The sequence below is a fragment of the Pseudomonas sp. URMO17WK12:I7 genome (assembly GCF_003269045.1).
Lineage (GTDB): Bacteria > Pseudomonadota > Gammaproteobacteria > Pseudomonadales > Pseudomonadaceae > Aquipseudomonas > Aquipseudomonas putida_J.
In genome coordinates, this window is record NZ_QLTL01000007.1 from 1 (window position 1) to 57,520 (window position 57,520).

A 57,520-nucleotide genomic window follows, 5' to 3' on the forward strand; every position below is an offset into this window, starting at 1 on the left:
TGTGACTATCAGTCCGTACTCACAAGCACCCACACGAATTGCTTGATTCGATTTGTTAAAGAGCGTTTGGTTAAGAGCCTTTCGTCTCAACCGAGGCGCGCATTCTACGCTTTCCTCAGAGCCTGTCAAGCGTTTATTTTGAAGTTTTTTGCGAGAAACTCGTTTAGCTTCAAACACTTGGCTCGCTGCGATCACTCGTAGCGGGAGGCGAATAATACAGCGTTTAAAACCGCTGTCAACCTTCATCTCAACCGCTATCGATCATTCGATCGAAGCCCCTCCAACATCACCTTAACTATCTAACTCATTGAATATCAAGGAGTTTGTCGTTCCGATGCCGCAGGAAGTGGGGCGCATTATAAGGGGATTCGAGACCCCGTCAACCCTTAATTTCAAGAAACTTCAATATCGCTGAAAAACAAAGCGGGGAGGCCTGTGGCCTCCCCGCTTATATATAGCTACGCCAGCAAGACATCACTCCGCCTTGAGGGTAACCCGGCCAAACGACTTCTTACCTGCCTGGCACACATGGGTCGCACCCAGGACAAACATGAAGTCTTTGTCGACCACCACACCATCGACTTTCACCGCACCGCCACTGAGCAGGTCGCGCGCCTGCGCCGAGTTCTTCACCAGGCCTGCGCGATTCAGCACAGCGGCAATCGGCAGATCTTCAGCCGCAGCCACTTCGATCTCCGGCAGATCTTCCGGCAGCTCGCCCTCCTTCATGCGGTTACCAGCAGCACGGTGAGCATTGGCCGCAGCCTCTTCGCCATGGAAACGCGCGACGATCTCCTCAGCCAGCTTGATCTTGATGTCACGCGGGTTCGCCCCATTGGCAACGTCGGCCCGGAACTGCTCGATCTCTTCCATCGAACGGAAGCTCAGCAGCTCGAAGTAACGCCACATCAGGGTGTCGGGGATCGACACCAGCTTGCTGTACATCACACCCGGCGCTTCCTGGATACCGACATAGTTACCCAGCGACTTGGACATCTTCTTCACGCCATCGAGCCCTTCGAGCAACGGCATGGTCACGATGTTCTGAGCCTCCTGCCCATAAGAGCGCTGCAACTCACGCCCCATCAGCAGGTTGAACTTCTGGTCGGTACCGCCCAGCTCCACATCAGCCTTCAGCGCCACGGAGTCGTACCCCTGCACCAACGGGTAGAGGAACTCGTGAATAGCGATCGGCTGGTTTGTGGTGTATCGCTTGTCGAAGTCGTCACGCTCGAGCATGCGCGCAACGGTGTACTGCGACGCCAGGCGAATGAAGTCGGCAGGCGTAAGCTGGTCCATCCAGGTGGAGTTGAACGCAACTTCGGTCTTGGCCGGGTCGAGAATCTTGAACACCTGCTGCTTGTAGGTCTCGGCGTTTTCCAGCACTTGCTCGCGAGTCAGCGGCGGACGGGTGGCACTCTTGCCGCTCGGGTCACCGATCATGCCGGTGAAGTCACCGATCAGGAAGATGACCTGGTGCCCCAGTTCCTGGAACTGGCGGAGCTTGTTGATCAGCACCGTGTGCCCCAAGTGGAGGTCAGGTGCAGTCGGATCGAAGCCTGCCTTGATACGCAGAAGTTGGCCGCGCTTGAGCTTCTCGACCAGTTCCGACTCGACCAACACCTCTTCCGCACCGCGCTTGATAAGCGCCAGCTGCTCTTCAACCGACTTCATAGACAGACCCGCAAGGCTCAGATTCAAAGGGAGCCAACCATACAAGATCGGCCATCAATTACAAGTTTCGAAATGAAATGTGACCCGACCGACGCGCCACAGCGTCTACGCGCCCTTGCGCGAAAGTAGATTTGGTTATATTTTATACAGTTATTTCATCTTCATCATGTCATTCATCTTTTCCATATTCATTTTTCTTCAAAGTCACCTTACCTATGACCAACGAAACGCCTAAAGCGCCCCCGCTTTATCCGAAAAGCCATCTGTTGGCCGCCAGCGGCATCGCCGCCCTGCTCAGCCTGGCACTGCTGGTATTTCCGTCCAGCGAAGTCGAAGCCAAGAAGACCACCCTCAGCCTGGAGCTGGAAAGCCCGGCCGAGCAGCTGAAGGACGAGTCCAACGCCGCCCCGCTGGTACAGACTCAAGGCGACCAGGGCTCTCCCTTCGCGCAGATAGACGGCACCGAAACCAACACCGAGCAGGCCGCACAAGAGGCACCTGCAACCGAGAAAAAGCCTGAAGCCAAGGAGCCAGGTCATCGCGAAGTGACCGTCGCCCGCGGCGACACCCTGTCTACCCTGTTCGCCAAGGTTGGCTTACCGGCCAACGCGGTGCACGACCTGCTGGCCAGCAACAAGCAAGCCAAGCAGTTCAGCCAGCTCAAGCACGGCCAGGTGCTGCAATTCGAACTCGACAAGGCTGGCCAGCTGGCCAGCCTGCACAGCAAGGTCAGCAACCTCGAAACCATCCGCCTGACCAAGACCGCCAAGGGTTACACCTTCGATCGCGAGATCAGCAAGCCAGTGGTCCGTACCGCCTACGCCCACGGCGTGATCAAGAGCTCGTTGTCGGCCTCGGCCCAGCGCGCCGGCCTGTCCCACAGCATGACCATGGATATGGCCAAGGTCCTGGGCTACGACATCGACTTCGCCCAGGATATCCGCCCTGGCGACGAGTTCGACGTGGTCTACGAGCAGAAGGTGATGGACGGCAAAGTGGTAGGCACCGGCAACATTCTGTCCGCACGCTTCACCAACCGCGGCAAAACCTATACCGCCGTGCGTTACACCAACAAACAGGGCAACACCAGCTACTACACCGCCGACGGCAACAGCCTGCGCAAGGCGTTCATCCGCACCCCGGTCGACTTCGCCCGCATCAGCTCACGCTTCTCCGCGGGCCGCAAACACCCGATTCTGAACAAGATCCGCGCACACAAGGGCGTGGACTATGCAGCCCCGCGCGGTACGCCAATCAAGGCGGCAGGTGACGGTCGCATCGAGCTGGCTGGCCGCCGCGGCGGTTACGGCAACACCGTGATCATCGCCCATGGCAACAGCTACAAGACCCTTTACGGTCACATGCAGGGCTTTGCCAAGGGCATCAAGACCGGCAGCAACGTGAAGCAGGGCCAAATCATCGGTTACATCGGCACTACTGGCCTGTCGACTGGCCCGCACCTGCACTACGAGTTCCAGGTCAACGGCGTACACGTGGACCCGCTGAGCCAGAAGGTGCCAATGGCTGACCCGATCGCCAAGAACGAACGCCAGCGCTTCCTGCAGCAAAGCCAACCACTGATCGCCCGCATGGACCAGGAAAAGGCCACCATGCTCGCCGCGAACAAGCGCTGACTCATGGCGCTTTACCTGGGGGTAATGTCCGGTACCAGCCTCGACGGCCTGGACATCGCCTTGATCGAACAAGGCGAGCAGCTGCAGTTGCTCGCCACCCATTACCTGCCGATGCCGGCCGACCTGCGCCAGGATCTGCTCAGCCTTTGCAGCAGTGGCCCGGACGAGATTGCCCGCGCCGCCCTGGCAGAAAACCGCTGGGCCAGCCTGGCAGGTGAAGGTGTACGGCAATTGCTCGATAAGCATGGGCTGCAGGCCGACGCCGTCCGTGCCATCGGCAGCCACGGCCAGACCATTCGCCATGAGCCGGCGCGCGGTTTCACCGTGCAGATCGGCAACCCGGCTTTACTCGCCGAGCTGACCGGCATCAGCGTGGTCGCCGACTTCCGCCGTCGCGATGTGGCGGCAGGCGGCCAGGGCGCACCGCTGGTGCCTGCCTTCCACGACACCCTGTTCAGCCACCTCGGCCAGCGCCTGGCAGTTCTCAATGTCGGTGGTTTCAGCAACCTGAGCCTGATCGAGCACGACCAGCCCGTGCATGGCTTCGATTGCGGGCCAGGCAACGTGTTGCTGGACGCCTGGATCGAGCGCACGCGTGGTCAGGCCTATGATGCCGATGGTGCCTGGGCTGCCAGTGGCACAGTGCAAACCGATTTGCTCAACCGCCTGCTAAGTGATCCGTTCTTCGCCGGCAGCGGCCCGAAAAGCACCGGTCGTGAGGTGTTTAACCTGCCTTGGCTGGACGACCACTTGGCGCGCCTGCCTGCCTACCGTGATGAAGATGTCCAGGCCACCCTGCTGGAGTTGACCGCGCGCACCATCATCGAGTCGCTGCAGAATGCCCAGCAAGGCACCGAGGCGCTGCTGGTATGTGGCGGCGGCGCTCGCAATGGCGCCCTGATGGCTCGCCTTGCTGAATTGCTGCCACAGGCTCAGGTCACCAGCACAGGTGCCCATGGCGTGGACCCGGACTGGGTCGAGGCCATGGCCTTTGCCTGGCTAGCCCACTGCTGCCTTGAGGGCATTGCCGCCAATCGCCCAAGCGTGACGGCGGCAAAGGGGCTACGCGTACTCGGCGCGATCTACCCGGCCTGAGCCCACGCCAGAATGCAAAACGCCGCGCAATTGCGCGGCGTTTTCGTACAGCCTGGCTTCAGATCGAGAACGAAGAACCACAACCACAGGTAGTCGCGGCATTCGGGTTCTTGATCACGAATCGCGAACCTTCCAGGCCTTCCTGGTAGTCCACTTCGGCACCGGCCAGATACTGGTAACTCATCGGGTCGACTACCAGCGAAACGCCTTCGCGCTCGACAATGGTGTCATCTTCAGCCACGTCTTCATCGAAGGTGAAACCATATTGGAAGCCCGAGCAGCCGCCACCGGTGACGAACACGCGCAGCTTCAGGCGATCATTGCCTTCTTCGGAAACCAGGTTCTTCACCTTTTGCGCGGCGCCGTGGGTGAATTCCAAAGCCGTGGGGGTGAAGGTTTCGACGCTCATGTTGATTCTCCCGGCGCAGTAGCCGCCATAAAACTCGATGACGCGCATTATCCGCTTCTCCGAGAAAATTGGTCAAGAATTGTGCGGCTTTAGTCGCGACAAACAAAAAGGCCCGCACAGTGCGGGCCCTTTCAAGCAACAAACGCTTACGGCAGCAAGCCAGCGTGGGACAGGCCCATGCGCTCATCCAGGCCGAACAGGATGTTGAGGTTCTGCACCGCCTGGCCCGACGCGCCCTTGACCAGGTTGTCGATTACCGACAGCACCACCACCAGGTCCCCCCCCTGCGGGCGATGAACTGCGATGCGGCAGACGTTGGCACCGCGCACGCTGCGGGTTTCTGGGTGGCTGCCGGCCGGCATGACGTCGACGAACGGCTCATCGGCGTAGCGCTTCTCGAACAGCGCCTGCAGGTCGACCGACTTGTCGGCGACGGTCGCGTACAGGGTGGCGTGGATACCACGGATCATCGGCGTCAGGTGCGGCACGAAGGTCAGGCCGATGTCCTTGCCAGCGGCCAGGCGCAGGCCCTGGCTGATCTCCGGCAGGTGGCGGTGGCCTTTGACCGCGTATGCTTTCATGCTTTCGCCAGCCTCGCAGAACAGCGAACCGACCGCTGCACCACGGCCAGCACCGCTGACGCCCGACTTGCAGTCGGCAATCAGGCGCGACGGTTCGGCCAAGCCGGCTTCGAGCAGCGGCAGGAAGCCCAGCTGAGTGGCGGTCGGGTAGCACCCCGGCACGGCAATCAGGCGTGCCTGGCGGATCTTTTCACGGTTCACTTCAGGCAGGCCGTAGACGGCGTCCTTGAGCAGCTCTGGAGCACCATGCGGCTGGCCATACCATTTGCCCCACTCGGTAGCGTCCTGCAGGCGGAAGTCTGCAGACAGGTCGATGACCTTGGTCCCGGCAGCCAGCAATTCGCCAGCCAGGGCGTGGGCGACACCATGCGGAGTGGCGAAGAACACCACGTCGCAGGCGGCCAGGGTCTTGCTGTCCGGCACGCTGAAAGCCAGGCCGTCGTAGTGACCGCGCAAGTTCGGATACATGTCGGCGACCGCCACGCCCGCCTCGGAGCGCGAAGTGATGACCGCCACTTCGGCCTGTGGATGCTGTGCCAGCAGACGCAACAGTTCGACGCCGGTGTAACCCGTGCCGCCGACGATACCGACCTTGATCATAACGCTTGCCCCTTTTCAACGAGCCGTCTGGAAAGCGCACGATAATAGGGGGGCAAAGCGCCTGTAACAACTCTTGGGGTGCCCCTTCAGGCGCTTGGGCTCTACTATTCGACGACCGTGATTACCTGAAGGAACTCCCTCCATGCTCTACCTATGGATCAAAGCGCTGCATATCGTCAGCGTGGTCTGCTGGTTCGCCGGCCTGTTCTACCTGCCCAGGCTGTTCGTCTACCACGCTCAGAGCCAGGACAGCATCAGCCAGGAACGCTTCGTTACCATGGAGCGCAAGCTGTACCGCGGCATCATGAACCCGGCAATGATCGCGACCTACATCTTCGGCGCCTGGATGCTCTACCTCACCCCCGGCTGGCTGAGCCAAGGCTGGCTGCACGCCAAGCTCACCCTGGTGATTCTGCTGACCGGCTACCATCACATCTGTGGCGCCCAGCGCAAACGCTTCGCCGCTGGCAGCAATACTCGCAGTCATGTGTACTACCGCTGGTTCAACGAAGTACCGGTGCTGTTCCTGCTGGGCATCGTGATTCTCGTGGTGGTCAAACCGTTCTGACATAAAACGATGGAGCCTCACCCATGTCCCTGTCTGCTTCGCTCGAACAGCGCCTGCGCTTGCCTGTGGTTGCAGCGCCGATGTTCCTGATTTCCAACCCTCAGTTGGTGCTGGCCTGCTGCGGCAGCGGCGTGGTCGGCAGCTTCCCGGCACTGAACCAGCGTGATAGCGCCGGCTTCAAGGCCTGGCTGGAAGAAATCGAAGCAGGCCTGGCGCAGCTTGAGGCGCCGGCCCCCTATGCGGTAAACCTGATCGTCCACCCCACCAACCCGCGGTTACAGGCCGACCTCGCCCTCTGCGTCGAGCACCGCGTGCCCATCGTCATCACCAGCCTCGGCGCCGTGAAGGAAGTGGTTGATGCAGTGCACGGCTACGGTGGCTTGGTGTTTCACGACGTGACCACCCGGCGGCACGCGGAGAAAGCCGCCGAGGCCGGGGTCGATGGCCTGATCGCCGTGGCGGCGGGCGCCGGTGGGCATGCCGGAACCTGGAGCCCGTTCGCGCTTGCGGCCGAGATTCGCCAGTTCTTCGACAAGACCTTGCTGCTGGCCGGCTGCATCAACCACGGCCACGAGATTCTCGCCGCGCAGTTGCTCGGTGCCGACCTGGCCTACATGGGTACGCGCTTCATCGCCACCCAGGAAAGCCATGCCCAGGCCGGTTACAAACAGATGCTGCTCGATGCCCACGCTGCCGACATCATTCACACCCCTGCCGTATCCGGCATCCCTGCCAGCTTCCTGCGATCCAGCCTGGAACAGGCCGGCTATGACATGGCGGCCCTGAAGTCCGGGCACGAGCAAGGCAAGCTCAAGCCTATCGACGATGAAGCCAAGGCCTGGAAAACCGTCTGGTCCGCTGGCCAAGGTGTGGGCGACATACATGATTTGCCTGCGGCCGCCACACTGATCGAGCGCTTGCGCGGCGAGTACCACGACGCCCTGGAGCGTACCCAGGCATTGCGCGGCAAAGCCTTGTAGCAAAAGGCAACAACTCGCCTGGTCAGGCTGTACACTAGGCGCCCTCTTCAGCCCCCAGGAGCCTTGCATGACCCGTTACGCCATGATCACCGGAGCTTCCAGCGGCCTGGGCCTGGCCCTGGCGGAAGCACTGGCGCGGCGCGGGCGCAACCTGATCCTGGTGGCACGCCACCGAGAAACGCTGGAACCGGTAGCGCTCGAACTGGCCCAGCGCTTCGGCGTCGAAGTGCTGCTGCGTGCCTGCGACCTCAGCCAGCCCTTGCGCCTGTCTGGTTTCGTGCTGGAACTGGAAGAAGGCGAGCGGCGCATCGACCTGCTGGTCAACTGCGCAGGCCAACGTACTTATGGCCCGTTCCTGGCCCACGAATGGGCCGACGAGCAGGACCTGCTGGAGGTCAACATCCTCGCCCTGAGCCGCCTCTGCCATGCCATTGGCAATCTGATGGCGGTGCAAGGTGGCGGGCAGATTCTCAACGTCGCCGGCCTGGCCGCCGTTGCACCCGGCCCGGGGATGGCAACCTATGCCGCCAGCAAGGCTTATGTGATGAATTTCAGCGAAGCGCTGCGTGAAGAGCTCAAACCCGCCGGCATCAAGGTATCGGTACTTTGCCCCGGCCCGGTACGTTCGTCGCGCCGGCGCATACCCAGGCTTGAAGGCAACAGTCGCTGCCTGAGCCCTGAAGAAGTGGCACTGTGTACCGTGCGCGCACTGGCCAAAAATCGCGCAGTGATCATGCCGGTGCGCCGCAACCGTTGGCTGGCATTCGCGCCGCGCCTGCTACCGCGCTGGCTGACGCGCAAGTTGGCCGGTTTCATCCACCGCCGCTACTGCCCGGTCGGCATGGAATAGCCACTGGGCGAGTGGCGCCCGGCTGAGTACACTCGGCCCGACACTCACCATGGAGCAAGTGCTGTGGACGATCTATTCCTCAAAATCATCAACCGGGAGATCCCGGCGGATATCATCTACGAAGATGACCAGATCCTCGCCTTCAAGGACATCGCCCCAGCGGCGCCCGTGCATTTTCTGGTCATCCCGAAGAAACACATTCGCACCCTCAACGACCTGACCGAAGAGGACAAGGCCCTGGCCGGTCATATCCTGTTTACCGCCCAGCGCCTGGCAGTCGAACAAGGTTGCGAGGAAGGCTTCCGGGTGGTCATGAACTGCAACCCGAAAGGCGGCCAGACCGTCTACCACATCCATATGCACGTGCTCGGCCAGCGCCAGATGAACTGGCCGCCTGGCTGACCCAAGGCAAGCCCCATCCGGGCGATTGAGGTAAACTGTCGGGCATCACTTCAGCGGAGGTGCCCGATGGCCACCGAACGTCACTACTCGCCGCTCGACCGCTTGTTGCTGCAGGCCGATACCGCCATGCGCACCTTGCTGCCCTTCAGCGGCCAACCATCCCGCCCGTCGCCAGCGATCATCCAGCCGGATGCAGAACTGGATGACAACCAGGCCCGCCACATTGCCGGGCTCATGCGCATCAACCACACCGGCGAAGTCTGCGCGCAGGCGCTGTATCAGGGGCAGGCCCTGACTGCCAAGCTGCCGCAAGTGCGCAAGGCGATGGAACATGCAGCCGAGGAAGAAATCGACCATCTGGCCTGGTGCGAACAACGCATCCGCCAACTGGGCAGCCACCCGAGCGTGCTCAACCCACTGTTCTACGGCATGTCGTTCGGCATCGGCGCCCTGGCCGGCCTGGTCAGCGACAAGGTCAGCCTCGGTTTCGTCGCCGCCACCGAGCATCAGGTGTGCAAGCACCTGGACGAACACCTGGAGCAGCTCCCCCAGCAGGACGAAAAGTCCCGCGCCATCCTTGAACAAATGCGCGTAGATGAAGAGCAGCACGCCGAGTCCGCGCTCGAAGCTGGCGGCTATCGCTTCCCGATGCCGGTACGTTTCGGCATGAGCCTGCTGGCCAAGGTCATGACCAAGAGCACCTACCGCATCTAAGGGCGCACACATGACGGACCGTATCGACGCCAAGGACCTGGCGCGCGCCGTGCAAGCCGGCATTCTCCAGCCTGGCCAGGACCAGGCCTTGCTGGCGTTTCTGCGCCAGCAACCGCCAGCCCGTGGCAGTTTCCAGCTTGCCCATGTTGCCTTCTACTTCGGCGCCCTGCTGATCATGGGCGCGATGGGCTGGCTGCTAACCGAAGCCTGGATGAGTAGTGGCGACGGGGCTTTACTGGCCATCTCCACTCTTTACATCGTTCTGCTCACATCGTTCGCCCTCAACTTGCAGCGTCGCAAGCAAACCGTTGCCGCCGGGGTGCTGGCCGCTGTCTCGGTCAGCATCGTACCGCTGGTCGTGTTTGCCATCGAGCGACTGACAGGTTGGTGGCCGCTGGGTGATGCGCAATCGAACTACCATCAGTACTACACCTATGTGCAAGGCGGCTGGCTGCTGATGGAGGCGGCCACTGTGGTTGCCGGGCTGTTGATGCTGCGCCTGATCCCCTACCCCTTCGTGGTGATGCCGATTGCCGTTGCCCTGTGGTTCATGTCGATGGACCTGAGCGAATGGGTATATGGCGCCCCCTTCTCCTGGGAACAGCGGCGCACGGTGTCACTGTGGTTCGGGCTCGGCTTGCTGCTGGCATTCCTGGTCATCGACGGGCGTACCCGCGAGGACTATGCCCATTGGGGTTACCTGGCTGGCCTGGCGGCATTCTGGGGCGGGTTGACGATGATGGATAGCGACAGTGAACTGGGCAAGGCGCTGTACTGCCTGATCAACCTGGGGTTGATGGGCATGGCGGTGGTGTTGCGCCGGCCGGTGTTCATGGTCTTTGGGGCGTTGGGGGTAGCGGCTTATCTGGGGTATCTGTCTTACGAGGTGTTTGCCGAATCGTTGCTGTTCCCGGTGGTGCTGACCCTGATCGGGCTTGGGGTGATCGGCTTGGGGCTGGGGTACCAGAAGCGGCGGGAGCAGTTGAGCAAAGCCATCAGAAGCAGCTTGCCGGAATGGCTGTTGGCTGCTTTGCCGGCCCTGCGTAACTGATTAATTGCCGGGGCTGCTTCGCAGCCCCAGAGTCTCGCACTCAGCCCAGCTCTACGATTTCGTAACCATGGGTGATTTCAACACCGGCACGTTCAAGCATGATCGACGCCGAGCAGTACTTCTCCGCTGACAGCTCTACCGCACGCTTGACCTGAGCCTCTTTCAACCCACGCCCTTTAACCACGAAATTCATGTGGATCTTGGTGAACACCTTCGGGTCTTCACTGGCACGCTCTGCTTCGAGGAATGCCTCACAGCTTTCCACGGCCTGGCGCGACTTTTTAAGAATGCTCACCACATCGAAGCTACTGCAGCCACCAAGGCCGAGCAGGAGCATTTCCATCGGGCGCACGCCCAGGTTGCGGCCACCGGCCTCAGGAGGGCCGTCCATCACTACCACGTGGCCACTCCCCGATTCACCGAGGAACATCGCTTCACCGGCCCACTGGATGCGTGCCTTCATCTGTCCGTACTCCTGGATTTCGCAAAAGGGTGTCAGCTTAAGCCTTGTGTGCCTGTCGGAAAAGCTCAATGCGAGTCGCTTTAGTGTCAAAACTTCTGGCGCTGTCTGATAAGCTGGCGCCAATTGACTGGCGCGTCGCGTCAAACAATGTCTAAGAAGAGCCTATGCCTCGCATCGAACAGGATTTCGTGATGGTTGCCTCAGCCCTACCCGCCAAGATCAAGAACATCGACAAGCTGCTGGTTCACTGCCAGCGCCGCCGCTACACCGCCAAAAGCAACATCATCTGCGCCGGTGACCGTGCCGACACGCTGTCGTTCATCATCAAGGGCTCGGTCACCATCCTGATCGAAGACGACGAAGGTCACGAGATGATCATCGCCTACCTCAACAGTGGCGACTTCTTCGGCGAGCTTGGGTTGTTCGAGCCAGCTGGCGGCGAGCAGCAGCGCAGCGCCTGGGTCCGAGCCAAGACCGAGTGCGAAGTGGCAGAGATCAGCTACGACAAGTTTCGCGAACTGGCGCGCCAGGACCCGGAAATTCTCTACGCCCTGGGCAGCCAGATGGCCCAGCGCCTGCGCAATACCACGCGCAAGGTCGGCGACCTGGCCTTCTTCGATGTCACCGGCCGCGTGGCCCGTTGCCTGCTCGACCTGTGCAAGCAACCGGATGCCATGACCCACCCGGACGGCATGCAAATCAAGATCACCCGCCAGGAAATCGGCCGTATCGTCGGTTGCTCGCGGGAAATGGTCGGCCGCGTCCTCAAAGACCTTGAAGAGCGCAGCCTGGTGCAGGTCAAGGGCAAGACCATGGTGGTCTACGGCACCCGTTAATCCTTTGGCAGGGCTGCCAGCACGTCGTGGTAGGCCAGGGACAGGCGCTCGAACCAGGGCGCCTCGGGCGCCACTTCGTGCAGGGCGATATGGCTGTCGGCACGGCAGCGCTGTTCCAGGTCACAGCATTCATTGAAGCGGTTGACTGCCGCTACCATCGACTCGCGCTCGTTGTCCAGCAGCAACGCGCCATGCACCAGCACCACCGGGCGTTTGCCACCCAAGCCTTGGCGCCAGCGCTGGGCCGTGCCGACCAGCTTGCGGCCATTGAGGTTGACGTTGTATCGGCCATCGCAGAAGGCACCGTCGATCTCGCCCACCGAGGCGACACCGCCCCACTCACGCAACACATCACACAATGGCAGGCACAAGCGCTCATAGGCGCTTTCGATACGGCCATGATCGCCTTCGCTACGTGGGGCCACGTAGACCAGCGCTACGTTCACCGTCGAGTGCGACTGCGGCACCGGCTCGCCGCCGGTTTCACGCAGGAGCACCGGCCAGCCGGCAATCGCCAGCTCCGCGCAGGCGGCTTCGAAGTTGTCCAGCCGGCTCATGCGCCGGGGCATGACCAGCGCGTGGTCAGTGGGGCGCCAGAACAGCACACCCGAATCGCGTTCGCCGCGGCAGACGGCAGCGAGCAGCTCCTGCTCGGCGTGCAAACCTTGCTCGACAGTGAGCGCCAGGGGTTGATCGGTCATTGATCCACCTTCGATGTTGGGTTTACCGGCCTCTTCGCGGGCAAGCCCGCGCCCACAAAATTCCATCGCCCTCAGGCCTACACAGGGCCTGTGGGAGCGGGCTTGCCCGCGAAGACGCCAGAACAGGCATACAAAAAAGCCGGCATAAAGCCGGCTTCGTGTCGATCAGTCCAGCGTCTGAACCGTCTTCTTCACCTGATCCGGGAAGAACAACCGCTGCAGCTCCAGCCCTGGCTGCGCGGCGCGCATGAATGCTTCGCCGACCAGGAACGAGTAGACCTCGTTGATTTCCATCAGCTCGACATCGGCGCGATTGAGAATACCGCTCTCGGTGATTGCCAGGCGGTCACGTGGAATGCGTGGCAGCAGGTCGAGCGTGGTTTCCAGGCTGACCTCGAAGGTGTGCAGGTTACGGTTGTTCACCCCTACCAACGGTGTATCGAGGGTTTTCAACGCACGCTCCAGCTCATCGCCATCATGCACTTCGACCAGCACGTCGAGGCCGACATCCTTCGCCACCGAAGCCAGTTCGGCCATTTTCACATCATCCAGCGCCGACACGATCAACAGCACGCAGTCAGCACCCAGCGCGCGCGCCTCGACGATCTGGTACGGATCGACCATGAAATCCTTGCGGATCACCGGCAGCGAAACGGCGGCGCGCGCCTGTTGCAGGTACTCATCCGCACCCTGGAAGTAATCCACATCGGTCAGTACCGACAGGCAGGTCGCCCCACCTTTTTCGTAGCTGACGGCAAGGTCGGCCGGCACGAAGTTCTCGCGGATCACGCCTTTGCTTGGCGAAGCCTTCTTGATTTCGGCGATTACCGCGGGCTGCTTGCGCTTGGCCTGCTCGATCAGCGCATTGGCAAAGCCACGCGGTGCATCGGCAGCCTTGGCCAGGCGCTCCAGTTCGGCAAGGCTTAAGCGCGCGCTGCGCTCGGCCACTTCCTGAAACTTGCGGGCAATGATCCTTTCCAGCACCGTCGGCACACTCATGCTTCGTTCTCCACCTTGAATACTGCAGTAAAGGCGCCCAGTTCCTGCAGTTTCTCCCAGGCCAGCCCGGTATGCAGTACGTCGTGGGCCAGTTCCACGCCAGTCTTCAGGCTCATGGCATGGTCAGCGGCATACAGCGCCGCGCCAGCATTGAGCACGATCATTTCGGCGGCCTTCTGGCCGTTTTCGGTCTTGCGCCGGCCCAGGGCATCACGAATCAGCTCAAGCGAGGCCTGCGGCGTCTCGACGGCCAGGCCATGCAGGCTCTGGCTCTTCATGCCGAGGTCTTCGGGTTCTACCCAATACTCAGTGATCTCGCCGTTCTTCAACTCGGCGACGAAGGTTGGCGCGGCCAGGCTGAACTCGTCCAGGCCATCTTTCGAATGCACCACCAGCACATGCTTGCTGCCCAGGCGCTGAAGCACCTCGGCCAACGGACGGCACAGCGCCTGGGTGAACACGCCGACCACCTGATGCTTCACTCCGGCCGGATTCGTAAGCGGGCCGAGCATGTTGAACAGGGTACGCAGCCCCAGATCGCGACGCGGGCCAGCGGCATACTTCATGGCGGTGTGATGGCTTTGCGCGAACATGAAGCCTATCCCCAAGCTGTCGATGCAGCGTGCGACCTGTTTCGGGGTCAGGTTCAGATAGATGCCGGCAGCTTCCAGCAGGTCGGCGCTACCGCTCTTGCCTGAAACCGCGCGGTTGCCGTGCTTGGCCACGGTGCAGCCGGCAGCGGCGAGAACGAACGACGATGCGGTGGAAACGTTGAAGATGTTGGCGCCATCACCGCCGGTACCGACGATATCGACCACACCATCGAGGCTGTTCAGCTCGACCTTGTCGGCCAGCTCGCGCATCACCGAGACCGCACCGACGATCTCGTCGATGCTCTCGCTCTTCATGCGCATGCCCATCAGGAAAGCACCGATCTGCGCTTCGCTGCACTGGCCAGTCATGATCTGGCGCATGACATCGCGCATTTCATCGGTGCTCAGGTCCAAGTGGCCGACGATGCGGCTCAACGCGCTCTTGATATCCATGATCAATCCTTAACGGCGGCCGCCGGTCTGCTTGAGGAAGTTGGCGAACAGCTCGTGGCCCTGCTCGGTGAGGATGGACTCGGGGTGGAACTGTACCCCTTCGATGTTCAAGGTCTTGTGGCGCAGGCCCATGATCTCGTCGACCGAACCGTCTTCATGGGCGGTCCAGGCGGTGACTTCCAGGCAATCGGGCAGTGTGTCGCGCTTGACCACCAGGGAATGGTAGCGCGTCACGGTAAGCGGGTTGTTGAGTTCGGCGAAAACGCCGAGGTCGCGATGGTGCACGGGGCTGGTCTTGCCATGCATGACCTGACGGGCACGCACCACATCACCGCCGAAAGCCTGGCCAATGGACTGGTGGCCCAGGCAGACGCCCAGGATCGGCAGCTTGCCAGCAAAATGCAGGATGGCTTCGATGGACACGCCCGCTTCACTTGGCGTGCACGGGCCTGGCGACACGACGACGCGCTCGGGGTTGAGGGCTTCGATCTCGGCGATGGTCATTTCGTCATTGCGAATGACCTTGACCTCGGCCCCCAGCTCGCCAAGGTACTGAACAACGTTGTAAGTGAATGAGTCGTAATTGTCGATCATCAGTAACATCGGGCTAAACCTCTTGAATCTACTGACTTCAAAAATCGAACCTTCCTACACCGGCCACAGACACGGCTTTGCCATGAAGGGCGGTCGCTAAACGGACAGGAAGGCAAACGGGGGCGGGCCGGACGGGCCGGCAGGAGATAAAGTCAGGCGCGCCAACGCCAACGGGCGTGGGCCTTGATAACGCGCATCAAGAGTTTGCTGACGATCAACACAGGATAAGTCTCGCTCATACTTGCACGCACAGTAGCCTACCGGGGCGGCTGGTGCAATATGCCCGTAAACACGGGGAAACGAATGGACTTGGGAGGGATGCACAGCGATTTGCTAAGGTCGAGCGGGTAGTCCTCATAAAAACAATGAAAAGGATGTTCAACGATGCGAAAAGCACCACTGATGCGCTTTACCTTCGCTTCACTGGCCTTGGCCTGCAGCCAGGCCTTCGCCGCACCCTCGCCTTACTCCACGCTGATCGTGTTCGGCGACAGCCTGAGCGATGCCGGGCAGTTTCCCGACCTGGCCGGCGGCACGCTGGGCATGCGCTTTACCAACCGCGACGCCAGTGGCAACTATGCACCGGTGTCCCCGATGATCCTGGGAGGCAGGCTGGGTGTCAGCCCGGCCGAACTCGGGCCGTCAACCTCACCGACCTACCAGGCCCTGGGCCTGCCGGACGGTAACAACTGGGCGGTCGGCGGGTATACGACGCAGCAGATCCTTGACTCGATCACCGAGACATCCGAAACCGTGATTCCGCCAGGCAGCGCACTGGGAGGGTTCGTGCTGCGCGAGAAGCCGGGTTATCTGGCCACCGGCCTGCAGGCAGACCCGAATGCCCTCTACTACCTCACCGGCGGCGGCAATGACTTCCTCCAAGGCCTGGTCAACAGCCCTGCCGACGCTGCGGCGGCCGGCTCACGCCTCGCCGCCAGCGCCCAAGCCCTGCAGCAAGGCGGCGCGCGCTATATCATGGTCTGGCTGTTGCCGGACCTTGGGCAGACACCAAACTTCACCGGTACGCCACAGCAAAATGCACTTACGCAGCTCTCCAGCGTGTTCAACCAGTCGCTGACCAGCCAACTGAGCCAGGTCGACGCCGAAATCATCCCTCTGAACATTCCAGTATTGCTCAGCGAAGCCTTGGCCAGCCCGACCCCGTTCGGCCTGGCCACCGGACAGAACCTGGTTGGCACCTGCTACAGCGGCAACAGCTGTGTGGAAAACCCGGTTTACGGGATCAACGGCACCAGCCCCGACCCAAGCAAACTACTGTTCAACGACTCCGTACACCCGACCATCGCCGGCCAGCAACTGATTGCCGACTACGCCTACTCGATCATCTCCGCCCCGTGGGAACTGACCCTGCTGCCGGAAATGGCCCACGCCAGCCTGCGCGCGCACCAGGACGAACTGCGCAACCAGTGGCAGACACCTTGGCAGGCAGTCGGCCAATGGCAGGCCTTCGTCAGCACTGGCGCCCAAAACCTGGACTTCGATGACCAGCACAGTGCTGCCAGCGCTGACGGCCATGGATACAACCTGACCCTGGGTGGCAGCTACCGGCTCAACGACGCCTGGCGCCTGGGCCTGGCCGGCGGCGTATACCGGCAGAAACTGGAAGCCGGCGAACAGGGCTCGGACTACAAGCTCGACAGCTATTTGGCCAGCGCCTTCGCCCAGTTCCGCCAGGACCGCTGGTGGGCCGACGCTGTGCTGAGCGCCGGCCATCTGGACTACCACGACCTCAAGCGCACCTTTGCCCTTGGCGTCAACGACCGCAGCGAGAAGGGCGACACCGATGGTGAAGCCTGGGCCGTGACTGCCCGGCTGGGCTACAACCTGGCGGCCGATAGCAGCCGCTGGCAACTGGCACCGTTCATCAGTGCAGACTATGCGCGGGTGAACGTCGATGGTTATGACGAGAAGAGCGGGCGTTCGACGGCGCTGGGCTTCGATGACCAGGAACGGACTTCGCGGCGCTTGGGGGTAGGGCTGCTAGGCAGCGTGCAGGTACTGCCGAGCACCAGGTTGTTCGCCGAGGTGGCGCAGGAGCATGAGTTCGAGGATGACCAGCAGGATGTGACCATGCACCTGACGACGTTGCCGAGCAACGACTTCACGTTGACCGGGTACACGCCCCATAGCGATCTGACTCGGGCGAGCCTGGGGGTGACGCACGAACTGGTGGCGGGGGTGCACCTGCGCGGGAACTACAACTGGCGCAAGAGTGATGAGCTGACCCAACAGGGGGTGAGCCTGGGCGTCAGTGTAGATTTTTAGATCATTGGGGTCGCTTTGCGGCCCTTTCGCGACACAAGGCCGCTCCTACAGGAGATTGCGTTCCCTGTAGGAGCGGCCTTGTGTCGCGAAAGGGCTGAGCAGCAGCCCCAACTGATTTACTTGGCGGGGGTCTGCTCGGCCAGCGCCACGGCACGGAACATCGCCCTGCGCTTGTTGATGGTCTCTTCCCACTCCAGCGCCGGCACCGAGTCGGCGACGATACCGCCACCGGCCTGCACGTGCAGTTCGCCGTCCTTGATCACCGCAGTACGAATGGCAATCGCGGTATCCATGTTGCCGTTCCAGGCGAAGTAGCCGACCGCACCACCGTAGACGCCACGCTTGACCGGTTCCAGTTCGTCGATGATCTCCATCGCGCGGATCTTCGGCGCACCCGACAAGGTGCCCGCCGGCAGGATCGCCCGCAGCGCATCCATCGCCGTCAGGCCTTCGCGCAGCTGGCCGGTGACGTTGGAGACGATATGCATCACGTTCGAATAACGCTCGATCACCATCTTCTCGGTCAGGCGCACGCTACCGGTCGACGATACCCGGCCGACGTCGTTGCGGCCGAGGTCGATCAGCATCAGGTGCTCGGCGATCTCTTTATCGTCCGACAGCAGATCATCTTCCAGCGCCCGGTCGGCTTCCTCGGTAGCCCCACGTGGGCGAGTACCGGCAATTGGCCGCACGGTGACCAGGTTGTCTTCCACCCGCACCAGCACTTCCGGCGAGCTGCCGACCACATGGAAGTCGCCGAAGTTGAAAAAGTACATGTACGGCGTCGGGTTGAAGCAGCGCAGTGCCCGGTACAGGTCGATCGGTGCAGCCTTGAAGTCGATCGACATGCGTTGCGACGGCACTACCTGCATGCAGTCGCCGGCCAGGATGTACTCCTTGATTCGGCCCACCGCGTTCTCGTAATCGTCACGGGTGTAGCTGGAACGGAACTCCGGCTCGGCCGCCATCGGCCCGCTCAGGTCCAGGCCACGGCGCGGGGTGATGGGCTGGCGCAGTTTCTCCAGCAGGCCTTGCAGGCGCGCCTGGCCTTGCTCGAAGGCCTGCTCCTCAGCCGGGTCGACCAACACGATGGCGTGCATCTTGCCCGCCAGGTTATCGAATACCACCACCGCGTCGGAGACCATCAGCAGGATATCCGGCACGCCCAGCGGGTCCGGGTTCGGGCTGGCGCCCAGGCGCTTTTCCACATACCGCACGCAGTCGTAGCCGAAGTAGCCGACCAGACCACCGTTGAAACGTGGCAGCCCAGGGATGTCGGCGACCTTGTAACGGTCCTTGAAGCTTTCGACAAAGGCCAGTGGGTCCTCGACGTCGTGGCTTTCCACCTCGACACCATCTTGCAGGATGCTCACGTGGTAGCCATGCACGCGCATCACGGTGCGCGACGGCAAGCCGATCATCGAGTAACGGCCCCACTTCTCACCGCCCTGCACGGACTCGAGCAGGTAGGAGTTGGGTTGGTCAGCCAGTTTCAGGTAGATCGACAGCGGCGTGTCGAAGTCGGCCAGGGTTTCACAGGCCAAAGGGATGCGGTTGTAGCCGGCAGCGGCCAGGCGCAGGAATTCTTCGCGGGTCATGGGTAGCCTCGTGGCAAGCAGCAATGGGGTCGGGCAAGCGGACGGGCCGGCAGGCGCCGGCGAGCAGGAGTCAGGCGCGCCAGCGCCAACGGGCCAGGGCCTTGATGACTTTCATCCAGAATTTGCCAGTGACCGCCACGGTGGACTCTCTGTCTTGGGAGGCTTGAAGATCCGCCAACGTTATCCCAGTGGCCGGGTCTGCGCAACCGGGCAGCAGTGCGCGCAGGTCGTCGACCACCAGGCTGGGGAATTCCTCGGTAATCGGCCGGCCATGGTTGTAGCCGTAGGTCAGGCCCACTGATTGCACGCCAGCCGCCTTGGCCGCCAGCACATCGCTGCGCGAGTCACCGACGAACACCGACTGCTGCGGGCTGACACCGGCCATCTGCATGACAAACAGCAGCGCCGCCGGGTCGGGCTTTTTCTGCGGCAAGGTATCGCCGCCGATGATCCAGCGGAAATAGCGGCCGATCTTCATCTGGTCCAGCAGCGGCGCGACGAAACGCTCCGGCTTGTTGGTGATCAGCGCCATTTCCACCCCCTGCTTCTGCAGCCAGCGCAGGGTGTCCTTCACACCGGGGTAGAGCACGGTGAGCTCATGGCTTTGGGCATAGGCCTCCATGAACAGCGCCAGGCCTTTTTCGGCCAGCGCATCGTCCACGGCATCATGCTCGATGCCACCTGCCAGGGCGCGACGCACCAGCACCTGGGCACCGTTGCCGACCCAGTGGCGTACTGCCGCCAGGCCTGCAGGTGGGCGCCCCAGTTCGAGCAGCATGCGGTCCACGGCAGCGGCCAGGTCGGGTACCGAGTCGATCAGGGTACCGTCCAGATCGAACATCACCAGCCTGGGCAGCGTCCCCGGGAACAGCTGCTCGAAGCCACTCATGGGCGGGCCTGGGCCAGTTCGGCGCGCATCTTGGCGATGACTTCCTGGTAGTCCGGGGCATTGAAGATTGCCGAGCCGGCCACGAAGGTGTCGGCGCCAGCGGCAGCGATCTCACGGATGTTGTTGACGTTGACGCCACCGTCGATTTCCAGGCGGATGTCACGGCCGCTGGCGTCGATCAGCGCGCGGGCTTCGCGCAGCTTGTCGAGGGTGCCAGGGATGAACTTCTGCCCGCCGAAACCTGGGTTGACGCTCATCAGCAGGACCATGTCGACTTTGTCCATCACGTACTTCAGTGCATCCAGGCTGGTGGCTGGGTTGAACACCAGGCCGGCCTTGCAACCGCCGTCCTTGATCAACTGCAGCGAACGGTCGATGTGCTGCGAGGCTTCCGGGTGGAAAGTGATGTAGGTGGCGCCGGCCTCGATGAAGTCGCCGATGATGCGGTCTACCGGGCTGACCATCAGGTGCACGTCGATCGGCGCGGTCACGCCGTACTTGCGCAGCGCCGTGCAGACCATCGGGCCGATGGTCAGGTTGGGTACGTAGTGGTTGTCCATGACATCGAAGTGGACGATGTCGGCACCCGCGGCCAGGACCTTGTCGACGTCCTCGCCCAGGCGGGCGAAATCGGCGGAGAGAATGGAGGGGGCAATAGCGTAGGGCTGCATGGCGCACCTGTTGGCAGAATCACGGTGGCGCGCATTGTAACCGTTTTAACCTGTTCCGGCCTCTTCGCGGCTAAAGCCGCTCCCACAGCACAGAAGCTGTGGGAGCGGCTTTAGCCGCGAAGAGGCCGGAACAGGCAACACATCATCAGACAGGTTGCTGAGTCCTGAGCTTTTCGCTACGCCCGCGCAGCCACTCCAAGGTCAGCAACAGCACCACCGAGAACGCGATCAGCAAAGTCGCTGCCGCAGCAATGGTCGGGCTGAGGTTCTCGCGAATGCCGCTGAACATCTGCCGCGGCAGGGTCGCCTGCTCGGGCCCGGCGAGGAACAGTGTCACCACCACTTCATCGAACGACGTGGCAAAGGCAAACAGCGCCCCCGAGATCACCCCGGGGGCAATCAGCGGCAAGGTCACCCGACGGAAGGTCAGCAATGGCGAGGCGCCCAAGCTGGCGGCCGCACGTACCAGGTTGTAATTGAAGCCCTGCAAGGTCGCCGACACGGTGATGATGACGAACGGCACACCCAGCACCGCATGCACCAGAATCAGCGAGATGAAACTGTTGCCCATGCCCAGTGGGGCGAAGAACAGGTAGCTGGCCACGCCGATGATCACCACCGGCACCACCATCGGCGAAATCACCAGCGCCATCACCAGCGATTTACCGGGGAAATCGCCACGGGTAAGGCCGATCGATGCCAAGGTGCCAAAGACCATCGCCAGCACCGTGGCCGCCGGCGCGACGATGATGCTGTTCTTCAGCGCCCGCATCCACTCGGCCGAAGCGAAGAAGTCGTGGTACCACTGCAGCGAGAAGCCCTGCAGCGGGTACACCAGGAAGCTGCCGCTGTTGAACGACAAGGGCACGATCACCAGCACCGGCAGCACCAGGAACAGCAGGATCAGGCCGCAAAGGATGCGCAGGGTGTAGAACCACACCCGCTCGACGGGCGACATGTAGGGGCTCAGCATCTCAAGGCTCCTCAGCTCAGGCGCAGGCGGCTGGCGCCGACCAGCCAGCTATAGATCAGGTACAGCAACACGGTCGCCAGCAGCAACAGCCCGCCCAGGGCGGTGGCCATGCCCCAGTTGATGCTGGTGTTGGTGTAGAAGGCGACGAAGTAGCTGACCATCTGGTCGTTCGGGCTGCCGAGCAGCGCCGGGGTGATGTAGTAGCCGATGGCCAGGATGAACACCAGCAGGCAACCGGCTCCCACGCCAGCGTAGGTCTGCGGGAAGTACACCCGCCAGAAGCTGGCGAACGGGTGGCAGCCCAGCGAAATCGCCGCACGCATGTAGCTCGGCGAGATGCCCTTCATCACGCTGTACAGCGGCAAGATCATGAACGGCAGCAGGATATGCACCATCGAGATGTACACACCGGTGCGGTTGAACACCAGTTCCAGCGGCTGGTCGATGATGCCCATGGCCATCAGTGCACTGTTGATCAGGCCGCCGGACTGCAACAGCACGATCCACGCCGCCACCCGCACCAGGATCGAGGTCCAGAACGGCAGCAGCACCAGGATCATCAGCAGGTTGCTCTGGCGGGTCGGCAGGTTGGCCAGCAGGTAGGCCAGCGGATAGGCCAGCACCAGGCAGATGGCGGTGATCACCACACCCATCCACAGGGTGCGGGCAAAGATATCCAGGTAGATGGCCTGGTCGGGGGTGGCTTTGGCCAGCTCGCCGAGGTCATCGATACGGTGGTCGAGCGAAGCCAACAGGTAGAACGAGGTCACCGAACTGGTATTGCGGCGGATCGCCTGCCAGTAGGCCGGGTCGCCCCAACGCTCGTCGAGCGCCTGCAAGGCATCTTTATAAGAGGCAGGCTCGGCCTTGAATGGCAGCGCCCTTGCAGTCTTGGCCAGCAGGCTGCGATAGCCCGCCAGTTCCATGTTCAGGCGTTTGGAGAGGTCGCCCAGGGTCTGGTTCTTGCGCGATTCGGCCAGGTCCTGGCTCAGCGCCTTGTAGACATCTTCGCCGGGCAGGCTCTTGCCGTCCCACTGGCTGATCACTTCAACCGTGCGCGGCAGGCCGCCAACCACTTCCGGGTTGCCGACGCTCTTGTACAACAGCGCCGCAATCGGCACCAGGAACACCAGCAGGAGAAACAGCGCCAGCGGCGCGATCAACGCCTGCGCCTTCCAGCGGTTAACCCGCTCGGCACGCTTGAGGCGCTGCTTGAGACTTGGACCTGCGCCTTCGTTGAGGGGCACTGCAATGGCCATGGCGAACTCCGCGATACAGGCTGAAATTGGGGCTGCTAAGCAGCCCATCGCCGGCAAGCCCGGCTCCCACAGGTAATGCACTGGCTTCGAAGCTTCTGATCCCTGTGGAATCTCTTTCACAGGTGGCGCACCGCCTTCAGAGAGGGTGCGGTCCCTGTGGGAGCTGGCTTGCCAGCGATGGGCCGCAACGCGGCCCCTTACGCTGGTCGTTTACTTCTTCGCCGCCCAGGCGTTGAAGCGTTGCTCCAGCTGCTCGCTGTTGTCGGCCCAGAAGGCCACGTCGATCTGTACCTGATTGGCAATGTTCTCAGGCGTGGTCGGCATGTCTTTCTTCACCGCATCGGCCAGCAGTGGCACGGCTTTGGAGTTGGCCGGGCCGTAGGCGATGTTCTCGGAGTAAGTCTTCTGCTGTTCCGGCTGTACGGTGTAGGCGATGAACTTCTTCGCCTCTTCCACATCTTTGGCGCCTTTCGGGATCGCCCAGGCGTCGAAGTCGTAGATGCCGCCGTTCCACACCACCTTGAGATTGCTTTCTTTCTGCACGGCGGCAATGCGGCCGTTGTAGGCCGAACTCATGACTACGTCACCCGAGGCCAGGTATTGCGGAGGCTGGGCGCCAGCTTCCCACCACTGGATGCTCGGTTTGAGTTCGTCGAGCTTCTTGAAGGCACGGTCCACGCCTTCCTTGGTGGCCAGCACCTGATACACGTCCTTCGGCGCAACGCCGTCGGCCATCAGGGCGAATTCGAGGGTGTACTTGGCGCCCTTGCGCAGGCCACGCTTGCCTGGGAATTTCTGGGTGTCCCAGAAGTCGGCCCAGCTGGTGGGTGCGGTCTTGAGCTTGTCGGCGTTGTAGGCCAGCACCGTCGACCAGACGAAGAAGCCCACGCCGCATGGCTGGATGGCGCCCTTGACGTAATCGGACTCGTTGCCGAACAGCGCCGGGTCGAGCTCTTCGAACATGCCTTCGTCGCAGCCGCGCGCCAGCTCTGGCGATTCCACTTCCACCAGGTTCCACGACACGCTTTTGGTGTCGACCATGGCTTTGACCTTGGCCATTTCACCGTTGTACTCGCCCGCGACGATCTTGCCCTTGCCGGCCTTCTCCCATGGCTCGTAGAACGCCTTGACCTGGGCCGCCTTGTTGGCACCGCCGAAGGAAACCACGGTCAGGTCCGCTGCCATGCTCTGGCCGGCGGCGCACAGGCCGAGGGCCAGGGCGGTCAGTTTCAACTGCTTGCGCATTATTATTCTCTCCACAGTACAGGGTTGGTGAAGCAATCCATCAGTGGGCTTCGGCAATCGGATCGAGCGCGCGGGCGTGCTCCACCTCCCAGCCCAGCGGTACTACATCGCCCACGGCCAGCGCCGGGTCGAGCTCGGCGATCGGCTGCTTCACGAAGAAGTCGGCCTTGCCGCAGACTTCCAGGCGCACCCGTACGTGGTCGCCCAGGTAGATGAACTCGGCCACACGGCCGGAGAAGCGGTTGACGCAGCTTTCGCTGTGGCCGTTGAGGCGCACGCGCTCAGGGCGAACCGACAGGGTCACCGGCTCGCCGGCCTGGCCGACATTCACCGCCAGCGCCTCCACCCGCTCGCCGCGGGCCAACTGCACCTGGCAACGCTTGCCATCGCTGGCCAGCAGGGTGCCGTTGATGCGGTTGTTCTCGCCGATGAAATTGGCGACGAAGGTGTTGCACGGTTCTTCATAGAGGGTGCGCGGGTCGGCGATCTGCTGGATCTCACCCTGGTGGAACACCGCCACGCGGTCAGACATGGTCAGCGCCTCGCCCTGGTCGTGGGTCACGTAGACCACGGTCACGCCCAGGCGCTGGTGAATGTGCTTGATCTCCATCTGCATGTGTTCGCGCAGTTGCTTGTCGAGGGCACCCAGCGGTTCGTCCATCAGCACCAGCTGTGGCTCGAACACCAGCGCCCGGGCCAGTGCCACACGCTGCTGCTGACCACCGGAAAGCTGGCCCGGATAGCGCTTGGCGAAGGCATCGAGCTGGACCATGTTCAGCACACGCTTGACCCGTTCGCTGATGTCGGTCTTGCTCAGGCCGCGCACGCTCAGCGGGAAGGCCAGGTTTTCGGCCACGGTCATGTGTGGGAACAGTGCGTAGTTCTGGAACACCATGCCGATGTCGCGCTTGTGCGGCGGCACGTTGTTGATCGAGCGACCGGCCAGCTGGATTTCACCGGCGGTGGGGGTTTCGAAACCAGCCAGCATCATCAGGCTGGTGGTCTTGCCCGAGCCGGAAGGGCCGAGCAGGGTGAGGAATTCACCTTTGCGAATGTCCAGGTTGAGGTCTTTGACGATCAGCGATTCGCCGTCGTAGCTCTTCTGCACACCACGGAAGCTGACCAGCGTCTCGCTGGTGGCAGCGTTCGAATTCGCCTCGCTCATGCCTGCACCTTCTTGTTGGAATGACTGCGTAGGCAAAAGAGTAGAAGAGCCGCAAGCGCCCGGAAATCGGCGGTACTGAGAGAATGCCATCATCCGGCTGGAAGATTTCCTGTAGGGATTGCCCTACAAGCACGGCGCTTTCAGCACAGACATGAGTTCCTGTGGGAGCGGGGTTACCCGCGAAGAGGCCAGCCCAGACGCCGCAGATGGCAGGCCCGGCCCTTTCGCGGGTAAACCCGCTCCCACAGGGTTCACCACTGTGCCGGATATGGCAGCTGTCGCGATCAGAACACTCAGACCAGCTTGTGCTCCATGGCGTACTTCACCAGCTCCGCCAGCGAATTGACCTTGAGCTTCTGCATCAGCCTGGCCTTGTGGGTGCTGATGGTCTTGCTCGACAGCGCCAGCTGCTGGGCAATGTCGTTGACGTTGGCCCCCTGGGCCAGCCGCTCGAACACCGAGAATTCACGCTCGGAGAGCAACGTATGCAGCGGCCGGGTTTCGGTCAGGCCTACCTCGAAGACCATCCGGTCAGCCAGCGCCGGGTCGATGTAACGCCCGCCGCTCGCGACCCGGCGAATGGCCGTCAGCAGCAGGGCCGGGTCGCTGTCCTTGGTCGCATAACCGGCGGCACCCGCCTTCAGCGCGCGAGCAGCCATCTGCGCCTCGTCGTGCATCGACAGCATCAGGATCGCCGGGGCATCGTGCAACGCACGAATACGCGGGATCGCCTCCAGGCCGCTCACCCCCGGCATGGAGATATCCAGCAACACCACCTCGCAGGGCGTGTGGCGCAAAGTCTCGAGCAACTGCTCGCCATTCCCGGCCTCCCCTGCCACCTGCATGTCCTTGGCCAGGCCAATCAGCTGTTTGATGCCTTCCCGGACAATGGTGTGGTCTTCGGCCACCAGCACTCGAATCACGCTTGCTCTCCTACTCCAAGGGAATGGCCACGCTCAGGCTGGTGCCCTCGCCTGGTTCACTGTCCAACGCCATGCTGCCACCGAGCATCAGCACCCGCTCACGCACGCCGACCAGGCCGAACGATGTCGGCCTGGGCTGGTCGCGGCAGAACCCGGAGCCATCGTCGCTGACGGTCAAGCGCAGTTGCCCGTCTTCACGTACCAGCTCTATTTCCACACTGTGCGCCTGGGCATGGCGCATCACATTGGTCAGCGCCTCCTGCAGAATGCGGAACAGGCCGGTGGCCTTGGCATCGCTCAATGCTGGCAGATTATCCGGTACCTGCACCAGGCAGGGTATCTGCGTGCGCGCTTCGAAGCGCCGCGCCTGCCATTCGATGGCCGAGGCGATGCCCGCGTCGAGGATCGGTGGGCGCAGCGCGGTAGCGACGTCGCGCACCAGCTGGAACAGCTGGGCAATCAGGCGCTTCATGCTGCCCAGGCGTTCGTGCAACCCGGGGTCGAGTTCGGCGAAGGCCAGCTCGCACATCGACACTTCCAGCTTGAGCACGGTCAGCATCTGCCCCAGTTCGTCATGCACTTCACGGGCGATGCGAGCCTTCTCTTCCTCGCGCACGCTTTCCAGGTGCGCCGACAGTTCGCGCAGCTGTTCCTGCGACTTGGCCAGCGCCAGCTCAGCGCGCTTGCCTTGGGTGATGTCCCAGACGACACCGTCCCAGGCCACCCGGCCATTGGGCAAACGGCGGGCACTGGCCTTGATGTCGGCCCAGCGTTGCTCGCCCTGGCGGGTGAGAATACGCCCCTGCCACGACCAGTCCTGATCGCCGGCGATAGCCAGATCCTGTACCTGGTGATAGTTCGCCCGATCGTCCGGATGAACGAGGTTGCGCAGTCCCATCTGCGGGTGCTGGATCTGCGCGGGGGTGTAGCCGACCAGTGCTTCGCTGCCCTCGCTGATGTAAGGGAACTCCGGCTCACCTTCGGCAGGCGCAGGCTCAAGCCGGAACACCAGGCCCGGCACGTTGCCAGCGATACCCTTGAGCCGCGCCTCGCTTTCGCGCAATGCCGCCAGGGCGCGATGGCGCTCGGTGACATCGGCGAGGTACACCACCAGGTATTCGGCATCGCGAAAGCGCAGGAAACTGAGCGACAACTCCACCGGCAACAAGCTGCCATCGGCGCGCCGGCACTGGGTTTCGAACTGCCGCGCACCGCCATCGCCAGCACGCGCCCCCTTCCACAGTTCGAGCCAGCGATCCATGGTCAGGTTCGGCTCAAAATCGATCAGCGGGCGCTCCAGCAGTTCGGCCTCGGCATAGCCGAGCATGCCCTCCACCGCATGGTTGGCGTAACGCACATGGCTGTCCCAGTTGACCCAGAGGATACCCACCGTGCTCTGATCGATGGCGAACTGGCTCAGGCGCAGCGCCTCTTCGCGCCCCTGTCGCTCGGTCAGGCTTTCCCGCGCGGCCAGCAGGCTACGTTCCAGTTGGCGTTGCTGGCGACGCTGCCATATCAGCGTGGCCAGGGCACACAGCAGCAACAGGCCGAACAGCAAGGCCAGGTTCTGCCAGAAGCCAGGCGAGTCGCTCAAACGCGGGTATTTGGGCTGCAACCAACGCTGGTGAAGTTGTTCCAGCTCCTTGGCCGGCATGGCCTGCAACCCGCGCTCGAGCACATCGGCAAGCACCGGCCAATCGCGTCGCGAACCTACCCGCAGCAACTGCGGCAAGCCGATATCACCCACCACCACCAGTTCGGCGAACTCGCTCTCGCGTGAGAGCCGGCTCAGTTGTGCTTCATCTAGCACGGCGTAACTGGCCTGGCCACCGACCACCAGCTGCAGGGCTTCGCGCTCGCTGGGCACGCCCTGCAGGTTCAGGCCGCTGTAATTGCCGCGCAGGTAGTCGGCCAGGGCGCTGGGCATGCGCACCGCGACCCGGCTTTCAGCATCGAGCTTTTCCAGCTCCACGGCCATCGCCCCGGTACGTGGCCCCACCACCAGCTGCGGCACCCGCATGTAAGGGTCGCTGAACAGCCACAGGCGCAGGGTTGTCGGTGTTTGCGTCAGGCCCGGGGCAAAATCGATCTCACCCGCCTGCAGCGCATGTTCAAGGCTGGCCTGGTCGGCGAAGTTGCGCCAGGTCAGATCAAGGCCCAGTGCCTGCCCCAACCCGTTCACCAACTCGACGTTGGCGCCATAAAGCTGCTGCAGGCGGCGGTCGAACTGCGCGTAGGGCGCCTGCAGCACCAGGCCGACACGCAGGCTGCGATGGCTATCGAGCCATTGCTGCTGGGCAGGCTCCAGCACCACCGGCGGCGGCAGCTCTGGCCGTGCCAAGGCGATCAAGGGCAGGCACAACCCGCCGATAACCAACAGGCGACGCAATCGCTTCATCTACACGCTCATCTTGGCAAAGGCGGCCATGCAGCATGGCCGTCGCGGGCAAATACTATTAGGCTGCCGGTATCATTCTGGCCTTGGGTTGATTCATGTCCACACTTTATCGCACGACGCTGGCAATGTGCTGCCTGGCCTCGCTCCTACCACTCGGCGCCCTGGCCGCTGACGCTGCAAAGCCGGAGGCGACGGCCGAAGCGCCAGCTGCTCCGGCGCCACGCCCGCCCCTGCTGGAGCGTAGCCAGGAAGATGCGCAAGCCCTGGAACGCCTGGCACCGAAGGCCGAACAACAGACCCTGCAGGCCGGAGCGGACAGCTTCCTGGCCTTGTGGAAGCCAGCCAACGACAGTGAGCCGCAGGGCGCAGTGATCATCGTCCCTGGCGCTGGCGAAAACGCCGACTGGCCCAATGTGGTCGGCCCGCTGCGGCGCAAGTTCCCGGATATCGGCTGGCACAGCCTGAGCGTGAGCCTGCCCGACCTGCTGGCCGACGCCCCCCAGGCACGGGTCGAGGCCAAGCCAGCAGCAGAGCCCGAGAAGAAAGCGGGCGAAACAGCTCCATCCAAGGACACCCCCGCCGACGCCAACGCCAACGTCGCCCAGGCCACCGCCGCCGACCCCGATACCGCGGAAAGCACCGATGCCGAGCAAGCCGGCGAGCAGAACGATGTGGCCGACGCCGAACGCATCTTCGCTCGCCTGGATGCCGCCGTGGCCTATGCCCAGCAGCACAACTCACGCAGCATCGTGTTGATCGGCCATGGCAGCGGCGCCTATTGGGCCGCGCGCTACCTGAGCGAGAAGCAACCGCCACAGGTGCAGAAACTGGTGATGGTTGCCGCACAGACGCCGGCCCGGGTCGAGCACGACCTGCAAAGCTTGACGCCAACCCTGAAGGTGCCAACGGCCGACCTCTACTACGCCATGCGTACCGGCGACCGCAACGCTGCAGCGCAGCGCCTGCAGGCCAGCAAGCGGCACAAGGACAGCCAGTACAAACAGCTGTCGCTGATTGCCATGCCGGCCACCAAGGACGGTGAGCAGGAGCAGCTGTTCCGCAGGGTTCGGGGCTGGATGAACCCGCAACAGTAAGCCTGCCAGAGCCCTGTTAGCGGGCAAGCCCGCCACCACAGGATCGCGTGCAATGCCTGTGGGAGCGGGCTTGCTGTGGCGGCGGGCCGCCGCGGTCGGGCCTTTAGAACCCGCGCCGCTTGCGAACGATGGCGTAGGCCTGGTGCAGTTCGCGAGTCCGCTCGGTCGCCTCGCGCACTTGCGACTCGCTTGCCCCGCTGCCCGCCAGCTTGTCCGGATGATGCTTGCTTACCAGCCGCCGGTAAGCCTGCTTGACCTGATCGACTTCGGTATCGGCCTCGACGCCCAGCAAGCGCAGGGCTGATGCATAGTTCATCACCCCGCCCGACACCGGCGCCTTGCGCGGCTCATACTCCAGCGACATCGCCTGCACCTGACGCCGGCTGAGGCCCAGCTTGTGCCCCCATTCCAGCAGCAGTTCGCGCTCGTGCCGCCCGGCTTTGCCGTCGGCCCAGGCCATGCGCCAGCAAGCGCGCAACGTGCCTTCGGCGGCATGCGGCTGCAGCCGGATGCGGCGCAGGTGACCGGCCAGCCGCTCCTTGCCGGCCTTGCCCCGGTTGAACGCGGCTATTGCCCGCAAACGCGCGGCCTCGGTCATGTCCAGGCGGACCATTTCCTGGCGCGCCTGCTGGATATGCTGCTCGGCCACACGGCCATCGCTCTTGGCCAGCCGCCCCAGCAACACGAACAGCAACTCATCGTCGGGCAGGGCCGGGCGACCACCCAGGCGCTCGCGCATGTCTTCCCACCCCTGCAGGCGGATGCGTCGGTCCATCGCCTGGCCCAGCAAGGCACCGAGCAACGCGCCGGGAATACTGGCGACCGCAAAGCCTGCGCCCAGCCCGATTACCGTGCCTGGCCACCACATGTCAGGCGCGCTCGCCGATCAAGCGCTCGGCCTCGGCCAGGCGCTCCAGGGTGCCGACATCCACCCAGTGGCCACGGTAGTGCTCGCCACTCACCTGGCCCGACGCCATTGCCTGGCGCAGCAACGGTGCCAGCTTGAAGGCGCCCGCCTGGCAGCCATCGAACAATGCCGGGTGCAACACCGAGAGGCCGCTGAAGGTCAGCGTGCCGGGAGCCTCGTCTCCGTCGACCACCCGTTCGCCGTCCAGGCGGAAGTCGCCTCGGCCGTGATGGACTGGGTTATCGACCAACACCAGATGCGCCAGCCCGTGCAGCGGCGCGCGCAGGCGGGCAAGGTCATAGTCGGTCCAGACATCGCCATTGATCAGGGCGAATGGCTCGTTCCCCAGCAATGGCAAGGCCTTGAAGATTCCGCCACCGGTTTCCAGCGGCTCGCCTTCGGCCGAGTAGCGGATGTGCAGCCCGAACCGGCTGCCATCGCCAAGATGGTCTTCGATCTGCTGGCCAAGCCAGGCGTGGTTGATCACCACCTCGGTAAACCCGGCCGCCGACAGCGCGCGCAGGTGATACTCGATCAGTGGCTGACCCGCGACGGGTACCAGCGGTTTGGGGGTATGCAGGGTCAGCGGGCGCATGCGCTCGCCTTTGCCTGCTGCAAGAATCATCGCCTTCATGCACGCGCTCCGGCTTGCAACTCGGCGATCAGCTGGCCCAGTTCGGCAAGCTCCGGGCGACGGCTGACCACTTCATCTATATAGGCGAAGAATCGCGGGACGTCGGCCAGATATCGCGGTTTTCCATCACGGTGGCAAATTCGCGCGAAAATACCGATCACCTTGAGGTGGCGCTGCACGCCCATCAGGTCACTGGCACGCTGGAAGTCGTCGAACACCGGCTGCACCGCAATGCCCGCGGCGCGCGCCTGGTCCCAGTAGCGGCGCAGCCAGCCTTCGACCTGGGCTTGCGGCCAACTGAGGAAAGCGTCCTTGAACAGGCAAGTGATGTCGTAGGTAACCGGGCCGTAAACCGCGTCCTGGAAGTCCAGCACGCCTGGGTTGGGCGTGCTCTGCATCAGGTTGCGCGGCATGTAGTCACGGTGCACCAGCACCTTGGGCTGGGCCAGGGCGCTGTCGATCAGTAACTGGCTGATACGCTGCCAGCTCGCTTTCTGCGCGTCGCTGAAGACCTGGCCGAGCTCACGGCCTACGTACCATTCCGGGAACAGTTCGACTTCACGGCGCAGCAAGGCGTCATCGTAGCTGGGCAGTGACGCATCCATGGGCAGGCGCTGGAAGGCCAGCAGCGCATTGATGGCATCGGCGAACAATGCATCCGCGTTATCGCCATTAATGATGTCAAGGTATGTCTGGTGACCCAGATCACCCAGTAGCAGAAAACCGCGCTCCAGATCCTGCGCATGGATCTGCGGCACATGCACGCCGGCACCGGCCAGCAGATGGTCGATGGCGACGAATGGTCGGCAGTTTTCCTGAGGCGGCGGCGCGTCCATGATCACGAAACTGTGGCCTGCACCCTGCCAGCGGAAGTAACGGCGGAAGCTGGCATCGCTGCTGGCGGCGGTCAGGCGGCCCTCGGGCACCTCGCCCCAGGTGTTATCGCGGAAAAGTTGATCGAGCTGCTCATGGAGCCAGACAGTCAGTTGTTGCAGGCGTACATCGTGTTCAGGCATTACAAGGGTCTCCGACGGCCCTAGCCGTCAAGCGGGTCATGCTTTATTATCCAGCATCTTTTTCAGACCATCGAGAGGCGTGCGGCCCCACACGCGGGCAGATGGCACGCAGGAAGCCCGGACTAATAAGATGGCATTGAAATCCCCCGCATTTCGTAGAAAGTTTCCGTTGCTGGTAACCGGCGGTCTGCTGGCCATGCAACCTCTGGCCACCTCTTATGTGGTGGCAGCCGAGCAGTTCGACTGCCAAGTGTCCGCCTCCGGTGGTTGGGACTGCAAGCCCAAGACCCCAGTCAACAACCTGCCTCCGCGCCCGGTGCATGAAGGTGCCGCGCTCACTTCCGGGACTGAAGCCGAACCGGCCGAGGCCGAACGTGCAGACAAGCCCATGCTGGTCACCGAGGCCAAGGGCCGCGGCCTGAAGTCGCGCAGCGAAGATTACAGCCACCTTGACTGGGTTCCACGCGAGAAGCTCACTGCAGCGCAGCTGGCCGAAACCGGCCCGTACTGCGGTGGCGCGTACATCGAGCCCACTCGCCCAGGCATGGCCGACTCCACCCCCAAGGATGAGTCGCCAACCTACATCAACGCCAAGGTCTCCAAGTACCAGCAGGAGCAGCAGATCGCTACCCTCGCCGGTGACGTGGTGATGCGCCAAGGCAGCATGCAGGCTGAAGCCGACGAGGCCAACCTGTACCAGGCCGAGAACCGTGGCGAGCTCAAAGGCAACGTCAAGATTCGCGACAATGGCTCGCTGGTGGTCGGCGACGAGGCCCAGATTCAGCTCGATACCGGCGAAGCCCAGGTCGACAACGCCGAATACGTGATGCACAAGTCGCACATTCGCGGCAACGCCCTGTACGCCAAGCGTGGCGAAAACGCCATCATCCGCCTCAAGGACGGTACGTACACCACCTGCGAACCGGGAAGCAACGCCTGGCAGCTGAAGGGCAACAACATCACCCTGAACCCGGCAACCGGTTTCGGTACGGCGACCAACGTCACCCTGCGGGTCAAAGATTTCCCGGTGTTCTACACACCGTACATCTACTTCCCGATCGACGATCGTCGCCAGTCCGGCTTCCTGCCGCCGTCGTTCAGCAGCTCCAGCGACACCGGCTTCATGCTGGTCACGCCTTACTACTTCAACCTGGCGCCCAACTATGACGCCACGTTGTACCCGCGCTACATGGCCAAGCGCGGCATGCTGATGGAAGGCGAGTTCCGCTACCTGACCAAGTCCAGCGAAGGCCAGTTCGGCGGTGGTTACCTCAACGACGAGGACGATGACCGCAAGCTGCAGACGGACTACAAGAAAGAACGCTGGATGATCAACTGGCAGCACAAAGGTGGCCTGGACGAGCGCCTGATGACTGAAGTTGACTACACCGACATCAGCGATCCGTTCTACTTCCAGGATCTGGAAACCGACCAGATCGGCGTTAAAAGCAATGACGTGGTCAATCAGCAAGGTGCCCTGACCTGGCGTGGCGACAGCTACACCGCTCGCCTGAATGCGCAGGCGTACGAGATGGCGACCCTGTCGCAGATCACCCCGTACAACAAGCTGCCGCAGATCACCTTGAACGGTGCGCTGCCATTCCAGCCTGGCGGCTTGAACTTCGCTTACGAGACCGAGGCAGTACGCTTTGATCGTGACCTGAAGGACGGCACCGTATTCGACAAGGACGGCAACCTGGACACCACTGCCGGCGCCGATGGCCGCCGCCTGGACCAGAACGTCAGTGGCATCGCCAGGGCCAACGGCACACGCCTGAATGTGGCGCCGTCGATGAGCCTGCCGATGCTAGCCAGCTACGGCTATATCACGCCAAAGCTGAAATATGCGTACACGCACTATGACCTCGACCTGGACAGCCAGGGCAAGGCAGAAGCGATCGCGCAATCGGCCAACCCGGCATATGGCAGCTACAACAGCTCGCTGAATCGCGACATTCCGATCGCCTCTATCGACAGCGGCCTGTACTTCGACCGCAACACTTCGATGTTCGGCACCAATTACCGTCAGACCCTCGAGCCGCGCCTTTACTACCTTTACGTTCCGTACAAGGACCAGAAGGACATCCCGCTGTTCGACACGGGCGAAACGCTGTTCAGCTATGACTCGCTGTTCCGTGACAACCGCTTCTCCGGCACCGACCGTATCGGCGACGAGAACAAGCTGTCGCTGGGTGTGACTACCCGCTGGATCGAAGACAATGGCTTCGAACGCCAGAACTTCAGCATCGGTCAGGCTTACTACTTCAAGGACCGCAAGGTCCAGCTGCCAGGCATCGACTACCGTACCCGCAAGGACTCGCAGTCGGATGTGTCGCCGTACGCGTTGCTGTACAACTACTACTTCAACCGCGACTGGCGCTTCAATTCGGACTTCAACTGGGACCCGGACAGCCGCAGCACCCGCTCGGGCAGCGCGATGTTCCATTACCAGCCTGAAGACAACCCGAACAAGGTGGTCAACTTCGGCTATCGCTACCGCAACGACACCATTGCCTATGACTCCACCACCGGTACCTGGAAAGTGGGCGGCGGCGACTATGGCACACCTGGCACCGATAATTTCATCAAGGATTATTACAAGATCCAGCAGCACGACTTCTCGGTCATCTGGCCGATCGTGCCGCAATGGAGCGTAATCGCCCGCTGGCAGCATGACTACAACCGCAACCGTACCCTGGAAGCCATGGGCGGTTTCGAATACGACAACTGCTGCTGGAAGCTGCGTCTGATCAACCGTTACTGGGTCGACAGCGACGACTTCAGCCAAGCGACCCCGACAAACGAAAAAGGCGACCACGGCATCTTCCTGCAGATCGTGCTGAAAGGCCTCGGTGGTGTAGTGGGCAATAAAGTCGAATCGTTCCTCGACCAAGGCATTCAAGGCTATCGTACTCGTGAAGAACAAGCTTATTGATCGACTGCGCCCAGTGTTGCTGGGCGCTGCATTGCTGAGTGGCGCGGTGCATGCCGCGGTACAACCCCTGGACCGCGTGGTGGCCATCGTCGACAACGACGTGGTCATGCAGAGCCAACTGGACCAGCGCGTTCACGAGGTGCAGCAAACCATCGCCAAGCGTGGCGGCGGCGTGCCGCCGACCGGCGCACTGGAGCAGCAGGTACTGGAACGCCTGATCGTCGAAAACCTGCAGTTGCAGATTGGCGAACGTTCGGGCATCCGCATCACCGACGAAGAACTGAACCAGGCCATCGGCACCATTGCCCAGCGCAATGGCATGTCCCTGGAGCAGTTCCGCGCCGCCCTCGCCCATGACGGCCTGTCGTTCGATGACGCCCGTGAGCAGGTCAAGCGCGAGATGATCATCAGCCGCGTGCGCCAGCGCCGCGTTGCCGAACGCATCCAGGTCTCCGAGCAGGAAGTGAAGAACTTCCTCAACTCGGACATGGGCAAGATGCAGATGTCAGAAGAGTACCGCCTGGCAAACATCCTCATCCCGACCCCGGAAGCCGCCAATTCGGACGACATCCAGAAAGCTGCGCGCAAGGTCGGCGACCTCTACCAGCAACTGCGCCAGGGCGCGGACTTCGGCCAGGTGGCGATTGCCAACTCGGCCAGCGAAAACGCCCTTGAAGGTGGTGAAATGGGCTGGCGTAAAGCCGCCCAACTGCCACCAGACTTCGCCAAGATGCTCAGCAGCATGGCGGTAGGCGACATCACCCAACCCATCCGCATCCCCAACGGCTTCATCCTGCTCAAGCTCGAGGAGAAGCGTGGTGGTGGCGAAAACGTGCTGCGTGACGAAGTGCATGTTCGCCACATCCTGATCAAGCCGAGCGAAATCCGCAGCGAAGCGGCCACCAAGCAGCTGGCAGAGCGCCTGTACGAGCGCATCCAGAACGGCGAGGACTTCGGCGAGCTGGCGAAGAGCTTCTCGGAAGACCCGGGCTCCGCACTCAACGGCGGCGATCTCAACTGGGTCGACCCGAACAGCCTGGTACCGGAGTTCCGCGAACAGATGGCCAACGCCCAGCAAGGTGTTGTGACCAAACCGTTCAAGACCCAGTATGGCTGGCACGTTCTGGAAGTGCTGGGCCGCCGCGCCACCGACAGCACCGAGCAGGCGCGTGAACAACAGGCCATGAACGTGCTGCGCAACCGCAAGTACGACGAAGAGCTGCAGACCTGGCTGCGCCAGATCCGCGACGAAGCCTACGTTGAAATCAAGCTGCCTGGCGCTGACCAGGCCGCACAGTGAAGCCCCTGCGCTTCGCCGTCACCCCCGGCGAACCAGCCGGCATAGGCCCCGACCTGTGCCTGCTGCTCGCCGCCGACGCCCAGCCCCATCCCCTGATCGCCATCACCAGCCGTGACCTGCTCGCCGAGCGGGCCACGCAGCTGGGGCTGGCCGTCAACCTGCTGCCGGTAGTGCCGGGCCAATGGCCAGACCAGCCGGCACCTGCTGGCAGTTTGTACGTGTGGGACACACCTTTGGCAGCACCAGTGGTGCCAGGCCAGCTGGACAAGGCCAACGCAGCATTCGTACTGGAAACGCTGACCCGTGCTGGCCAAGGTTGCCTTGACGGGCAATTCGCCGGGATGATCACCGCACCCGTACACAAGGGCGTAATCAATGAAAGCGGTATTGCCTTCTCCGGCCATACCGAATTCCTTGCCGACCTGACCCACACCGCCCAGGTAGTGATGATGCTGGCCACCCGCGGCTTGCGTGTGGCCCTGGTGACCACGCACCTGCCGCTGCGGGACATTGCCGACGCCATCACTGCCGAGCGCGTGGAGCGGGTCACCCGCATCCTGCATGCCGACATGCGTGACAAGTTCGGCATTGCCAACCCACGCATCCTGGTCTGCGGCCTCAACCCGCATGCCGGGGAAGGCGGCCATCTTGGCCGCGAAGAAATCGACATCATCGAGCCGACGCTGGCCCGCCTGCGTACCGAAGGCATGGACCTGCGCGGCCCACTGCCGGCCGATACCCTGTTTACCCCCAAATATCTGGAGCACTGCGACGCGGTGCTGGCGATGTACCACGACCAGGGCCTGCCCGTACTCAAGTACAAGGGCTTTGGCGCCGCAGTCAACGTGACCTTGGGCCTGCCGATCATCCGCACATCGGTTGACCACGGCACTGCTTTGGACCTTGCCGGCAGCGGCAAGGTCGACACCGGCAGCCTGCGCGTCGCCCTGGAAACCGCCTACCAGATGGCCGAGAACCGACCATGAACGAGCAATACCAACACAAGGCGCGCAAGCGCTTTGGCCAGAACTTCCTGCACGACGCCGGCATCATCGACCGCATCTTGCGTGCCATCAACGCCAAGGCCGGCGAACACCTGCTGGAGATCGGCCCGGGCCAGGGTGCCCTGACCGAGGGCCTGCTGGGCAGCGGCGCACAGCTGGACGTGGTCGAACTGGACAAGGACCTGGTGCCGATCCTGCAGCACAAGTTCGCCGGGCGCGACAACTTCCGCCTGCACCAGGGCGACGCCCTGAAGTTCGACTTCAACCAGCTAGGCGTGCCGCCACGCAGCCTCAAGGTGGTCGGCAACCTGCCCTACAACATCTCCACCCCGCTGATCTTTCACCTGCTCAGCCACGCCGGGCTGATCCGTGACATGCACTTCATGCTGCAGAAGGAAGTGGTCGAGCGCATGGCTGCCGGCCCAGGCGGTGGCGACTGGGGCCGCCTGTCGATCATGGTGCAGTACCACTGCCGCGTGGAGCACCTGTTCAACGTTGGCCCGGGCGCGTTCAACCCGCCACCGAAGGTCGACTCGGCGATCGTGCGCCTTGTGCCCCACGAAGTACTGCCACATCCGGCCAAGGATGCGAAGTTGCTGGAACAGGTGGTGCGCGAAGCGTTCAACCAGCGCCGCAAGACCCTGCGAAATACCATGAAAGGCCTGCTCGACAGCGCAGCCATCGAGGCCGCCGGCGTAGATGGCAGCCTGCGCCCCGAGCAGCTCGACCTGGCCGCCTTCGTGCGCCTGGCCGATCAGCTGGCCGAGCAGCAAGCCTGATTGCACCTGCTACTGCCCTGTCGCCGGCTTGCCGGCGACAGCGTCTGCACTGGCAGCACAACCCCACACCGCTGGCCCTCTCCCCTCTCAATGGCCTAGACTGCATTATTGCGTCAGTTCGCCCAAGGCCCTTGCATGTCCGACCCTCGCTATCAGATCGACGTCAGCGTCGTGACCCGTTACCTGAAAGACCAATCCGACCCCGAAAGCAGTCGCTTCGCCTTCGCCTACACCATCACCGTGCAAAACAACGGCTCGGTCAAAGCCAAGCTGCTGTCGCGCCACTGGCTGATCACCAATGGTGATGGCGAAGTTGAAGAGGTTCGCGGCGCCGGTGTAGTCGGCCAGCAGCCCACCATCGAACCCGGCCAGAGCCATACCTACAGCAGCGGCGCAGTCATCAGCACGCGCGTCGGCACCATGCAGGGCAGCTACGAGATGTTCGCCGAAGACGGCAAGCGCTTCGAAGCTGACATCGCACCCTTTCGCCTCGCGGTCCCCGGGGCGCTCCACTGATGGCCACTTACGCCGTCGGAGACCTGCAAGGCTGCCTGGAACCGCTCAAGTGCCTGCTCGCACGGGTCAACTTCAACCCGGCGGTCGACCGCCTGTGGCTGGTCGGGGACTTGGTCAACCGCGGCCCGGAGTCGCTCGAAACCTTGCGATACCTCTATTCGATCCGCCAGTCGCTGGTGTGCGTGCTGGGCAACCATGACCTGCACTTGCTGGCCGCCTGGCACAACGTCGAGCGCCTGAAGAAAAGCGATACGCTGCGCGAGATCATTCAGGCGCCGGACGCCGACCGGCTACTCGACTGGTTGCGCCAGCAGAAACTGCTGCATTACGACGAACCCCGTGGCATCGCCTTGGTCCATGCCGGCATCCCACCGCAATGGACACTCGGCCAGGCGCTGCAACTGGCAGAAGAAGTCGAGCAAGTGCTGCGCGACGACAACCGCCTGCAACCCTACCTCGACGGCATGTACGGCAACGAGCCGAACAAGTGGAGCAAGAGCCTCACTGGCGTCGAGCGCCTGCGGGTAATCACCAATTACCTCACGCGCATGCGGTTCTGCACCGCCGCAGGCAAGCTCGACCTCAAGAGCAAGGAAGGGCTGGGCACCGCCCCCAAAGGCTACAAGCCCTGGTTTGCGCACAAGGAGCGCCGCTCGCGCCACGTGAAGATCATCTTCGGCCACTGGGCCGCGCTACAGGGCCAGGTTGACGAGCCCGGCATCATCGCCCTCGACACCGGCTGCGTGTGGGGCGGCGCCATGACCCTGTACAACGTCGACAGCGGCGAATATCACCGCTGCGACTGCTCCGACGACGGCAACTTACGCCTCCCTGCCTAAACACCTACACTCAACGATCACCCCTGAAGGAAGCCGTACCCATGAGCGAATTCAAGCGCATCCCTCCCGAGCAGGCCCTGGCCCTGCGCGCGCAAGGTGCGGTAGTCGTCGACATTCGCGACTCGCAAGCCTTTGCCGCCGGCCACATCACCGGCGCCAGGCATCTGGATAACCATTCGGTCGCCGAGTTCATCCGCAACGCCGACCTGGATGCCCCGACCCTGGTGGTCTGCTACCACGGCAATTCCAGCCAGAGCGCAGCCGCCTACCTCGTCGGCCAGGGCTTCTCCGACGTGTACAGCGTCGATGGCGGCTTCGAACTGTGGCGCACCACCTACCCGGCCGAGACCGCCCAGGGCGCTGCCGAATAATTTTTCATTTTTACTGCAGCCCGCGCCCCACGCGGGCTTGCAGCCTACCTGACGAACGGTCGTTCGCAACTTCTCCGCCGCACGCCCTTGACCTTGCGGATAACCAACTATTCTTAAGCGCAGGCCATCCAAAAAAAGGGGAGAGCCGGTACACCGGCGTGCGGGTCATCGGTAGCGTTTCAGGGTGTTCTGGGGGGTATACAGCAATCGGCGAACCCGGTTGCATGCCAGCATCAGCTGACTGATCCGGCGTCGTCTCCACGTATCGAGCGAGGTGACGTCATGAGTATTTTTAGCCACTTCCAACAACGCTTCGAGTCTACGCGCCAGGAAGAACTTTCGCTGCAGGAGTACCTCGAGCTGTGCAAAGAGGATCGCAGTGCCTACGCATCGGCGGCTGAACGGCTATTGCTGGCCATCGGTGAGCCAGAACTGATCGACACCTCCAGCAACTCCAGGCTGTCGCGAATATTCTCCAACAAGGTTATTCGCCGGTATCCGGCCTTTGCCGACTTCCATGGCATGGAAGAGTGCATCGACCAGATCGTTTCATACTTCCGCCATGCCGCCCAAGGTCTGGAAGAGAAGAAACAGATCCTCTATCTGCTGGGCCCGGTAGGCGGCGGCAAGTCGTCGCTGGCCGAGAAACTCAAGCAACTGATGGAAAAGGTGCCCTTCTACGCAATCAAGGGCTCGCCGGTATTCGAGTCTCCGCTGGGCTTGTTCAACGCCACCGAAGACGGGGTCATTCTCGAGGAAGAGTACGGCATCTCGCGGCGCTACCTGAACACCATCATGTCGCCCTGGGCCACCAAGCGCCTGCAGGAATTCGGCGGTGATATCAGCAAGTTCAGGGTGGTGAAGCTGTACCCGTCGATCCTCAACCAGATCGCTATCGCCAAGACCGAACCAGGTGACGAAAACAACCAGGACATCTCGGCCTTGGTCGGCAAGGTGGATATCCGCAAGCTCGAGGAATTCCCGCAGAACGACGCCGATGCCTACAGCTACTCGGGCGCACTGTGCCGGGCCAACCAGGGCCTGATGGAATTCGTCGAAATGTTCAAGGCGCCGATCAAGGTCCTGCACCCCTTGCTCACCGCCACCCAGGAAGGCAACTACAACAGTACCGAAGGCCTTGGGGCCATTCCCTACACCGGTATCCTGCTGGCCCACTCCAACGAATCGGAGTGGCACACCTTCCGCAACAACAAGAACAACGAGGCTTTCATCGACCGGATCTACATCGTCAAGGTGCCGTATTGCCTGCGCGTCAGCGATGAGATCAAGATCTACGACAAGCTGCTGGTCAATAGCTCGCTGGCCAAGGCCCATTGCGCGCCCGATACCCTGAAGATGCTCGCCCAGTTCACCGTGCTCTCGCGCCTCAAGGAGCCGGAAAACTCCAACATCTACTCGAAGATGCGGGTCTACGACGGCGAAAACCTCAAGGATACCGACCCGAAAGCCAAGTCGATCCAGGAGTACCGCGATGCCGCGGGAGTGGACGAAGGCATGAACGGCCTGTCGACCCGCTTCGCCTTCAAGATTCTCTCCAAGGTGTTCAACTTCGACCCGCATGAAGTGGCGGCCAACCCCGTGCACCTGCTGTATGTGCTGGAACAGCAGATCGAGCAGGAACAGTTCCCGGCCGAAGTGCGCGAGCGTTACCTGCGCTACCTGAAGGAATACCTGGCACCGCGCTACATCGAGTTCATCGGCAAGGAAATCCAGACCGCCTACCTCGAGTCCTACAGCGAATACGGCCAGAACATCTTCGACCGCTATGTGCTGTACGCCGACTTCTGGATCCAGGACCAGGAATACCGCGACCCGGAAACCGGCGAGATCCTCAACCGAATCGCCCTCAACGAAGAGCTGGAGAAGATCGAGAAACCAGCAGGCATCAGCAATCCGAAGGACTTCCGCAACGAGATTGTCAACTTCGTGCTGCGTGCCCGCGCCAACAACAACGGCAAGAACCCGAGCTGGCTCAGCTACGAAAAGCTGCGGGTGGTGATCGAGAAGAAAATGTTCTCCAACACCGAAGACCTGCTGCCGGTCATCAGCTTCAACGCCAAGGCCAGCAAGGAGGATCAACAGAAGCACAACGACTTCGTCACGCGGATGGTGGAGCGTGGCTACACCGACAAACAGGTGCGCCTGCTGTCGGAATGGTACCTGCGGGTCAGGAAATCGCAATAAAGCGGCAAGCTTCTAGCCGCAAGCTGCAAGCTGCTCGGCGTCAGCGCTCCGGCCTGCGCCGCAGCTTGCAGCAGCGGTGGCTGCTCTTTCTTGCAGTTTGAAGCTTGTGGCTTGCAGCTGCATCCAGTCACCGGAGGGACCATGAGCTACGTTATCGACCGACGCCTGAACGGCAAGAACAAGAGCACGGTCAACCGCCAGCGCTTCCTGCGGCGTTACCGTGAGCACATCAAGAAGGCCGTCGAAGAGGCCGTAAGCCGCCGTTCCATCATGGACATGGAGCACGGCGAGCAGATCAGCATTCCGGGACGGGACATCGATGAACCGGTGCTGCACCATGGGCGTGGCGGGAAGCAGACCATCGTGCACCCAGGCAACAAGGAATTCACCGCCGGCGAGCACATCCCCAGGCCTCAGGGCGGCGGGGGCGGCGGCGGCCGCGGCAAAGCGGGTAACTCCGGCGATGGCATGGACGACTTCGTCTTCCAGATCACCCAGGAAGAGTTCCTCGAATTCATGTTCGAAGACCTCGAACTGCCCAACCTGGTCAAACGCCACCTGACGGGCGCCGACACCTTCAAGACCGTGCGTGCCGGTATCGCCAACGAGGGCAACCCGTCACGCATCAACATCGTCCGCACCCTGCGCTCGGCCCATGCCCGGCGCATCGCCCTGACCGGCAGCAGCCGTGCGCTGCTGCGCGAGGCACAGAAGGAATTGGACCGGCTGAAAGTCGAGGAACCAGACAACTTCTCCGATATCCAGGAAACCGAACAGGAAATCGAACGGCTCAAGGCACGCATCAACCGCCTGCCCTTCCTCGACACCTTCGACCTCAAGTACAACCTGCTGGTCAAGCAGCCCAACCCCAGCTCCAAGGCGGTGATGTTCTGCCTGATGGACGTGTCCGGCTCGATGACCCAGGCCACCAAGGACATCGCCAAACGCTTCTTCATCCTGCTGTACCTGTTCCTCAAGCGTAACTACGACCGCATCGAGGTGGTGTTCATCCGCCACCACACCAGCGCCCGCGAAGTCGATGAGGAGGAGTTCTTCTACTCCCGGGAAACCGGCGGCACCATCGTCTCCAGCGCGCTGAAGATGATGCAGGAGATCATGGCCGAACGTTATCCGGCCGCTGACTGGAATATCTATGCCGCCCAGGCCTCCGACGGCGACAACTGGAACGACGACTCGCCGATCTGCCGCGAGATCCTGTCCAAGCAGATCATGCCGCATGTGCAGTACTACACTTACGTCGAGATCACCCCGCGTGAGCACCAGGCGTTGTGGTACGAGTACGAGCGAATCGGCGAGGCTTTCCCCGACACATTCGCCCAGCAGCAGTTGGTATCGGCCGGCGACATCTACCCGGTCTTCCGTGAACTCTTCCAGCGCAGGTTAGCCACATGACCGCCAGAGCACAGAGACGCCAACCCATTTCCACCGGGTCCGAGTGGACGTTCGAGCTGATCCAGACCTACGACCGGGAAATCAGCCGGCTGGCCGAGCGTTACGCCCTGGACACCTACCCCAATCAGATCGAAGTGATCACCGCCGAGCAGATGATGGACGCCTACGCCTCCGTCGGCATGCCGCTGGGTTATCACCATTGGTCCTACGGCAAGCAGTTCCTCAGTACCGAGAAGTCCTACAGCCGGGGGCAGATGGGCCTGGCCTATGAAATCGTGATCAACTCCGATCCGTGCATCGCCTATCTGATGGAAGAAAACACCATGTGCATGCAGGCACTGGTGATTGCCCACGCCTGCTATGGCCACAACAGCTTCTTCAAGGGCAACTACCTGTTCCGCACCTGGACCGATGCCACCTCGATCATCGACTACCTGGTGTTCGCCAAGCAGTACATCGCCCAGTGCGAGGAACGCCACGGCATCGATGCCGTGGAAGACCTGATCGACTCCTGCCACGCCCTGATGAACTATGGCGTCGATCGCTACAAACGCCCCTATCCGATTTCCGCCGAAGAAGAGCGCCGGCGCCAGAAAGACCGTGAAGAGCACCTGCAACGGCAGATCAACGACCTGTGGCGCACGATTCCCAAGAGCGCTGAAAAAGGCGGCGAGCGCGACGATGCACGCTTCCCCTCGGAACCTCAGGAAAACATCCTCTACTTCATCGAGAAAAACGCCCCGCTGCTGGAGCCCTGGCAGCGCGAAGTGGTGCGCATCGTGCGCAAGATCGCCCAGTACTTCTACCCGCAGCGCCAGACCCAGGTGATGAACGAAGGCTGGGCGACCTTCTGGCATTACACCCTGATGAACGACCTGTATGACGAGGGCCTGATCACCGAAGGCTTCATGATGGAGTTCCTGCAGTCGCACACCAGTGTGGTGTTCCAGCCCGGCTTCGACAGCCCGTATTACAGCGGCATCAACCCGTACGCGCTGGGCTTTGCCATGTACACCGACATCCGCCGCATGTGCGAGAACCCAACAGAGGAAGATCGCCACTGGTTCCCCGACATTGCCGGCAGCGACTGGCTTTCTACCATCAAGTTCGCAATGAGCAGCTTCAAGGACGAGAGCTTCATCCTGCAGTACCTGTCACCCAAGGTGATGCGCGACCTGAAGCTGTTCAGCATCCTTGATGACGACCAGCGCGACGACCTGCTGGTACCGGCCATCCATGACGAGGCCGGTTACCGGATCATTCGCGAGCAACTGGCAGCCCAGTACAACCTCGGCAACCGCGAACCCAACGTGCAGATCTGGAGCATCGACCGCCGTGGCGACCGCTCGCTGACGCTGCGTCACCAGCAGCACAACCGCAAACCGCTGGGCGACTCTACCGAAGAAGTGCTCAAGCATCTGCACCGCCTGTGGGGCTTTGATATCCACCTGGAGACCGTACAGGGCGACCAGGTGATCAAGACCCACCATATGCCGCCACGTGGGGAGCATGCCGAGAGCGGCGACTACGGGCGCATGGACCTCGCCGTCATCCACCACCTCTGATGCACCGCCATTACTGCCGACAGGGTATCCTGTGGGCAGTAATGGAGGTTGCACATGCACATCTACAAAGTCGGCGGCGCTGTACGCGACCGCCTGCTCGGGCGCCCGGTCAGCGATATCGACTGGCTGGTGGTCGGCGCCACGGTCGAAGAAATGCACGCCAAGGGCTTTCGCCCGGTCGGCGCCGATTTCCCGGTTTTCCTGCATCCGAAGACAGCCGAGGAATACGCCCTGGCGCGCACCGAGCGCAAGAGCGGGCGCGGCTATGGCGGGTTCACTTTTCACGCAAGCCCGGAAGTGACACTGGAAGAAGACCTGATCCGCCGCGACCTGACCATCAATGCGATGGCCGAGGATGAGCAGGGCGTGGTTTATGACCCATACCATGGCCAAGCTGATCTCGAGCAACGCATCCTGCGTCATGTTTCCCCGGCGTTCGCCGAAGACCCCTTGCGTGTGCTGCGCGTTGCCCGGTTTGCCGCGCGCTATGCGCCAATGGGCTTTCGTGTTGCCGACGAAACATTGGCATTGATGCGCCAGATCACCGAATCGGGTGAGCTGGAGGCGCTTACGGCCGAGCGTAGCTGGAAGGAAATCGAGCGGGCGCTGATGGAAAGCCAGCCGCAGGTATTCATCCAGGTGCTGCGCGCATGTGGCGCCCTGAACGAATTGATGCCAGAGCTGGAGCATGGCGCAGATACGCTGGCGGCACTACAACGGGCGGCTCAGCATCAGCAAGCGCTGGCGGTGCGCTGGGCTTGCTTGTTGCGCGGCCTGGAACCAGCAGCGATCAAAGCGCTCAACCAGCGTTTCAAGGCGCCGCGTGAATGCCAGGAACTGGCCATGCTGGTGGGTGAATTTGCCGGGGACGCCGACAACGCTTTGCAGCTAACGCCTGCAAAATTGCTGGAAATGCTGCAGAAGTTCGACGTTTACCGGCGGCCGCAGCGTTTCGAGGATTTCATTGCGGCGTGCGAGATGGCCACCTGTGAAAGTTATCCACAAGGCGATTATCTGCGTGGCGCAGCGGCGGCAGCCCGGGCTGTGGATGTGAAGCCACTGGTTGAAGCCGGGTTGACCGGGCAAGGCCTGGGCGAGGCGCTCAAGGGTGAGCGGCTTAAAGCGCTAGAGGCTTACAAGGCGGGCTGACCACACCGGCCCCTTCGCGGCTAAAGCCGCTCCCACAGGGGCCGCATGATGCCAAGGCTTTGCGGCCCCTGTGGGAGCGGCTTTAGCCGCGAAGGGGCCGGTACAGGTTTACGCCGGGGTCAGCTGCAGCCCCCGCCACTCGAAGTTGACCGGTGCCAACACCTGATCGATCTGCGCCTCCTGCCACAACTGCGCCATGCTTTTTTCCACCCCGGGGTGAATAAGCTCCGGTGCCAGCAGCGACAACGGCCACAGCACAAAGGCATTCTTCAGGATCTCCGCCCGGGGCAGTACAAGCCCATCGAACGTGCCATGCAGGCCGTCGTACATGAGCACATCGATATCCAGCGGCAAGCCTTTGCGATCTGGCGCATAACGGCCATTGTCCGCCTCGATGAACTTGAGCCGGCGATCCAGCTCCATCAGCGGCAAATCGGTCTTGCCGGTGACCACGAAGTTGATGAACGGCCCACTCTTGATTCCCACAGCCTGACTCTCGAACGCCGGGGAACATTGCATGTCGCTGAGCATGGCCGCCAACGCATCGAGCCCCGCACACAGGTGCCGGTGGCGATCAATGTTGCTGCCAAGGCCCAGGTAAACCGTGCTCAGAGACATCCGCGCTCGATCTCCACGCCAACACCGCCCCGAGCAGCAGGAACGGCGCCCGGCTTGGTCAGCTTCAACCGCACCCAGGGAATGTGGAACTCTTCCATCAGCGTCGCCACCAGGCGCTCGGCAAAGGTTTCCACCAGCTCGAAGCGCGCCTGCTCGGCAAATGCCTGGACCCGCGCCGAAACACTGGCGTAGTCCAACGCCAGGTTCAAGTCATCGCCGGCCGCCGCCGGGCGGTTGTCCCAGGCGAAGCTCAGGTCCAGGCGCAGGCACTGGCGAATATCCCGTTCCCAGTCATAGGCACCGATGACGGTATCGACTTCCAGGCCTTCGATGAACACTCTGTCCAAGCACTTCTCTCCACAGCACGACAAGGGCGACGGGCGCCGTTAGAATCAAGGCGTCCTCGCCCGGAATAGTTAGCATGTTTTGGTTATTGGCGCTGCTCGCCTACCTGCTCGGCTCGCTGTCCTTCGCCATCGTCCTCAGCCGCCTTTCAGGCAGCCCGGACCCGCGTTCCAGCGGTTCGGGCAACGCCGGCGCCACCAACATGCTACGCCTGGCGGGCCGTAAACTGGCGATCCTGACCCTGCTGGGCGACCTGTGCAAGGGCTTGTTGCCAGTTTTGCTCGCCCGCGCTGCCGGCCTTGGCCTGCAGGAGCAAGCCTGGGTCGGCGTGTGCGCAGTGCTCGGTCACCTGTTCCCGCTGTACTTCCGTTTTCGCGGCGGCAAAGGCGTCGCTACCGCCGCAGGCATGCTCATGGGCCTGTATTTCCCGGCCGCATTGCTCGCCATCGCCGCCTGGCTACTGACCTTCTACCTCACCCGCACCAGCTCGCTTGCAGCGCTTGTCGCGACCCCGCTGACCTTACCACTACTGGCTTGGCGCGAGCCGGAGGCGCTGCTGCCGATCGCCGTGCTCACGCTGATGATCGTCTGGCGTCACCGCAACAACCTGCGCGATCTGTTTGCCGGGCGTGAAAGGCATTTCTGACACCTCCACAGCCATTCACAGTGGCGGCAACTGCTCCATCGGCCAGCGTGCCTGCACGCTGATCGCCAGGTCCTGCTGCTGCCCGGCCAACAGACGCTGGCAACCGGCGTAGGCGATCATCGCGCCATTATCGGTGCAGAACTGCGGACGCGCGTAGTACACGTTGCCCTTGAGGCCGGCCAGCATGTCTTCCAGCGAGGCGCGCAACGCCTTGTTGGCACTCACGCCACCCGCGATGACCAGGCGCTTGAGGCCGGTCTGCTTGAGGGCGCGCTTGCACTTGATGGTCAGAGTCTCCACCACCGCCTGCTGGAATGCCAGCGACAGGTCGCAACGGGTTTGCTCGCTGTCGTCGCCAGCATTCTTGCATTGCTGCCAGGTATTCAGGGCAAAGGTCTTGAGGCCGCTGAAGCTGAACTCCAGGCCCGGCCGATCGGTCATCGGCCGCGGGAAGACGAAGCGCCCTGGCACACCCTGTTCGGCCAGGCGGGCGATTTCCGGGCCACCTGGGTAATTGAGGCCGATCAGCTTGGCGGTCTTGTCGAACGCTTCGCCAGCAGCATCGTCGAGGCTCTCGCCCAGCAACGCGTATTGGCCAATGCCATCCACGCGCACCAGCTGGGTATGGCCGCCGGAAACCAACAAAGCGACGAACGGGAACTCGGGCGGGTTTTCTTCCAGCATCGGTGCCAGCAGATGGCCTTCCATGTGGTGCACGCCGATCGCCGGGATATCCCAGGCAAAGGCCAAGGCCTGGGCGCACGAGGCACCGACCAGCAGCGCGCCGACCAGGCCAGGGCCCGCGGTGTAGGCAATGGCGTCGATCTCGGTGGCAACGCAGCCAGCCTCCTCCAGCACCTGGCGGATGAGCGGCAGCATGCGCTTGACGTGGTCACGCGAGGCAAGCTCGGGCACCACACCACCGAACACGCGGTGCAGGTCGATCTGACTGAACAGCGCGTCGGCTAACAAACCGCGTTCGCTGTCGTATAATGCGACGCCGGTTTCGTCGCAGGATGTTTCCAATCCCAGTACTAGCATGGGTTCGTCCCTTGTGGGGGCTGAATTCGAAGCCGCGCATGATAGTCCCCGTGCCGGGTGCCGACCAGCGGTTTTCGATCAGAGGCTTTGCATTCCGGCGTACTAAGGGTTAACATCCGCAACCCTTGAAAACCGACGTTCTCCAGCACACCTTTTGTTTTGCCAGGAGCACGTCTACCCCGGTAATGAATTAAGGTAGCCCTGGATGCCAGCCGTCAAAGTTAAAGAGAACGAACCCTTCGACGTAGCTCTGCGTCGTTTCAAGCGCTCCTGCGAAAAAGCCGGTGTACTGGCTGAAGTTCGTAGCCGCGAGTTTTACGAGAAGCCGACCGCAGAGCGTAAGCGCAAAGCAGCTGCTGCTGTTAAGCGTCACGCCAAGAAAGTTCAGCGCGAACAGCGCCGCGCCGTTCGTCTGTACTAATACAGACGTTCTACGCTAGAGCTTCTGCCCTGCCCGGCTTACCGCCGGGCCGATGGCAGGGGTTTGCTTGACCTTGAGCAGCTAGCCCAAGGTGCCTGTCGCAACCTGCAGCGGGCAAAAGGTTTCAAAACGTCAGATCTGGTTTCGGCCAGGCGTGCACGTCCTGTCTGACGAGCCCTCAGTGAAACTGGAGGCTGGCGACGAGCACACCCCCCTCGCACTTCCCCTAGCAGCACTCGCCCCGATAGCGTTTAGACTTGCCAGTTGCCAGATGATGAGACTGCCATGGCCGGGCTAATTCCCCAAAGCTTCATCGACGACCTGATCAACCGCCTCGACATTGTCGATGTGGTGAGTTCGCGCGTTCAGCTGAAAAAGACCGGCAAGAACTACGCCGCCTGCTGCCCGTTCCACAAGGAAAAGACCCCTTCCTTCACGGTCAGCCCCGACAAGCAGTTCTATTACTGCTTCGGCTGCGGCGCCGGCGGCAACGCCCTTGGCTTCGTCATGGACCACGACAACCTGGACTTCCCCCAGGCCGTCGAAGAACTGGCCCGCGCTGCCGGCATGGAAGTGCCCAGAGAACAAGGCCGTCGCGACAACAAACCGCGCCAGCCGACCGATTCGCCGCTATACCCTTTGCTGGACGCCGCCTCGGAGTTCTACCGCCAGGCCCTGCGCAGCCACCCGACCCGCAAGGCAGCGGTGGACTACCTCAAAGGCCGTGGCCTGTCGGGCGAAATCGCCCGGGACTTCGGCTTGGGCTTCGCGCCGCCGGGCTGGGACAACCTGCTCAAGCATCTGGGCGCCGACACCCTGCAACAAAAGGTAATGATCGACGCCGGCCTGCTGATCGAGAACGCCGAAAGCGGAAAACGCTATGACCGCTTCCGCGACCGGGTGATGTTCCCGATTCGCGACAGCCGCGGGCGCATCATCGCTTTTGGTGGCCGGGTACTTGGCGACGACAAGCCCAAATACCTCAACTCCCCGGAAACCCCGGTGTTCCACAAAGGCCAGGAACTCTACGGGCTGTACGAGGCGCGCAAGCACAACCGCAACCTCGACGAGATCATCGTCGTCGAGGGCTACATGGACGTGATCGCCCTGGCCCAGCAAGGCCTGCGCAACGCCGTCGCCACCCTCGGCACCGCTACCAGCGAAGAGCACCTCAAGCGCCTGTTCCGCGTGGTGCCCAGCGTGCTGTTCTGTTTCGATGGCGACCAAGCCGGGCGCAAGGCTGCATGGCGCGCACTGGAATCAACCCTCTCGGCGCTGCAGGACGGCCGCCGGGCGCGCTTCCTGTTCCTGCCCGAAGGCGAAGACCCGGACAGCCTGGTACGCGCCGAAGGCACCGACGCCTTCATGGCCCGAATCAACCAGCACGCACAACCGCTGGCTGACTATTTCTTCGAGCAATTGAGCAACGAGGCCGACCCCCGCTCGCTGGAAGGCAAGGCACACATGGCGACCCTGGCCGCACCGTTGATCGAAAAGATCCCTGGCGCCAACCTGCGCCAGTTGATGCGCAACCGCCTGAAAGAAATCACCGGCCTCGATCCGCAGCAGGTCGAGGAACTGGCGCAGCAAGCGCCAGCGGCCAGCAATGTGCCGGACTACGACCCTGGCTACGACTACGATGCCATGGCCAGCTACACCCCCGACTACGGCGACATGCCGCAGCACGACTACGCGCCCGCCCACCAGGAGCAGGCGTGGAAGCCGAACAAGGGGGGAGGAAAAAAACAGTGGAACGACAAGCCCTGGGACAAGAACCGCAAGGGCGGCAAGCCTTGGCAGCAACGCGACGAAGCGCCGCCGCGCGTGCCGGCCCCCGTCGAACCACCGACCCTGGCCGCCCTGCGCACCTTGCTGCACCACCCGCTGCTGGCCGGCAAGGTCGAGGATGCCAGCCACTTCGCCGACGAAGAACACCTGTACAGCCAACTGCTGGTGGCACTGATCGAAGCTGCGCAGAAAAATCCTGGGCTAAGCTCAATGCAGCTGATCGCACGCTGGCACGGCACCGAACAAGGCCGCCTGCTGCGGGCCCTGGCAGAAAAGGAATGGCTGATCGTGGCCGACAACCTTGAACAACAGTTTTTCGACACTATAACTAGCTTGTCCGCCCGCCAACGCGAGCGCAGCCTGGAACAACTGCTCAGGAAATCACGTCAAAGCGAATTGACCAGCGAGGAAAAATCACAGCTCCTCGCCCTGCTGAGCCGGAATGTTCCCGCACAAACGCCGACCTCATCTGGCGCGTGAGGCCCATGCTCGGGTATAATCCTCGGCTTGTTTTTTGCCCGCCAAGACCTTCAGTGGATAGGGTGTTATGTCCGGAAAAGCGCAACAGCAGTCTCGTATCAAAGAGTTGATCACCCGCGGTCGTGAGCAGGGCTACCTGACTTACGCGGAGGTCAACGACCACCTGCCTGAGGATATTTCAGATCCGGAACAGGTGGAAGACATCATCCGCATGATCAACGACATGGGGATCAACGTATTCGAGAGTGCTCCGGATGCGGATGCCCTTCTGTTGGCGGAAGCCGACACCGACGAAGCCGCGGCCGAAGAAGCCGCTGCTGCGTTGGCGGCAGTTGAAACCGATATCGGCCGCACGACCGACCCGGTGCGCATGTACATGCGCGAAATGGGTACCGTCGAGCTGCTGACCCGTGAAGGCGAGATCGAAATCGCCAAGCGGATCGAGGAAGGCATCCGTGAAGTCATGGGCGCCATCGCTCACTTCCCGGGTACTGTCGACTACATCCTCGGCGAATACGACCGCGTCACCGCCGAAGGCGGCCGCCTGTCCGACGTTCTCAGCGGCTACATCGACCCTGACGACAATATCGCCGCACCGACCGAAGAAGTACCGGTACCTGGCGCCAAGGCCCCTGCGGCCAAGGAAGAGTCGGACGACGAAGACGAAGAAAGTGAAGGCGGTGACGACGATGAAGAGACCGAAAGCGGTCCCGATCCGGTCGTTGCAGCCCAGCGTTTCGGCGCCGTTGCCGATCAGCTCCAGGCCACCAACAAGGTCCTGAAGAAGGGTGGCCGCAATGCCAAGGAAAGCATCGAGGCCCTGCAGGCCCTGGCTGACCTGTTCATGCCGATCAAGCTGGTGCCCAAGCAGTTCGACGTTCTGGTAGAGCGCGTGCGCGATGCCCTGAACCGCCTGCGCCAGCAAGAGCGCGCGATCATGCAGCTGTGCGTGCGTGACGCCCGTATGCCGCGTGCCGACTTCCTGCGCCTGTTCCCAAGTAACGAAACCGACCAGACCTGGTCCGGTGACCTGGCCAAGCGCAGCACCAAATGGGCTGCAGCCCTGGGTGAAAAGGACGCCGCCATCGTTGCTTGCCAGCAGAAGCTGATCGACCTCGAGACCGAGACCGGCCTGACCGTCGCCGAGATCAAGGAAATCAACCGCCGCATGTCCATCGGTGAGGCGAAAGCCCGCCGCGCCAAGAAAGAAATGGTCGAGGCGAACCTGCGTCTGGTGATTTCCATCGCCAAGAAGTACACCAACCGTGGCCTGCAGTTCCTCGACCTGATCCAGGAAGGCAACATCGGCCTGATGAAGGCAGTGGACAAGTTCGAGTACCGTCGCGGTTACAAGTTCTCGACCTATGCCACCTGGTGGATCCGCCAGGCGATCACCCGCTCGATCGCCGACCAGGCGCGCACCATCCGTATTCCGGTGCACATGATCGAGACGATCAACAAGCTCAACCGTATTTCCCGCCAGATGTTGCAGGAAATGGGCCGTGAACCGACCCCGGAAGAGCTCGGTGAACGCATGGAAATGCCTGAGGACAAGATCCGCAAGGTACTGAAGATCGCCAAAGAGCCGATCTCCATGGAAACCCCGATTGGTGATGACGAAGATTCGCACCTGGGTGACTTCATCGAGGACTCGACCATGCAGTCCCCGATCGACGTGGCCACGGTCGAAAGCCTCAAGGAAGCGACCCGTGACGTGCTCTCGGGCCTGACCGCACGCGAAGCCAAGGTGCTGCGCATGCGCTTCGGTATCGACATGAACACCGACCACACCCTCGAAGAGGTGGGCAAGCAGTTCGACGTGACCCGCGAGCGGATCCGTCAGATCGAAGCGAAGGCGTTGCGCAAGCTGCGCCACCCGACTCGCAGCGAGCATCTGCGCTCCTTCCTCGACGAGTGATGACAAACCCCGGCCCAGGCCGGGGTTTTTCTTATCCGACAAATAGTTGTGATCGGCTACTCGGCTGGCTGAATGCCAGTCTACACTCGACTTCAGACCAACTGAGTGTGAGGCCGCTATGCTGCCGATGCCGGCCATTCTGTTGTTGTTCCTGATCCTGTGGAACTCGACGGCCGGCGCCCTGACCCTGACAGACGAGGAAAAAACCTGGCTCACTGCCCACCCGCAGCTGAAGCTGGGCGTCGACGCCTCCTGGCCACCATTCGAATTTCGTGACCAGGAGGGCCGGTACCAGGGATTGGCCGCCGATTACATCGCGTTGCTCCAGGACCGCCTGGGAGTAACACTGAAGCCGGTCGAGCCCAGCAGCTGGACCGAAGTGCTGCAGCAAGCGCGCGAAGGCCGCATCGATTTGCTGCCCGGCATCATGTCCACCCCGCAACGCCAAGGCTACCTTGCGTTCACCCGCCCCTACCTCGATTTTCCGATTGTCATCCTGGCCCACGACGGCGGCCCGCAACCGCGCACGCTCAAGGACCTGTACGGGCTGAAGGTCGCCGTAGTCGAGAACTACGCCCCCCATGAACTGCTGCGCACTCACCACCCGGACCTCAACCTGGTGGCGATGCCCAATGTCAGCTCGACCCTGCAGGCACTGGCCACCGATGCGGTGGATGCCGTGGTCGGCGACCTCGCCTCGAGCATCTGGAGCCTGCGCCAGCTCAAGCTCGAAGGGCTGTACGTGAGCGGCGAAACGCCCTATCGCTATCAATTGGCAATGGCTGCGCCCCGTGACCAGCAAGTACTGATCGGCATTCTCGACAAGGTGATGGCCGACATGTCCAGCGATGAGATCAGCCATATCCAGCAACGCTGGGTCGGCAATGTGGTCGACCAGCGCAGCTTCTGGCATGACACCCTGGTCTATGGCCTGCCCGCCGTCCTGCTGCTGATTGCAATTCTCGCCGTGGTCATCCGCATCAATCGCCGGCTCAGTTCGGAAATTTCCCGGCGCATCGCCCTGGAACAGGAACTACGCAGCAGCGAATATCACTACCGCGGCCTGGTCGAAAGCCTGTCGGCAATCGCCTGGGAAGCCGACGCCAACGATTTCACCTACAGCTATGTCTCGCCGCACGCCGAAGACCTGCTGGGCTACCCACTGCACGACTGGCTCAAGCCCGGTTTCTGGCGCAGCATTCTGCACCCCGAGGATGCGCTCTGGGCCCAGGCCTTCTGCGAGAGTGAAACCGCCGCGGGGCGTGATCACAGCCTCGACTACCGGGTGATGCGCGCCGATGGCCAGCCGCTTTGGGTGCGCAACATCGTCAGCATGATCGAACACGGCCACCGCCCGGTGATGCGCGGCCTGATGATCGACATCAGCGAGACCAAGCGCACGGAAGACGCCCTGCGCCTGTCGGAGCAGAAATTCGCCTCGGTGTTCGAGCAGTGCCCGGACATTCTGTTGATCGCTCGGCACAGCGATGGCGTGCTGCTCGAAGTCAACGAGGCGTTCGAAGAGCAAATCGGCCTGACGCCCGGCGAAGTGATCGGCCGCACCGCCACCGAGCTCAACTTGTGGGGCATCGAAGGCATGGGCCCGAAACTGCTCGAACGCCTGCACCAAGGCGGCATCCGCAACCTGGAAATGACCTTCCGCCGCAGCAACGGCGAGCTGTTCACCGGCCTGACCTCAGCCGAAACCTTCGAACTCGACGGCACCCCGGCGCTGGTGGTGGCAGTACGCGATATCAGCCAGCTCAAGCAAACCCAGCAACAACTGCAAACCTCCGAGGAAAAGTTCGCCAAGGCCTTCCACGCCTCGCCTGACGGCTTGCTGCTGTCGCGTCAGAGCGATGGCCTGCTGCTGGAGGTCAATGAGGGCTTCTGCCGCCTGACCGGTTACGAGTTCAACACCCCTATCGACCAGACCTCATTCGACTTGGGGATCTGGGTCGACCTGAACGAACGCAAGCGCCTGATAGACCAGCTTGGCCGCGATGGTTTCGTGCGTGACTTCAGTTGCCACCTGCGCCGCAGCGACGGGCAGATTCGCCTCTGCGAGCTGTCGGCACGGCCACTGCCGATCGGTGGTGTGGACTGTATGCTGACCATCGCCCGCGACATTACCGAACGCCACCTGATGCAGGAAAAACTGCAACTGGCTGCCACCGTGTTCGAAAATACCGCCGAAGGGGTATTGATCACCGACACCGACCAGCGCATCAGCGCAGTTAACCGCGCCTTCAGCGAGATCACTGGCTACAGCGAGATCGAAGCGCTGGGCCAGACTCCGCGGCTGCTCGCCTCCGGTCAACATGACAGCGCCTTCTACGCCGCGATGTGGCATCAGCTCACCGCTGAAGGCCACTGGCAAGGCGAGATCTACAACAAGCGCAAGAATGGCGAGCTGTATCCGGGCTGGCTGACCATCAGCGCCGTGCGCAACAACGAACGTGACATCACCCACTTCGTCGCAGTATTCGCGGACATCTCCAGCCTCAAGCACGCCCAGGCCAAACTCGACTACCAGGCCCACCACGACCCGCTGACCGGCCTGCCCAACCGCGCCCTCTTCGAAAACCGGCTGCAGGCCGTGCTGACTTGCTCGCAGGTGTCCAACCGCCAGGGCGCCGTGCTGTTCCTCGACCTGGACCGTTTCAAACACATCAATGACAGCCTCGGCCACCCGGTCGGCGACCTGTTGCTCAAAGGCATCGCCCAGCGCCTCAAGGAGCAGGTGCGCGACGTCGACACCGTGGCCCGCCTGGGTGGCGACGAGTTCATCATCCTGCTGCCAGGCCTGCACAAGCCCAGCGATGCCCATGCCATCGCCAACAAATTGCTGGCCTGCTTCATCGCCCCGTTCCAGGCCGGCGAACACGAGTTCTTCACCAGCGCCAGTATCGGCATCAGCCTCTACCCACAAGATGGCACCGACGTCGCCACGCTGATCCGTAACGCCGACGCCGCCATGTACCGCTCCAAGGCCAAAGGCCGCAACCGCGTGGAGGCCTACACCCGTGACCTGACCGTGCAGGCCAGCGAACGCATCGCCATGGAGCACGAACTGCGCCGGGCCATCGAGCGTAACGAGATGAGCCTGAGCTTCCAGCCCAAGCTGAGCCTCAAGACCCAGACCTTGGTCGGCGCCGAAGCGCTGATTCGCTGGAGCCATCCGACATTCGGCGAGGTGCCGCCCGAGCACTTCATTCACCTGGCCGAAGAAAACGGCAGCATTCTCCAGCTGGGCGACTGGGTGCTGGAACAGGCTTGCCAGCAGATGCATCGCTGGAAAAAGGTCTACCAAGCCTTTGGCCCGCTTTCGATCAACCTGGCGGGCGCGCAGCTGCGCCAGCCGAATCTCGCCAAGCGTATCGAGCATCTGTTGAAGGTCTACCAGCTGAAAGCGGGTGACTTGCAGCTGGAGATCACAGAAAACTTCATCATGAGCCAGGCCGAGGAAGCCCTGGCCGTGCTGCACCAACTCAAGCACCTGGGCGTACAGCTGGCAATCGACGACTTCGGCACAGGCTACTCGTCGCTGAGCTACCTCAAGCGCCTGCCGCTGGACATACTCAAGATCGACAAGTCGTTCATCCGTGGCCTGCCGGATGACCCGCACGACGCCGCCATCGCCCGTGCCATCATTGCACTGGGGCGCAGCATGCAGCTGACGATTATCGCCGAGGGTGTAGAGAACCAGGCACAGCAGCGTTTCCTTGCAGCCGAGGGCTGCGAGCAAATTCAGGGGTACATCGTGAGCCTGCCATTGCCGCCTGATGAGTTCGCGGCGGCGTTTCTTCGTATAGCACTGTCCGATCTTTCGGATGGCACGCTTTCAAAACCCTCGTTATAATCCGCGCACTTACTGAGGGCCTATAGCTCAGTCGGTTAGAGCAGAGGACTCATAATCCTTTGGTCCACGG

Annotated in this window: 51 protein-coding genes and 1 tRNA gene (1 of these 52 cut by a window edge); 28 read left to right on the plus strand and 24 right to left on the minus strand. The window is 62.2% G+C overall.

What is annotated here, in order from left to right; genetic code table 11:
- Together H040_RS27570 and tyrS are read right to left on the minus strand one after the other, a co-directional pair.
- A partial coding sequence (locus tag H040_RS27570; RefSeq protein ID WP_218564984.1) for a hypothetical protein occupies window positions 1-246 on the minus strand: 246 nt, incomplete at its 3' end.
- A 228-nt stretch (window positions 247-474) separates the two neighbouring features.
- Window positions 475-1,674, minus strand: a complete 1,200-nt coding sequence (gene tyrS / locus H040_RS10935) for a tyrosine--tRNA ligase (RefSeq protein ID WP_027917430.1) — start codon at window positions 1,672-1,674, stop codon at window positions 475-477.
- Between the two features lie 215 nt (window positions 1,675-1,889).
- Here tyrS and H040_RS10940 point away from each other — a divergent pair, with 215 nt between their 5' ends.
- Both H040_RS10940 and H040_RS10945 read left to right on the plus strand, forming a co-directional pair.
- Window positions 1,890-3,308 carry a peptidoglycan DD-metalloendopeptidase family protein gene (locus tag H040_RS10940; protein ID WP_027917431.1) on the plus strand — a complete coding sequence of 473 codons (1,419 nt, stop codon included), beginning with the start codon at window positions 1,890-1,892 and terminating at the stop codon, window positions 3,306-3,308.
- Window positions 3,309-3,311: 3 nt separating this feature from the next.
- A complete protein-coding gene (locus H040_RS10945) occupies window positions 3,312-4,403 on the plus strand; it encodes an anhydro-N-acetylmuramic acid kinase (RefSeq protein ID WP_027917432.1) in 1,092 nt (363 codons plus the stop codon).
- A 58-nt stretch (window positions 4,404-4,461) separates the two neighbouring features.
- Here H040_RS10945 and erpA read toward each other — a convergent pair whose 3' ends face one another.
- Together erpA and argC are read right to left on the minus strand one after the other, a co-directional pair.
- A complete protein-coding gene (erpA, locus tag H040_RS10950) occupies window positions 4,462-4,812 on the minus strand; it encodes an iron-sulfur cluster insertion protein ErpA (protein WP_027917433.1) in 351 nt (116 codons plus the stop codon).
- A 146-nt stretch (window positions 4,813-4,958) separates the two neighbouring features.
- On the minus strand, window positions 4,959-5,993 hold the full coding sequence (gene argC, locus H040_RS10955) for an N-acetyl-gamma-glutamyl-phosphate reductase (RefSeq protein WP_027917434.1): 1,035 nt from the start codon (window positions 5,991-5,993) through the stop codon (window positions 4,959-4,961).
- Between the two features lie 142 nt (window positions 5,994-6,135).
- On the opposite strand from argC, the gene hemJ reads away from it, so the two are divergent.
- From hemJ to H040_RS10985, 6 genes are all read left to right on the plus strand, one after another.
- Window positions 6,136-6,561 (plus strand): protoporphyrinogen oxidase HemJ, encoded by a 426-nt coding sequence (hemJ, locus tag H040_RS10960; protein ID WP_027917435.1) that lies wholly within the window; start codon window positions 6,136-6,138, stop codon window positions 6,559-6,561.
- 23 nt (window positions 6,562-6,584) lie between these two features.
- Window positions 6,585-7,541, plus strand: coding sequence for an NAD(P)H-dependent flavin oxidoreductase (locus H040_RS10965; protein ID WP_027917436.1), 957 nt, complete (start codon window positions 6,585-6,587; stop codon window positions 7,539-7,541).
- Between the two features lie 67 nt (window positions 7,542-7,608).
- The gene (locus H040_RS10970; RefSeq protein ID WP_027917437.1) at window positions 7,609-8,391 is read left to right on the plus strand and encodes an SDR family NAD(P)-dependent oxidoreductase; all 783 of its coding nucleotides are present in this window, start codon (window positions 7,609-7,611) and stop codon (window positions 8,389-8,391) included.
- Between the two features lie 63 nt (window positions 8,392-8,454).
- Window positions 8,455-8,793 (plus strand): histidine triad nucleotide-binding protein, encoded by a 339-nt coding sequence (locus H040_RS10975; RefSeq protein WP_003255518.1) that lies wholly within the window; start codon window positions 8,455-8,457, stop codon window positions 8,791-8,793.
- A gap of 66 nt (window positions 8,794-8,859) precedes the next feature.
- Complete coding sequence (gene coq7, locus H040_RS10980) at window positions 8,860-9,507, plus strand: 2-polyprenyl-3-methyl-6-methoxy-1,4-benzoquinone monooxygenase (RefSeq protein WP_027917438.1); 648 nt, start codon at window positions 8,860-8,862, stop codon at window positions 9,505-9,507.
- 10 nt (window positions 9,508-9,517) lie between these two features.
- Window positions 9,518-10,558, plus strand: coding sequence for a hypothetical protein (locus H040_RS10985; RefSeq protein WP_027917439.1), 1,041 nt, complete (start codon window positions 9,518-9,520; stop codon window positions 10,556-10,558).
- A 40-nt stretch (window positions 10,559-10,598) separates the two neighbouring features.
- Here H040_RS10985 and H040_RS10990 read toward each other — a convergent pair whose 3' ends face one another.
- Window positions 10,599-11,021: an OsmC family protein gene (locus H040_RS10990; protein ID WP_004376171.1), complete on the minus strand. Its 423-nt coding sequence runs from the start codon at window positions 11,019-11,021 to the stop codon at window positions 10,599-10,601.
- A gap of 191 nt (window positions 11,022-11,212) precedes the next feature.
- On the opposite strand from H040_RS10990, the gene crp reads away from it, so the two are divergent.
- A complete protein-coding gene (gene crp / locus H040_RS10995) occupies window positions 11,213-11,857 on the plus strand; it encodes a cAMP-activated global transcriptional regulator CRP (protein WP_027917440.1) in 645 nt (214 codons plus the stop codon).
- Here crp and H040_RS11000 read toward each other — a convergent pair.
- The 4 genes from H040_RS11000 to H040_RS11015 all read right to left on the minus strand — a co-directional run bounded on the left by H040_RS11000 (window position 11,854) and on the right by H040_RS11015 (window position 15,206).
- Window positions 11,854-12,558 carry a lipoate--protein ligase family protein gene (locus H040_RS11000; RefSeq protein ID WP_027917441.1) on the minus strand — a complete coding sequence of 235 codons (705 nt, stop codon included), beginning with the start codon at window positions 12,556-12,558 and terminating at the stop codon, window positions 11,854-11,856. The genes crp and H040_RS11000 overlap by 4 nt on opposite strands.
- Window positions 12,559-12,723: 165 nt before the next feature.
- The gene (gene trpC, locus H040_RS11005) at window positions 12,724-13,557 is read right to left on the minus strand and encodes an indole-3-glycerol phosphate synthase TrpC (protein WP_027917442.1); all 834 of its coding nucleotides are present in this window, start codon (window positions 13,555-13,557) and stop codon (window positions 12,724-12,726) included.
- Entirely contained in the window at window positions 13,554-14,603 is a 1,050-nt protein-coding gene (gene trpD, locus H040_RS11010; RefSeq protein WP_027917443.1) for an anthranilate phosphoribosyltransferase, read from the minus strand. Before trpD ends, trpC begins: the two co-directional genes overlap by 4 nt.
- Window positions 14,604-14,612: 9 nt before the next feature.
- A complete protein-coding gene (locus H040_RS11015) occupies window positions 14,613-15,206 on the minus strand; it encodes an aminodeoxychorismate/anthranilate synthase component II (RefSeq protein ID WP_027917444.1) in 594 nt (197 codons plus the stop codon).
- Window positions 15,207-15,581: 375 nt separating this feature from the next.
- Here H040_RS11015 and estP point away from each other — a divergent pair, with 375 nt between their 5' ends.
- Entirely contained in the window at window positions 15,582-17,483 is a 1,902-nt protein-coding gene (estP, locus tag H040_RS11020) for an esterase EstP (protein WP_027917445.1), read from the plus strand.
- 116 nt (window positions 17,484-17,599) lie between these two features.
- Here the strand turns inward: estP and trpE are convergent, their stop codons facing one another.
- From trpE to H040_RS11065, 9 genes are all read right to left on the minus strand, one after another.
- Complete coding sequence (gene trpE, locus H040_RS11025; protein ID WP_027917446.1) at window positions 17,600-19,081, minus strand: anthranilate synthase component I; 1,482 nt, start codon at window positions 19,079-19,081, stop codon at window positions 17,600-17,602.
- 70 nt (window positions 19,082-19,151) lie between these two features.
- Window positions 19,152-19,970, minus strand: coding sequence for a phosphoglycolate phosphatase (locus H040_RS11030; RefSeq protein WP_027917447.1), 819 nt, complete (start codon window positions 19,968-19,970; stop codon window positions 19,152-19,154).
- Window positions 19,967-20,641 (minus strand): ribulose-phosphate 3-epimerase, encoded by a 675-nt coding sequence (gene rpe, locus H040_RS11035; RefSeq protein ID WP_027917448.1) that lies wholly within the window; start codon window positions 20,639-20,641, stop codon window positions 19,967-19,969. Before rpe ends, H040_RS11030 begins: the two co-directional genes overlap by 4 nt.
- 145 nt (window positions 20,642-20,786) lie before the next feature.
- On the minus strand, window positions 20,787-21,614 hold the full coding sequence (locus H040_RS11040; protein WP_027917449.1) for an ABC transporter permease: 828 nt from the start codon (window positions 21,612-21,614) through the stop codon (window positions 20,787-20,789).
- A gap of 11 nt (window positions 21,615-21,625) precedes the next feature.
- Window positions 21,626-22,873 carry an ABC transporter permease gene (locus H040_RS11045; protein WP_027917450.1) on the minus strand — a complete coding sequence of 416 codons (1,248 nt, stop codon included), beginning with the start codon at window positions 22,871-22,873 and terminating at the stop codon, window positions 21,626-21,628.
- 210 nt (window positions 22,874-23,083) lie between these two features.
- On the minus strand, window positions 23,084-24,118 hold the full coding sequence (locus tag H040_RS11050; protein ID WP_027917451.1) for an ABC transporter substrate-binding protein: 1,035 nt from the start codon (window positions 24,116-24,118) through the stop codon (window positions 23,084-23,086).
- A 40-nt stretch (window positions 24,119-24,158) separates the two neighbouring features.
- A complete protein-coding gene (locus H040_RS11055) occupies window positions 24,159-25,283 on the minus strand; it encodes an ABC transporter ATP-binding protein (RefSeq protein ID WP_027917452.1) in 1,125 nt (374 codons plus the stop codon).
- A 293-nt stretch (window positions 25,284-25,576) separates the two neighbouring features.
- Complete coding sequence (locus H040_RS11060; protein WP_027917453.1) at window positions 25,577-26,206, minus strand: response regulator; 630 nt, start codon at window positions 26,204-26,206, stop codon at window positions 25,577-25,579.
- A gap of 10 nt (window positions 26,207-26,216) precedes the next feature.
- Complete coding sequence (locus H040_RS11065) at window positions 26,217-28,604, minus strand: PAS domain-containing sensor histidine kinase (protein ID WP_027917454.1); 2,388 nt, start codon at window positions 28,602-28,604, stop codon at window positions 26,217-26,219.
- A gap of 95 nt (window positions 28,605-28,699) precedes the next feature.
- Here H040_RS11065 and H040_RS11070 point away from each other — a divergent pair, with 95 nt between their 5' ends.
- Entirely contained in the window at window positions 28,700-29,698 is a 999-nt protein-coding gene (locus H040_RS11070) for an alpha/beta hydrolase family protein (protein ID WP_027917455.1), read from the plus strand.
- A gap of 103 nt (window positions 29,699-29,801) precedes the next feature.
- On the opposite strand, the gene H040_RS11075 is transcribed toward H040_RS11070, so the two are convergent.
- From H040_RS11075 to H040_RS11085, 3 genes are read right to left on the minus strand one after another with little or no spacing between them, the layout of a single operon-like run.
- Window positions 29,802-30,566, minus strand: coding sequence for a TerB family tellurite resistance protein (locus H040_RS11075; protein ID WP_027917456.1), 765 nt, complete (start codon window positions 30,564-30,566; stop codon window positions 29,802-29,804).
- Between the two features lies 1 nt (window position 30,567).
- Window positions 30,568-31,239, minus strand: coding sequence for an N-acetylmuramate alpha-1-phosphate uridylyltransferase MurU (gene murU, locus H040_RS11080; protein ID WP_027917457.1), 672 nt, complete (start codon window positions 31,237-31,239; stop codon window positions 30,568-30,570).
- Window positions 31,236-32,255 carry an aminoglycoside phosphotransferase family protein gene (locus tag H040_RS11085; protein WP_027917458.1) on the minus strand — a complete coding sequence of 340 codons (1,020 nt, stop codon included), beginning with the start codon at window positions 32,253-32,255 and terminating at the stop codon, window positions 31,236-31,238. The genes murU and H040_RS11085 overlap by 4 nt, the downstream gene beginning before the upstream one ends.
- A 130-nt stretch (window positions 32,256-32,385) precedes the next feature.
- Here H040_RS11085 and H040_RS11090 point away from each other — a divergent pair, with 130 nt between their 5' ends.
- The 11 genes from H040_RS11090 to H040_RS11140 all read left to right on the plus strand — a co-directional run bounded on the left by H040_RS11090 (window position 32,386) and on the right by H040_RS11140 (window position 46,331).
- A complete protein-coding gene (locus H040_RS11090) occupies window positions 32,386-35,190 on the plus strand; it encodes an LPS-assembly protein LptD (protein ID WP_027917459.1) in 2,805 nt (934 codons plus the stop codon).
- On the plus strand, window positions 35,171-36,490 hold the full coding sequence (locus tag H040_RS11095) for a peptidylprolyl isomerase (protein WP_027917460.1): 1,320 nt from the start codon (window positions 35,171-35,173) through the stop codon (window positions 36,488-36,490). Before H040_RS11090 ends, H040_RS11095 begins: the two co-directional genes overlap by 20 nt.
- A complete protein-coding gene (gene pdxA / locus H040_RS11100) occupies window positions 36,487-37,476 on the plus strand; it encodes a 4-hydroxythreonine-4-phosphate dehydrogenase PdxA (RefSeq protein ID WP_027917461.1) in 990 nt (329 codons plus the stop codon). The genes H040_RS11095 and pdxA overlap by 4 nt, the downstream gene beginning before the upstream one ends.
- A complete protein-coding gene (rsmA, locus tag H040_RS11105; RefSeq protein WP_027917462.1) occupies window positions 37,473-38,273 on the plus strand; it encodes a 16S rRNA (adenine(1518)-N(6)/adenine(1519)-N(6))-dimethyltransferase RsmA in 801 nt (266 codons plus the stop codon). The genes pdxA and rsmA overlap by 4 nt, the downstream gene beginning before the upstream one ends.
- 135 nt (window positions 38,274-38,408) lie before the next feature.
- A complete protein-coding gene (apaG, locus tag H040_RS11110; RefSeq protein WP_027917463.1) occupies window positions 38,409-38,789 on the plus strand; it encodes a Co2+/Mg2+ efflux protein ApaG in 381 nt (126 codons plus the stop codon).
- Window positions 38,789-39,628, plus strand: a complete 840-nt coding sequence (locus H040_RS11115) for a symmetrical bis(5'-nucleosyl)-tetraphosphatase (protein ID WP_027917464.1) — start codon at window positions 38,789-38,791, stop codon at window positions 39,626-39,628. The genes apaG and H040_RS11115 overlap by 1 nt, the downstream gene beginning before the upstream one ends.
- 41 nt (window positions 39,629-39,669) lie before the next feature.
- Window positions 39,670-39,999, plus strand: coding sequence for a thiosulfate sulfurtransferase GlpE (glpE, locus tag H040_RS11120; RefSeq protein ID WP_027917465.1), 330 nt, complete (start codon window positions 39,670-39,672; stop codon window positions 39,997-39,999).
- Window positions 40,000-40,281: 282 nt separating this feature from the next.
- A complete protein-coding gene (locus H040_RS11125; RefSeq protein ID WP_027917466.1) occupies window positions 40,282-42,204 on the plus strand; it encodes a PrkA family serine protein kinase in 1,923 nt (640 codons plus the stop codon).
- A gap of 141 nt (window positions 42,205-42,345) precedes the next feature.
- The gene (locus tag H040_RS11130) at window positions 42,346-43,617 is read left to right on the plus strand and encodes a YeaH/YhbH family protein (protein ID WP_027917467.1); all 1,272 of its coding nucleotides are present in this window, start codon (window positions 42,346-42,348) and stop codon (window positions 43,615-43,617) included.
- Complete coding sequence (locus H040_RS11135; RefSeq protein WP_027917468.1) at window positions 43,614-45,182, plus strand: SpoVR family protein; 1,569 nt, start codon at window positions 43,614-43,616, stop codon at window positions 45,180-45,182. The genes H040_RS11130 and H040_RS11135 overlap by 4 nt, the downstream gene beginning before the upstream one ends.
- Before the next feature lie 54 nt (window positions 45,183-45,236).
- The gene (locus tag H040_RS11140) at window positions 45,237-46,331 is read left to right on the plus strand and encodes a hypothetical protein (RefSeq protein WP_027917469.1); all 1,095 of its coding nucleotides are present in this window, start codon (window positions 45,237-45,239) and stop codon (window positions 46,329-46,331) included.
- Window positions 46,332-46,439: 108 nt separating this feature from the next.
- On the opposite strand, the gene folK is transcribed toward H040_RS11140, so the two are convergent.
- Window positions 46,440-46,949 carry a 2-amino-4-hydroxy-6-hydroxymethyldihydropteridine diphosphokinase gene (gene folK, locus H040_RS11145; protein WP_027917470.1) on the minus strand — a complete coding sequence of 170 codons (510 nt, stop codon included), beginning with the start codon at window positions 46,947-46,949 and terminating at the stop codon, window positions 46,440-46,442.
- Window positions 46,940-47,296 (minus strand): dihydroneopterin aldolase, encoded by a 357-nt coding sequence (folB, locus tag H040_RS11150; protein WP_027917471.1) that lies wholly within the window; start codon window positions 47,294-47,296, stop codon window positions 46,940-46,942. Before folB ends, folK begins: the two co-directional genes overlap by 10 nt.
- Before the next feature lie 74 nt (window positions 47,297-47,370).
- Between folB and plsY the strand changes: the two genes are divergently transcribed.
- On the plus strand, window positions 47,371-47,940 hold the full coding sequence (plsY, locus tag H040_RS11155) for a glycerol-3-phosphate 1-O-acyltransferase PlsY (RefSeq protein ID WP_027917472.1): 570 nt from the start codon (window positions 47,371-47,373) through the stop codon (window positions 47,938-47,940).
- A gap of 15 nt (window positions 47,941-47,955) precedes the next feature.
- On the opposite strand, the gene tsaD is transcribed toward plsY, so the two are convergent.
- Entirely contained in the window at window positions 47,956-48,981 is a 1,026-nt protein-coding gene (gene tsaD / locus H040_RS11160; protein ID WP_027917473.1) for a tRNA (adenosine(37)-N6)-threonylcarbamoyltransferase complex transferase subunit TsaD, read from the minus strand.
- 205 nt (window positions 48,982-49,186) lie between these two features.
- Between tsaD and rpsU the strand changes: the two genes are divergently transcribed.
- From rpsU to H040_RS11185, 5 genes are all read left to right on the plus strand, one after another.
- Complete coding sequence (gene rpsU, locus H040_RS11165) at window positions 49,187-49,402, plus strand: 30S ribosomal protein S21 (RefSeq protein ID WP_003255575.1); 216 nt, start codon at window positions 49,187-49,189, stop codon at window positions 49,400-49,402.
- Window positions 49,403-49,687: 285 nt separating this feature from the next.
- A complete protein-coding gene (dnaG, locus tag H040_RS11170) occupies window positions 49,688-51,670 on the plus strand; it encodes a DNA primase (RefSeq protein ID WP_027917474.1) in 1,983 nt (660 codons plus the stop codon).
- 67 nt (window positions 51,671-51,737) lie between these two features.
- Window positions 51,738-53,588: an RNA polymerase sigma factor RpoD gene (rpoD, locus tag H040_RS11175; protein ID WP_027917475.1), complete on the plus strand. Its 1,851-nt coding sequence runs from the start codon at window positions 51,738-51,740 to the stop codon at window positions 53,586-53,588.
- A gap of 118 nt (window positions 53,589-53,706) precedes the next feature.
- On the plus strand, window positions 53,707-57,450 hold the full coding sequence (locus H040_RS11180) for an EAL domain-containing protein (RefSeq protein WP_081784238.1): 3,744 nt from the start codon (window positions 53,707-53,709) through the stop codon (window positions 57,448-57,450).
- Window positions 57,451-57,466: 16 nt separating this feature from the next.
- Window positions 57,467-57,520 (plus strand) — tRNA-Ile (locus H040_RS11185) (it continues 23 nt past the right edge of the window).

What these genes read in the sequence shown, in the direction of transcription:
- tyrS (WP_027917430.1), bottom strand. Translation starts at nt 1,674, where the DNA reads ATGAAGTCGGTTGAAGAGCAGCTGGCGCTTATCAAGCGCGGTGCGGAA.
- H040_RS10940 (WP_027917431.1), top strand. Translation starts at nt 1,890, where the DNA reads ATGACCAACGAAACGCCTAAAGCGCCCCCGCTTTATCCGAAAAGCCAT.
- H040_RS10945 (WP_027917432.1), top strand. Translation starts at nt 3,312, where the DNA reads ATGGCGCTTTACCTGGGGGTAATGTCCGGTACCAGCCTCGACGGCCTG.
- erpA (WP_027917433.1), bottom strand. Translation starts at nt 4,812, where the DNA reads ATGAGCGTCGAAACCTTCACCCCCACGGCTTTGGAATTCACCCACGGC.
- argC (WP_027917434.1), bottom strand. Translation starts at nt 5,993, where the DNA reads ATGATCAAGGTCGGTATCGTCGGCGGCACGGGTTACACCGGCGTCGAA.
- hemJ (WP_027917435.1), top strand. Translation starts at nt 6,136, where the DNA reads ATGCTCTACCTATGGATCAAAGCGCTGCATATCGTCAGCGTGGTCTGC.
- H040_RS10965 (WP_027917436.1), top strand. Translation starts at nt 6,585, where the DNA reads ATGTCCCTGTCTGCTTCGCTCGAACAGCGCCTGCGCTTGCCTGTGGTT.
- H040_RS10970 (WP_027917437.1), top strand. Translation starts at nt 7,609, where the DNA reads ATGACCCGTTACGCCATGATCACCGGAGCTTCCAGCGGCCTGGGCCTG.
- coq7 (WP_027917438.1), top strand. Translation starts at nt 8,860, where the DNA reads ATGGCCACCGAACGTCACTACTCGCCGCTCGACCGCTTGTTGCTGCAG.
- H040_RS10985 (WP_027917439.1), top strand. Translation starts at nt 9,518, where the DNA reads ATGACGGACCGTATCGACGCCAAGGACCTGGCGCGCGCCGTGCAAGCC.
- H040_RS10990 (WP_004376171.1), bottom strand. Translation starts at nt 11,021, where the DNA reads ATGAAGGCACGCATCCAGTGGGCCGGTGAAGCGATGTTCCTCGGTGAA.
- crp (WP_027917440.1), top strand. Translation starts at nt 11,213, where the DNA reads ATGGTTGCCTCAGCCCTACCCGCCAAGATCAAGAACATCGACAAGCTG.
- H040_RS11000 (WP_027917441.1), bottom strand. Translation starts at nt 12,558, where the DNA reads ATGACCGATCAACCCCTGGCGCTCACTGTCGAGCAAGGTTTGCACGCC.
- trpC (WP_027917442.1), bottom strand. Translation starts at nt 13,557, where the DNA reads ATGAGTGTGCCGACGGTGCTGGAAAGGATCATTGCCCGCAAGTTTCAG.
- trpD (WP_027917443.1), bottom strand. Translation starts at nt 14,603, where the DNA reads ATGGATATCAAGAGCGCGTTGAGCCGCATCGTCGGCCACTTGGACCTG.
- H040_RS11015 (WP_027917444.1), bottom strand. Translation starts at nt 15,206, where the DNA reads ATGTTACTGATGATCGACAATTACGACTCATTCACTTACAACGTTGTT.
- estP (WP_027917445.1), top strand. Translation starts at nt 15,582, where the DNA reads ATGCGAAAAGCACCACTGATGCGCTTTACCTTCGCTTCACTGGCCTTG.
- trpE (WP_027917446.1), bottom strand. Translation starts at nt 19,081, where the DNA reads ATGACCCGCGAAGAATTCCTGCGCCTGGCCGCTGCCGGCTACAACCGC.
- H040_RS11030 (WP_027917447.1), bottom strand. Translation starts at nt 19,970, where the DNA reads ATGAGTGGCTTCGAGCAGCTGTTCCCGGGGACGCTGCCCAGGCTGGTG.
- rpe (WP_027917448.1), bottom strand. Translation starts at nt 20,641, where the DNA reads ATGCAGCCCTACGCTATTGCCCCCTCCATTCTCTCCGCCGATTTCGCC.
- H040_RS11040 (WP_027917449.1), bottom strand. Translation starts at nt 21,614, where the DNA reads ATGCTGAGCCCCTACATGTCGCCCGTCGAGCGGGTGTGGTTCTACACC.
- H040_RS11045 (WP_027917450.1), bottom strand. Translation starts at nt 22,873, where the DNA reads ATGGCCATTGCAGTGCCCCTCAACGAAGGCGCAGGTCCAAGTCTCAAG.
- H040_RS11050 (WP_027917451.1), bottom strand. Translation starts at nt 24,118, where the DNA reads ATGCGCAAGCAGTTGAAACTGACCGCCCTGGCCCTCGGCCTGTGCGCC.
- H040_RS11055 (WP_027917452.1), bottom strand. Translation starts at nt 25,283, where the DNA reads ATGAGCGAGGCGAATTCGAACGCTGCCACCAGCGAGACGCTGGTCAGC.
- H040_RS11065 (WP_027917454.1), bottom strand. Translation starts at nt 28,604, where the DNA reads ATGAAGCGATTGCGTCGCCTGTTGGTTATCGGCGGGTTGTGCCTGCCC.
- H040_RS11070 (WP_027917455.1), top strand. Translation starts at nt 28,700, where the DNA reads ATGTCCACACTTTATCGCACGACGCTGGCAATGTGCTGCCTGGCCTCG.
- H040_RS11075 (WP_027917456.1), bottom strand. Translation starts at nt 30,566, where the DNA reads ATGTGGTGGCCAGGCACGGTAATCGGGCTGGGCGCAGGCTTTGCGGTC.
- murU (WP_027917457.1), bottom strand. Translation starts at nt 31,239, where the DNA reads ATGAAGGCGATGATTCTTGCAGCAGGCAAAGGCGAGCGCATGCGCCCG.
- H040_RS11085 (WP_027917458.1), bottom strand. Translation starts at nt 32,255, where the DNA reads ATGCCTGAACACGATGTACGCCTGCAACAACTGACTGTCTGGCTCCAT.
- H040_RS11090 (WP_027917459.1), top strand. Translation starts at nt 32,386, where the DNA reads ATGGCATTGAAATCCCCCGCATTTCGTAGAAAGTTTCCGTTGCTGGTA.
- rsmA (WP_027917462.1), top strand. Translation starts at nt 37,473, where the DNA reads ATGAACGAGCAATACCAACACAAGGCGCGCAAGCGCTTTGGCCAGAAC.
- apaG (WP_027917463.1), top strand. Translation starts at nt 38,409, where the DNA reads ATGTCCGACCCTCGCTATCAGATCGACGTCAGCGTCGTGACCCGTTAC.
- H040_RS11115 (WP_027917464.1), top strand. Translation starts at nt 38,789, where the DNA reads ATGGCCACTTACGCCGTCGGAGACCTGCAAGGCTGCCTGGAACCGCTC.
- glpE (WP_027917465.1), top strand. Translation starts at nt 39,670, where the DNA reads ATGAGCGAATTCAAGCGCATCCCTCCCGAGCAGGCCCTGGCCCTGCGC.
- H040_RS11125 (WP_027917466.1), top strand. Translation starts at nt 40,282, where the DNA reads ATGAGTATTTTTAGCCACTTCCAACAACGCTTCGAGTCTACGCGCCAG.
- H040_RS11130 (WP_027917467.1), top strand. Translation starts at nt 42,346, where the DNA reads ATGAGCTACGTTATCGACCGACGCCTGAACGGCAAGAACAAGAGCACG.
- H040_RS11135 (WP_027917468.1), top strand. Translation starts at nt 43,614, where the DNA reads ATGACCGCCAGAGCACAGAGACGCCAACCCATTTCCACCGGGTCCGAG.
- H040_RS11140 (WP_027917469.1), top strand. Translation starts at nt 45,237, where the DNA reads ATGCACATCTACAAAGTCGGCGGCGCTGTACGCGACCGCCTGCTCGGG.
- folK (WP_027917470.1), bottom strand. Translation starts at nt 46,949, where the DNA reads ATGTCTCTGAGCACGGTTTACCTGGGCCTTGGCAGCAACATTGATCGC.
- plsY (WP_027917472.1), top strand. Translation starts at nt 47,371, where the DNA reads ATGTTTTGGTTATTGGCGCTGCTCGCCTACCTGCTCGGCTCGCTGTCC.
- tsaD (WP_027917473.1), bottom strand. Translation starts at nt 48,981, where the DNA reads ATGCTAGTACTGGGATTGGAAACATCCTGCGACGAAACCGGCGTCGCA.
- rpsU (WP_003255575.1), top strand. Translation starts at nt 49,187, where the DNA reads ATGCCAGCCGTCAAAGTTAAAGAGAACGAACCCTTCGACGTAGCTCTG.
- dnaG (WP_027917474.1), top strand. Translation starts at nt 49,688, where the DNA reads ATGGCCGGGCTAATTCCCCAAAGCTTCATCGACGACCTGATCAACCGC.
- rpoD (WP_027917475.1), top strand. Translation starts at nt 51,738, where the DNA reads ATGTCCGGAAAAGCGCAACAGCAGTCTCGTATCAAAGAGTTGATCACC.
- H040_RS11180 (WP_081784238.1), top strand. Translation starts at nt 53,707, where the DNA reads ATGCTGCCGATGCCGGCCATTCTGTTGTTGTTCCTGATCCTGTGGAAC.